The sequence below is a fragment of the Shinella sedimenti genome, from assembly GCF_022601905.1.
GTDB lineage: Bacteria > Pseudomonadota > Alphaproteobacteria > Rhizobiales > Rhizobiaceae > Shinella > Shinella sedimenti.
The window spans coordinates 337,419-392,137 of record NZ_JAKVIN010000003.1 but is presented as its reverse complement, the minus strand read 5'-3'; the positions used below and the strand labels follow the sequence as shown (position 1 = coordinate 392,137).

Here is a 54,719-nt window from a genome sequence, read left to right as displayed (position 1 = left end):
CCGACATAGTAGTCGCCGCTGGCGAAGGCAGCGGAGGCGCCGCCGAAGACGGAAGCTGCGATGAGGGCAGCGGCGAAAGTGGTGTTCAGGGTCTTGGTCATGGTCTTTGTCCTATTCAAATCTTGGGAGGTTTCGTCTGCGGTCGGATTAGTTGCCGTTAACCGGGGCTACCGAGCGGTAGTCGCCGCGGTCATAAGGCTGCTCGACAGAGGCCGACTGGCCGGAGACGACGTGCTTGTTGCCGATGCTGTTGGTGCGGAACGCGTCTACGTTCTGGCTCTGAACGGCATCCGGCGAACCGCCGACATAGTAGTCGCCGCTGGCGAAGGCAGCGGAGGCGCCGCCGAAGACGGAAGCTGCGATGAGGGCAGCGGCGAAGGTGGTGTTAAGGGTCTTGGTCATTGTGGTCGTCCTTTCCTATATGTGGTGTGGGAAGCGGCGGTGCGGTCTTGCTCGATTGCAGGGGCGGGCCAATTCTGGGGCGCTCACAGCTCTCTTTGCTTCAACGGTTCCGGCATCGTCTTTCCCTTGTGTTGACTTTCGGAAGCGGGGTGTGCCGCTTTCGTGATTTAAAGATGGTCCCTCATTTTGTGGGCCGCAAGGGTCTGCTTCTGGAAACAACTGTCAACGTTTGTTGAACAATGAAAACGGCGTCTAACGAGCACAACCCAAAACGATAAAATGCACCAGAACCGTCCGGCCGGACTGTTTATCTGCACAAACAATCATCAACATAAACATCTGATTTAAAAGAATATTATTTGAATGCCTTCATCATGAGGCAATGAATGCACGTAAAGTGTGCATCACGGAACTGTCACATTAACAAATGTGGCGGTTTACACGCTGCGCGAAATTTCAAGAGTTTCACGAAGGTGTGAGAAAGAAAATTAGTGCCGGAAAACACCGTATCGGCCCGGCTAAATTGTGACGGAATTGTGTCACAGAGGTCCGCGGGGCGGACCGGTTGTCCCAAATGCCTATCAGAATCCCTACGTGATTCCCTGTTCAGGCCGGGCGAAGATAATGCTCCGTAAGTTCGGTCCAGAAGGCGGCGCCGACGGGGAGAAGGTCGTCGTTGAAATTATAGGCGGGGTGGTGCAGCGAGTGGTCGTTTTCGCCGCTTTTGCCGCCGAGGAAGAAATACGTGCCGGGACGTTCCTTCAGCATATAGGCGAAATCCTCGCTGCCCATGAAAGGACGCTCGAGATCGACGACCTTGTCGGCGCCGGCAAAGCGGATGGCAAGGTCCCGCACCAGATCCGTCTCCGCCTTATGGTTGACGGTGGCGTCGTAGAAGCGCTGATAATCCACCGTCGCCGTCATGCCGTAGCTTTCCGCCTGTCCCACGGCGACCAGGCGGATGCGGCGCTCCAACTCATCGCGCACATTTGCATCGAAGGAGCGGATGCCCACCACGATCTCGGCGCGGCTGGGAATGATGTTGCTTGCCGAACCCGAATGGAACGAGCCGACCGTGACCACCGTCGGATCGATCGGGTGAATGTTGCGCGATACGATGGTCTGAAGCGCCATGACGATGGAGGCGCCGCAGACGATGGGGTCGAGCGTCTCCTGCGGTTCTGCGCCATGGCCGCCGCGCCCGTTGACGGTAATGCGCGCCTCGTCGACCGCCGCCATGATCGGGCCTTCGCGCAGCGCGAACTGGCCGAAGGGAAGGCCGGGCTCGTTGTGAAGCGCAAAGACCGCGTCGCAGGGAAAGCGGTCGAACAGCCCCTCTTCTACCATGATCTTCGCGCCGCCGAAATTTTCCTCCGCCGGCTGGAAGATGAGATGCACGGTGCCGTCGAAATTGCGCCGCTCGGCAATGGCCTTCGCCGCACCGAGCAACATGGCCGTGTGGCCGTCGTGCCCGCAGGCATGCATGCGGCCCGGCGTCTTGCTGGCATAGGGAAGGCCGGTTTCCTCCAGGATCGGCAGGGCATCGATATCGGCGCGAATGCCGATCGACTTGTGGCTCGTGCCGTTGGTGAGCGTCGCCACGAGGCCCGTCCTGGCGAGGCCGCGCGACACCGTGTAACCGTAGCCTTCGAGATGGCGCGCGATCACATCGGAGGTCCGCACCTCCTCCAGGCCGAGTTCGGGATGCTCGTGCAGGTCACGGCGAATGGCCACCATTTCGGGCATGTTGTTGAGCAAGGTCGTGTGGATCGTCATGTCGTCACCGGTATCAGGCGCCCCGCGTCGGGATCCTGCTTTCGAAATAGCGGAAGCCCACCACGAGAAGTGCGGTCAGGCAGAGATAGATGAGCGCCAGGAGAAGCAGCGGCTCGTAGGTGATGTAGGTCTCTTGCCGTACCTTGGAGACGACGGCATAGACATCGATCACGGTGATCGTCGCGACGAGCGGCGTCGCCTTCAGTTGCAGCACCGTCTCACCGTTCAGGGTCGGCAGGGCGCGATGGATGGCGCGCGGCAGCCAGATGCGGCGGAAGACGGTGAAGGGGCTCATGCCATAGGCGCGCGCGGCTTCCAGCTCGCCGGGCGGTACGCCGGCAAAGGCACCGCGCATCACCTCACCCTCATAGGCAGCAAAGGAGATGGTAAGTGCCGCCACCCCATAAGGCCATGCCTCGCGCAGATAGGGCCAGAGGAACGAATTGCGGATTTCCGGAAACTGCGGAAAGAGCGAGCCGAGGCCGTAATAGAGCAGCCACAGTTGCAACAGCAGCGGCGTGCCGCGGACGATGGTGCAGAACCCCTTTGCGAGCATCTTCAGCGGCCACGGCCCGGTGACCTGCACGAGGCCGATCGGCAGCGCCAGCAGGAACCCGAGGATCGACGTCACGAACAGCAGCATGAGCGTGACGCCGACGCCATAAACGAGGCGGCCGGAATATTTCGGCACCCAGTCCCAGCGCATGAACCAGACGATACAGAAGACGAGCACGGCGGCGATCGCCATCAGCACGATGCGATGCGGCTTGAAGAAGCTCTGCTTCGTCGGCAGTTCGGTCAGCGCCATAGCGGCGACGGTCGGATCGCTCATCGCACGGCCTCCGGCATGCCGCGCCGGTAATGGCGCTCGATGAAGCCGATCAGCACGTTCGAAACCAGCGTGATCATCAGATAGAGTGCCCCTGCCGCGCAGAAGAAGAGCAGGTACGCTTTGGTGCTGCCCGCGGCCTGGCGCGTCACCAGCGTCAGTTCGCTGAAGCCGACGACAGCCAGCAGCGCCGTATCCTTGGTGGCGATCAGCCAAAGATTGGACAGGCCGGGAATGGCGTGCGGCAGCATGGCCGGCAGGGTGATGCGCCGCATGATCTGCACGGGCGACATGCCATAAGCGCGCGCCGCTTCGATCTGCCCCGCCGGCACCGCCTTGATCGCGCCGCGCAGCACCTCGGTCGAATAGGCGCCCTGCACGACGCCGATGACGAAGATCCCCGCGGCCAGGCCGCTGATATCGACCGGCCCCCAGCCAGCGGCGTTCGACAGCCTGTTGAGCACATCCGTGCCCGCATAATAGAGAATGAGGATCAACACGAGTTCCGGCACCGCGCGCACCAGCGTGGTATAGACCTCCAGCAGATCCTTGGTCACGGGCCCGCCATAGAGCTTGCCCATCGCGCCGCCCGTGCCAAGCACCAGGCCGAGCGCATAGCCCCCGATCGCAATCTGCACGGACTGCCACAGACCTCCCAGAAGCACGCCGCCCCAGCCGGGCGGGTTGAGCGCGAGCAGGCTCCAGTTGATCAGCGATCCGGCATCGGCCATGGGGTCTCGTATCCGTTCGGGAAGGAAGCGCGGCGGTGCCCGGCACCGCCGCGGTGGTCATCGGAACCCATCAGCCCCCGTAAACGTCGAAATCGAAATACTTCTTGGTGATCTCGTCATAGGTGCCGTTGGCACGGATGGCCTTGATCGCGGCGTTGATCTTTTCCTTCAGCTCCGCCTCGCCCTTGCGCAGGCCGACACCGACGCCAAGACCGAGAATATCCGGGTCGTCCTTGACGTTGCCCTTCAGGTCGCAGCAGGCAGCGCCCTGTTCGGATTTCAGGAACGCGGACAGCGCGATGGAATCCGCCTGCACCGCATCGATGCGGCCGGCGGCGAGGTCGTTGTTGGCCTCGTCCTGCGTCTGGTATTCCTTCACCGTCGCGCCGTTCTCGCCGAAATACTTGTTGGCATAGACCTGGTGGATGGTCGCGACCTGCACGCCGACAGTCTTGCCCTTCAGCCCTTCCGGCGTGGCTTCGAAGCTTTCGCCCTTCGGGCCGATGACCGCCGTCGGGGTGTTGTAATACTTATCGGAGAAATCGATCGTCTGGAGGCGCTCAGCGGTGATCGACATCGAGCCGATGATCATGTCGATCTTGTTGGAGGTGAGCGCCGGGATGATGCCGTCCCAGGCAACGGGCGTGATTACGCAATCAAGCTTGGCTTCGGTGCAGATCGCCTTCATGAAGTCGACTTCCCAGCCTTCCCAGTTGCCGGAAGCATCCGGCGAGGTGAAGGGCGGATAGGGCTCAGCGGCAAAGCCGACGCGGACCTGCTGGGCCGCAGCGCCCGAAACGGCGGCAATGCCGATGGCGGCGGCAAGGGCGATTGTCTTCAAGGCATTCTTCATGATCTTCCCTCTGTTGGTCTTATGGTTTTCAGTGGATGGAACTGATGAACTTCTTCAGGCGCTCCGACTTCGGCGATCCGAACAGTTCGTCCGGCGGACCCTGTTCCTCGATGACGCCATTGGCCAGGAAAACGACGTGGCTCGCGACATTGCGGGCGAACTTCATTTCGTGCGTAACGAGGATCATCGTGCGCTTTTCCTTGGCGAGATCGCCGATGACGGAAAGCACTTCGCCCACCAGTTCCGGGTCGAGCGCCGAGGTGGGCTCGTCGAACAGCATGACATGGGGCTGGATGGCGAGCGCGCGGGCAATCGCCGCGCGCTGCTGCTGGCCGCCGGAGAGAAAGGCGGGATAGGCATCGCGCTTCTCATGAAGGCCGACGCGCCGCAGCAGCGTTTCGGCGCGGTCGACCGCCTCGTCCTTGCGGATGCCGAGCACATGCACCGGCGCCTCGATGACGTTTTCGAGGATCGTCATATGCTGCCACAGATTGAAGCTCTGGAAGACCATGCCGAGACGGGAGCGGATGCGCTGCACCTGCTTTCGGTCGGACGGCAGCTGTCCACCGTGACCGTCCTTCTTCATGGAGATGGTCTCGCCGTGAATGGTGACCGAGCCGGCGCTCGGCAGTTCCAGCATGTTGATGCAGCGCAGCAGGGTCGACTTGCCCGAGCCCGAGCCGCCGATGATGGCGATGACGTCGCCCTCATGCGCCGTGAGCGATACGCCCTTGAGAACCTCGAGCGGTCCGAAGCGTTTGTGCAGGTCCCTGACTGCGATTGCCTCGGCACGCTCCATCATCGCGCGCTTGCCTCGCGCGCACGGAAAGTCGATGCATGACTCATGCCAAATTCCCCTGTTTTTCAACGTTCCCGCGGGCATCTTCGGCCCGTCGTTCTCTTTGTTTAAGTCATCGTGGCACTTGTTAAGAAATTGTTCAAGCGTATAATAATCGTCACGCCGACTTTTATTCCGGCGCCCGTCCATCGATCCCGTTTCTGCCAGGAGTATTGAATGACCGCCTTCGGTTCGCAGGAAATGTCTGCCCCTCTCAAGCGCGTTCTCATGCGCCGTCCCGGCGCAAGCCTGCGCGCCGCCGATCCTGCCAAATGGCATTACGGGCCGACATTCGATGGCGAGCGCGCAGTTGCACAATATTCCGCCTTCGCGGAGATGGTGGAAAAATCCGGCGCCGAAATCATCTGGCTGGAAGACGATGGCGATGGCCTCGCCGACGCGATGTTCACGCATGATCCGTCGCTTATGTCGGATCACGGGGCCATTCTGCTGCGCATGGGCAAGCCGCTGCGTGTTGCCGAAACCGCGCTGCACGAAAAGGCCTATGCCGAGCGGCAGATTCCCATTCTCGGTCGAATCACGGGTGAAGGCACCGTCGAAGGCGGCGACTGCATTTGGCTCGATGCGAAGACGCTCGTCATCGGCCGCGGCGTGCGGACAAACCAGGAAGGCATCGATCAGATCACGCGCATTCTCGCACCGCATGGCGTGAGCGTGCTCGCCTACGATCTCCCGCTCTGGCAAGGCGAAGAAGCATGCCTCCACCTGATGAGTGTGATGAGCCCGCTTGCCGACAATCTCGCGCTGGTCTTCGCGCCGCTGCTTCCCGCTGCCTTCTACCAGCTCTTGAAGAAGCGCGGCATACAGCTCATCGAGGCCCCGGCCGACGAGTTCCATGCCAGCAACGGCCTATCGCTCAACGTCTTGCCGACGAAGCCCTACGACGTCATCATGGTGGAAGGCTTCCCGGCCACCAGGGCGGCAATGGAGGCGGCCGGCTGCACCGTCCAGACATTCGAGGCCGACGCGCTCTGCATCGCCTGCGAAGGCGGGCCGACCTGCCTCACGCGGCCGGTGCTGCGCCAGGCCGCATGAGGCAATTCCAGCCAGCACATACGGGCGGATTTGCCGTCGAAACCGCCCAGAACGAGAGGATGACATGGCCCGCCGGACCTTTCATCGCGCCCCCGAGGCCGAGCGCCGCCACGACCTGATCGAGGCGACGCTCGACTGCATCGCCGAATACGGGCTGCAGGGGGCGACGGTCCGGCAGATCGCCATTAAAGCGGGCGTCACGGCCGGCCTGATTCGCCACTATTTCCAGTCGAAGGAGCACATCCTTCAGGAAGCCTATCGCGTGGTCATCGCCCGGCTGACCGAAAAGGCCGAGCGCGTGACCGGTGATGCGGAAACGCGGCTGCGCGACTTCATCGTCATCAACCTGACGGAGCCGGTCGCCAACAGCCGCAGCCTCTCCTTGTGGGCCTCGTTCATCAGCCGGGTCAGCGTGGACCCGGAACTGGCGGCGATCCATCGCGAAGGCTATCTCGGGTTTCGCAACGCGCTCGAAACACTGCTGGGCGACTTTCTGGCAGAGCGCGGTGCGGATGCCTCGCCGGAGCGCTGCCGCCGGCTTGCCATCGCCGTCAACGGTCTTCTCGACGGCCTGTGGCTGGAAGGTTGTCTTGCCGGTGAACTCTTCGGTGAAAGCGAACTCGTCGAGATTGCGCTGACATCCATCGAAACGCTGCTCGGACTGCCGCTGAGACCGGCCGATGCCGGGCCGCGACCCTAGACCGATCATTCCCATGCGGAGGACAGCCATGCGCTACGCATCCATCACAGACCGGCTCGCAAATCTCGGCTCCGAGAAATGGGCGATCCATGCGGAGGCGCGGCGCATGAAGGCCGAGGGTCAGCCGATCATCGAGCTGACCATCGGCGAGCCTGACGTGCCCCCGGATGCGACCCTTCTGGCAGAGGCGGTGCGTGCCATGCATGCCGGCCGCTACCGCTACTCCAACGGGCGCGGCGAGCCGTCCGTCGTCAGCGCGCTGGTGCGCAAGTACGCCAAGCGCCGGGCCGGCGTGACGGAGGAGAACGTGCTCTGCTTTCCCGGCACGCAGACCGCACTTTTCGCCGTCATGCTGGGCCTTGTCGAAGCCGGCGACGCCGTGCTCGTCGGCGATCCGCTCTATGCGACCTATGAAGGCGTCATCCGCGCGACCGGCGCCGCACAGATCACCGTGCCGCTGCGCCCGGAAAACGGCTTCCACATGAAGGCCGCCGATCTCGAGGCCGCCATCACGCCGCAATGCCGCGCGGTGCTACTCAACACGCCGCACAATCCGACCGGCGCGGTGCTGACGGCGGGTGAGATTGCCGAGATCGGCGAGGTTTGCCGCAAGTACGACCTGTGGATCGTCTGCGACGAGGTTTACGAACAGCTGATCTTCGGCGCCGCCTTCGCCTCGCCCTTCGACAATCCGGATCTAGCGGAGCGCACCATCGTCGTCTCTTCCATCTCGAAATCCCATGCGGCGCCCGGTTTTCGCAGCGGCTGGGCCGTTGGCCCGGCGGAATTCTGCACGCGCCTGCTGTCGGTGTCGGAGACCATGCTGTTCGGCGGCCAGCCCTTCATCGCCGATATGACCGCCCATGCGCTGGACAACCCCATTGGCACCGCCGCCACGATGCGCGCCACCTACAAGGCCCGCGCGGCGCGCTTCGCCGAGGCGCTGTCGCGCGCCCCGGGCCTCGTGCCGTTGCCGCCGGAAGCCGGGATGTTCATCGTCGTCGATGTCTCAGGTACCGGCCTGAGCGGCGAGGAATTCGCCTGGGCGCTGCTGCGCGAGGAAAGCGTCGCCGTCATGCCTGGCTCTTCGTTCGGCGAAGAGGCGAAGGGTATCATCCGCCTCAGCCTCACCGTGCCCGATACCCATATAGACGAGGCCTGCAAGCGCATCGCAGCCCTTGCTACCCGTGCCACAAGCCCGAAGGAGCGCTACGCATGACCACCAAAACCGTCGGCGAAGTTCTGGTCGATCTGCTCGAAGCCAATGGTGTGGAGGTCGTGTTCGGCATTCCCGGCGTTCATACGGTGGAGCTCTATCGCGGCCTCGCCGCCTCGAAGATCCGCCACATCACGCCGCGCCACGAACAGGGCGCGGGCTTCATGGCGGACGGCTATGCGCGCGTCTCCGGCAAGCCGGGCGTCGCCCTCGTCATTACCGGCCCGGGCCTCACCAACACCATCACCGCGATGGCGCAGGCGCGGCAGGATTCCGTGCCCATGCTGGTCATCTCGGGCGTCAACAAGCGGGATTCGCTTGGCCATGGCCGCGGGCTGCTGCACGAACTGCCGGACCAGCAGGGCATGATGAAGACGCTTGCCCTCTATTCCCACACCCTGCTCAATCCTGCCGACCTGCCGCTCGTCGTCGAGCGTGCCTTCGCCGTTCTCCTGTCCGGCCGTCCCGGCCCGGTGCATATCGAGATCCCCACGGACGTGATGGCAAAGCCGATCGAGACCGGGAGCTTCAAGCCGGCCGTCGCGACACGCCCGCGTGCCGATGCCGAAACGCTGCAGCGCGCGGCGATCCTCTGCACCAATGCCTCGCGCCCGGTCATCCTGGCCGGCGGCGGCGCGGTGACCGCGGAAGACGAGATCCGCGACCTTGCAGAGCGCATCGGCGCGCCGGTCGTGACCACCGTCAATGCGCGCGGCATGCTCGCCGGCCATCCGTTGCGCGTGCCCGCCAGCCCCAGCCTCAAGGCCGTGCGCCGCCTGCTTGCGGACGCCGACCTCGTCATCGCCTTCGGCACCGAGTTCGGCCCAACCGATTACGACATTAACGTCGATGGCGGGTTCCCCCGGCTCAAGTCGCTGATCCGCGTGGACATCGATGCCGCCCAGCTTGCCCGCACGCCGCAGATGGGCCTGTCGGTCTTCTCCAGCGCCAAGACGGCCGCCGCCGGCATGCTCGGCTTCCTTGAGGGCCACAAGCCGATCGGCAACGGTTCCCAGCGCGCGGAGGCCGCACGCAAGGGCGCGTGGGGTGAGCTGACGGCGAAGATGCAGGCCGAAGTCGGCGTCATCGACGCCATCTGGCGCACGCTGCCCAAGGCGATCATCGTCGGTGACTCCACCCAGGCCGTCTATGCCGGCAACTACTATTGCGATGCGCCGCGCGCCCGCAGCTGGTTCAACGCCGCGACGGGCTACGGCGCCCTCGGCTTTGCGCCACCGGCGGCGGTGGGCGCGGCCCTTGCCGAGCCGGGCGCGCCGATCATCTGCCTTGTCGGGGATGGCGGCCTGCAATTCTCGCTTTCGGAAATCGGCTCGGCGGTCGATGCGGATGCCCGCGTCATCTTCCTCGTCTGGAACAATGACGGCTATCAGGAAATCGAAAACTACATGATCGACGCCGGCATCACACCTGAGGGCGTCAAGCCCTCGGCACCCGACTTCATCGCCATCGGCACGGCCTATGGCGTGCCCTCGGAACGGCTTGCAGATGTGCGAGACCTGCCTGAAGCGCTTGCGCGCGCCGCCGGCCGCAAGGGCCCGAGCCTTGTGGAAATCCACCAGACCAAGACGGCCGGCGCAACGGCCTGACAGACAAAAAAAGGCCCGGCAGACCGGGCCTTCTCTTCATGCTCAGGGCAGGTCGCCTCAGACGGCCGGGCGGCTCTGGCTCTTCAGGAGATCGCGGATCTCGGTGAGCAGCTGGACATCTTCCGGCGGCGTAGCAGCCTCGGGCGCACCGGCGGCCTTTTCCTTTTCCAGCGATGCGCGCATGCGGTTCACGCCCTTGATCATCAGGAAGATGATCCAGGCGAGGATAAGGAAGTTGATGAGCACGGTGATGAAGTTGCCGTAGGCGAAGACCGCGCCCTGCTCGCGGGCGGCGGCCAGCGATGTCGCCGTGACATTGCCCGACAGCGCAATGAAATAGTTGGAGAAATCGAAACCGCCCCCAGTCAGCGCACCGACGACCGGCATGACAAGGTCGTTGACCACGGATTCGACGATCTTGTTGAAGGCTGCGCCGATGATGACACCGACGGCAAGGTCCATGACATTGCCGCGGGCGATAAACTCCTTGAACTCATTGAGCATGAGGGCCTCCTTTTGCTGCGAGTGACAAGGAAACTAATTTAGTTTTACTTCCGATGGAACTGTGAACTGTCAATCTCCCGATGGTTACACACCGCCATTTCGCAGCCGGCCGTCGCAGCCTGCCCTCACGCGTTTTGCGTCTACACCCAAGGCATAATTTGCTTCCGCGCCGCTTTCGCCTATTCTCGCGCAAAAGGCCGAAGGACTGCGGGAGGAAGCATGCCGGGATCGCTGATCATCGCGCTCGCGCTCGCCTATCTGCTGCTGCTCTTCGCGGTCGCAAGTTATGGCGACAGCAAGGCCCGGCGCTCCGAACGCGCGTCGAAGGGCCGGCCGCTCGTCTATGCGCTCAGCCTTGCGATCTACTGCACCTCCTGGACCTATTTCGGCGGCGTCGGCCTCGCCACCACGCACGGTCTCGAATTCCTCGGCATCTATATCGGGCCGATCCTGATGTTCACGCTCGGCATGCCGCTGCTGCGCCGCATCGTGACACTCGCCAAGTCCGAGCGCCTCACCTCGATCGCCGATTTCGTGGCCGCCCGCTACGGCAAGAACCCGGGCGTGGCCGCCGTCGTCGCGCTCATCTCGCTGATCGGCTACATTCCCTATATCGCGCTGCAATTGAAGGCCGTGTCGAGTTCGGTCGCGGCGATGGTGGACACGACCGGCTTCGGCATCGCGGCCTCCGGCGGCCTTATCGACCTGCCGCTGGTCGTTTCGCTGTTCCTTGCCTGCTTTGCCATCGTGTTCGGCACGCGCCACACGGATGCGACCGAACATCAGGACGGCCTCATCCTCGCCATCTCGATGGAATCGGTGGTCAAGCTCATCGCCATGGCCTCAGTCGGCTTCTACGTCATCTTCTTCATGTTCGACGGTCCCGGCGATCTCTGGCAGCGGGCGTCCGAAAGCGTGCCCGTGATGCAGGCGCTGACTTACGAAACGCCCGTCGCGCGCTGGATCCTGCTGATCGTGCTGTCGGCCTTCGCCATCGTCATGCTGCCGCGCCAGTTCCACGTCACCGTGGTCGAGAACCGCACGATGGGCGAGCTGCGGACAGCGGGCATTCTTTTCCCGCTCTACCTCATCGCCATCAACCTCTTCGTCCTGCCCGTCGCGATCGGCGGCGTGCTGACCTTCAACGGCCAGGGCGATGCCGATCTCTACGTTCTCACGCTGCCCTTCGCGCTCGACCAGCCTCTCCTGACCCTGATCGCCTTCATCGGCGGCTTTTCAGCCGCCACCGCCATGGTCATCGTCGCCTCGGTGGCGCTGTCCATCATGGTATCGAACGATATCGTCATCCCGGTCGTGCTGCGGCGTAACCTCATCGGCGGCGTCGAGCAGCAGGACGACATCTCGCGCATGCTGCTGCGCATCCGCCGCCTCGCCATCTTCTTCGTGATCCTGCTCGGTTACGCCTATTATCGCGCAACGACCGCCAATGCCGGCCTTGCCTCGATGGGCCTGCTGGCCTTTGCCGCGGTGGCGCAGGTGGCGCCCGCGCTGCTCGGCGGCCTGTTCTGGCGCAATGCCAATGCACGCGGCGCGATGGCGGGCATGATCTGCGGGCTGGTGGTCTGGGCCTACCTGCTGTTCCTGCCCAGCATCGGGGTTGCCGACAACGCCTATGTCGCCGAGACCATTCTGGGTTTCCTCTTCCCCGGCACCACCCTATTCACCGGCGAAGCCGCCGATCCGCTGGTCAACGCGACGCTTATCGCCATGATGGTCAATGTCGGCGCCTATGTCATCGGTTCGCTCACGCGCAATCCGACATCGCTGGAGCGTCTTCAGGCCGGCACCTTCATCCGCTCCAAACCCCGGCTCGAGCGTGCCTTCCGCGGCCGCCGCACCAAGGTGACGGTCAAGGACCTCAAGACCACGATCGCCAAATATCTCGGCGAGGAGCGCATGCAGCGCTCCTTCCACACCTATGAGCGACAGGTCGGCCGCTGGCTGGAGGACAACGCCCCGGCGGATGCGGCCATCGTGCATTTTTCCGAACAGCTCCTGGGCAGCGCCATCGGTTCGTCCTCGGCGCGCCTCGTGCTTTCGCTCGTGCTCCAGCGTATCGACGATACGCCGACGGACACGGACTGGCTGCTCGATCAGGCCAGCGAGGCGCTGCAATACAATCAGGACATGCTGCAGACCGCGCTCGGCCAGATGGACCAGGGCATCGCCGTCTTCGACAGCGACGGCAATCTCACGGTCTGGAACCGGCGCTTCCGCCAGTTGCTGGACCTGCCGGAATATGTCGGCCAGGTCGGCTTCCCGCTCGCCGATATCGTTGAGATCCTCGTCGAGCGCGGCGATATCGCGGAAGAAGACAGGCAGAGCGCGATTTCCCGCATCATGACCTTCGATGAGGCCTTCCCGCTGGTGCTGGCCGGCGGTGAGCGAATCATCGAGGTGCGCACCAATGCCATGCCGGAAAAGGGCTTCGTTTCCACCTATACCGACATTACCGACCGGGTCGCGGCCGACCGCGCCCTCAAGCAGGTCAACGAGACGCTGGAGCATCGCGTTGCCGAGCGCACGGCTGAACTCACCCGAGTCAACACCGCGCTGGCAGAGGCCCGCGCCGCCGCCGAGGAAGCCAATATCGGAAAGACGCGCTTCTTCGCCGCCGCCGGCCACGATATCCTCCAGCCGCTGAATGCCGCCCGGCTCTACTCCTCCTCGCTGGTCGAGCGGCTGGGCGATACGGAAAACCGGGAGATGATCCACAACATCGATTCCTCTCTGGAATCGGTGGAGGCGATCCTCGGCGCCGTGCTCGACATTTCGCGCCTCGATACGGGAGCGATGAAGCCGCGGGTGCAAACCGTCCTGCTCAAGGATCTGCTGAAGCGCATAGAAACCGACTTCGCCCCCATCGCGCGGGCCAAGGATCTCAGCTTCAAGGTGCTGCCGAGCTCGCTTGCCATCCGCACGGACCCCAACCTGCTGCGCCGCGTGGTGCAGAACCTCGTGTCCAATGCCATCAAGTACACCCATTCCGGCAAGGTTCTCGTTGGCGTGCGGCGCAAGGGCGACCGCGCCTATATCCAGGTCCTCGATTCCGGCATCGGCATTCCCGCCTCCAAATTCCGCACCGTCTTCAAGGAATTCGCCCGCCTCGACGAGGGTGCCCGCACCGCCCCGGGGCTCGGCCTCGGGCTCTCGATCGTGGATCGCATCTCGCGTGTGCTTTCGCATCCGGTCGAGTTGCAGTCGGCGCCCGGGCGCGGCACCAGTTTCAAGGTCCGTGTGCCCATCGATGCCGCGGCAAGCCGGCCGGTGGCCGAAACGTCCGCACGCGCGCAGACGAGCGAGGAGCCCCTGAAGGGGCTGCGGGTGCTGTGCATCGACAACGAGCCCAGGATCCTCGACGGCATGCGTCTGCTGCTGTCCGGCTGGGGTTGCACCGTGACGCTGGCGGATTCCGTTGCGGCGGTCGAAGCAATGGTGGCGGACGGGGCACCCGATTTCGGCGCCGTCATCGCCGACTACCACCTCGACGACGGCACGGGGATCGCCGCGATCGCTACGCTGCGCAAGGCGCTTGGCCGCGAGGTGCCGGCCCTGCTCGTCACTGCCGACCGCACGCCGGATGTGCGCGCCGAGGCGGAACGCGACAATATCCTCGTGCAGAACAAGCCCGTCCGCCCGGCCTCGATGCGGGCCTGGCTCACGCAGCTTTCAACGGTGGAACGCGCGGCCGCGGAGTAACGTCAGGCTGCCGCCTGCGCAGCGCCGATCTTGCCGAGCTGGATGACCGCCTGGGTGCGGCTGTCGACGTTGAGCTTCAGGAGAATGGCCGAGACATGGGCCTTGATCGTCGCCTCGGACACGCCGAGTTCATAGGCAATCTGCTTGTTGAGCAGGCCCTCGGCCAGCATGGCGAGCACGCGCGATTGCTGCGGTGTCAGGGTGCGCAGGCGCGCGATGAGGTCGGCGACTTCGCCGTCCTGTTCGGGCGCGCGCACATAGCCGCCCGGCGTATAGACATTGCCCTCCAGCACCGAACCGATGCCTTCGCGGATATCGTCGATGGAGGCGGATTTGGAAATGAAGCCGGATGCGCCGAGATCGAGCGCCCTGCGGATGGTCGCGGGATCATCACTGGCGGAAACAATGACGACTGGCAGGCTCTGGAACTCCGCCCGAAGCGCGATCAGGCCCGACAGGCCGCTGACGCCGGGCATGGCGAGATCGAGAAGCAGCAGGTCCGCGTCCGGATGGGCCTCGGCCGCCTTGCGCGCGGCCTCGAAATCGCCCGCCTCGACGATATCAGGATTACCCGCCATTCCGGTCAGTGCCTGTTTCAGCGCGCCGCGGAACAGCGGATGGTCATCCGCGATGATGATCGTGAGTGCCGATGCCATGCGCTCCCTCCCAAGAGTTGATGGACCCCGCGACGGAACAGGCACGGCGCTGGCCGGCAAAGCGTTCCGTCAGGTCTTCTGCGGGACCGCGTCCTTCCCGGGGGCCGGCTCCTCCTTGCCATCCTCCAGGTTTTTCACGATGCCCATGAACCTTTGCATCATCTTTTCCATGATGCTCATGGTCCGGTCAATCTCTTCATCCGATGGTAGAGCAGGTTTTGCGGTTGACTGACCGGTTGCAACAGCTTTTTCCAGCGCTTCGACGCGCTTGGTCAGGAGGTCGAGCTCCTTTTCGAAGGCCGCGCGCTCGTCGGCTGCCATGCGGCAGACGATCTGGCCGTCCTTTTCTTGGCAGAGCGAGAGGTCGCCGGAGGCGGTGTCGAGCCGCACGAAGCCCGCATCCGTTTTTTCCATGCGGTAGCGGCCTTCGCCTTCGGCATGGGCGGCGCCCGCCGCAAGCGCGGCAACAAGGGTCAGGGGAAGAGCGGAAATTCGCATGCAAAATCCTCCAAGAGCCGGTTTGCCGGGCTGTGGCCGGTGGACATTCGTCGTTCTTTGCGGCAAGCGCTAGCGTGAAACGCGCCAGCCAGAGGAGAAACGGACGAGATGACCAAGACAATCTACAAGATCGTTCCGTCAAGTCTGTGGCAAAAAGCGAAGGCGGCCGGAATATTCGAAGGCGCGGCCATCGATCTTGCCGATGGCTACATCCATTTCTCCACCGCAGCGCAGGCCAGGGAGACCGCCGCACGCCACTTCGCCGGCCAGAGCGACCTTCTGCTCGTTGCGGTCGATGGCGATGTACTCGGCGACACGCTCGTCTACGAACCCTCGCGTGGCGGCGATCTCTTTCCGCACCTTTACGCCGCGCTTCCCCTGTCTGCCGTCCTTTGGGAAAAGCCCCTGCCGCTCGGACCCGACGGCGCCCACCAGTTTCCGGAGATGCCGCTCTGATGTCGTTGCTTTCCTCGCTCGGCCGCAAGGGCCTCTTCCTGTTCGACCCGGAAACCGCGCACGGCCTGTCCATATCAGCGCTGAAGACCGGCATCGTGCCCGCCTGCCCCGCCAAGGCCGATCCGCGCCTGGCGCAGACCGTCGCCGGGCTTCACTTTCCCAATCCGCTCGGCATGGCCGCCGGCTACGACAAGAATGCGGAGGTGCCCGAAGCGCTCATCCGCCTGGGCTTCGGCTTTGCGGAGGTGGGCACGCTGACGCCGCGCGCGCAGGAGGGCAATCCCAAGCCGCGCATCTTCCGCCTCGTCGCCGACAATGCCGTGATCAACCGGCTCGGCTTCAACAATGCGGGCCATGCCGCTGCCCTCGAACGCCTGAAGCGCTGCCGGCGCGATGCGCTGATCGGTGTCAATATCGGCGCAAACAAGGACAGCGTCGACCGCATCGCGGACTATGTGGCCGGCATCCGCACCTTCTACGACGTCGCCCGCTACTTCACCGCCAACATTTCCTCGCCCAACACGCCGGGCCTGCGCGACCTGCAGGCGAAGGAAAGCCTGCACGCGCTGCTGTCTTCCGTGCTGACGGCACGGGCCGAGGAAGCGACGCGCAGCGGCCGGCAGGTTCCGGTCTTCCTCAAGATCGCGCCCGATCTTTCCGAAGAAGGCCTCGACGATATCGCCGAGGTGGCGCTGGCCCATCCGCTCGACGGGCTGATCGTTTCCAACACGACCCTCGCGCGCGAAGGATTGCGCGATACCCGCCAGGCCGGCGAAGCCGGCGGGCTTTCCGGCAAGCCGCTCTTCGAGAAATCGACCATCGTGCTCGCCAAGATGCGGCGGCGCGTCGGCGACGACATGCCGATCATCGGCGTGGGCGGCGTTTCGGATGCTGAGACCGCAGCGGAAAAGATCCGCGCGGGTGGGAACCTCGTGCAGCTCTATTCCTGCATGGTCTATGCCGGCCCTACCCTGCCGGGTGCGATCGTCAGCGGCCTCTCGCGCCTTTGCGATCGCGAGCAGGTATCGACGATCTCCGCCCTTCGCGGCATCCGCACGGCGCACTGGGCCGATCGTCCTATCTGACGGCCCTTACGGAACCAAACCAGCCCAGCGGGATTCCTATAGGGCGGGTGGAGTGTCCGGCAAAAGCGGTTCACATCGACGGTAGCCTGCACCGACCCCGCCTTTATGGCCGAATGGCCAAGGAGGGACGCACCATGGAAGACCAGGACGACAGGATTCGCAGAAGGGCCCATCAGATCTGGAAAGAGGAAGGCAGCCCTGAGGGTCGGGAATATTCCCATTGGCTGCGCGCCCGAGCGGAGATCCGCGAAGAGGATGCCAACACCATCACTCAGGATATACGCAAGGCCGCGCAGCTCGACAGGCCGCATTAAGCGGCAGGCTATGGGTGGTGTTCAGCGTTGGTTCGAACGGATTTCATCCAGCTTCCCGATAACCACCGCAAGTGCGAAACAAACCGACCCCAGGCCGAAGGATATGGTTCCAAGAGTCAATCTTGGAACCGATTCAGCCTCGACAATGAACATCAAGCCGATTGCCATCTGTATCAGCGCAAGAGCAAAGACGGCTATCTTCATTTGATCGCCGCGCAATCGAACTTGATCGCGTCGACCTCACCGGAGGCGACGTTGTATTCGCTCATCTGCAGAAAAGAGCAGACATAAATCTTCTCCTCGTTCTGCAGGAAGACATAGTTTCCGGATGTCGATTTGATCTCATATCCCTGCGCGGCCAGATCCAGGATCGTCGGCCGTCTTTCGGCATGGGCGGCGGAATTCATCGCAAGAAAAACGAGGGTAGCGGTAAAAAGGCTTTTCATTTTCATCATGTACTCTGTTTTCGTTTCATCTGATCCATGGAGCAAACGAAACGCAGAGTAATCGGGGTGAGGCAGCGTTCAACCCTAAAAAAGAACGATCTAGATGCGGCTTTGCCCGGCAAATTGCCGCCCCGCCAGCGCCGGCATACGCAGCGCCAGGAACAGTCCCCGGAATGCGAGGAACAGGTTGAGCGCCAGCCAGAGGCCGTGATTGCCCAGAAGCGGAACGAACAGCGCCAGTGCCAGGAGATAGCCGACGAATGCCGCCAGCATCATGTTACGCATCGCGCCGGACCATGTCGCGCCGATGAACACCCCGTCCATCTGGAAAGCGAGCGCGCCGGTGACGGCGGTCAGCGCGGCCCAGGGCAGGTATTTGGCTGCTTCCGCGCGCACGCTTTCCGTCGTCGTCAAGAGACCGATGATATCGGTACCGAAGACGAGGAACAGCAGCGTCGTCACGATGCCGAGGCCGAAGGACCAGACGAGCGTGAGCTTGACGGCACGGTCGAAGGCCGGCCGGAAATTGGCGCCGAAGGCGCGGCCCACGAGCTGTTCGGCGGCATTGGCAAGGCCATCGAGATAATAGCCGGCGACGAGGAAGATGTTCATCAGCACCGCATTGGCGGCCAACACCAGCGGGCCCATGGAGGAGCCGATGCGCGTCATGATAGCGAAGGCGCCGATCAGCACGAAGGTGCGGATCATGATGTCGCGATTGAGCGAAAACAGCGCCTTCAACCGTTCGCGCTCAAAGATTTCCGTGCGGGCAGGCCGCTGCCTTCTGTCGAAGCGCGACACGACCAGCGCTAGGCCCGCCAGCATCCCGGTCGTCTCGCCGATTACGGCGCCCCAGGCTATGCCCGCAATGCCCCAGCCCCACCACAGGCCGAGAACGATCGACAACACGATATTCACGCCGTTGATGATGGCCTGCAACATCAGCCCGGTCATGCCCTGCCCGCGACCCAGCACGAAACCGAGCAGCGCGTAATTGCCGAGCGCCATCGGGGCGGCGAGCGCGCGAATGAGGAAATAGGTCGAGGTCACGGCTGCGACATCCGGCGACGGCGCCATCAGGAACAGGCCGGCCGAGAGCAGGAAAGGCGAGAGCAGCGCAATCGCCAGCCCGCAACAGAGCGCGATGATGAGCGAGCGCCAGTACACCGCCTGCTCCTCGCGCCGGTCACCTCGGCCGAACGCCTGGGCGACGAGGCCGGTGGTGGAGGCGCGCAGGAAATTGAAGCTGCCAAGCAGCAGGTCGAACAGCACGGCGCCCACGGCCATGCCCGCCAGCGCATTAGCCGAGCCGAGCCGCCCGGCCACGGCCGTATCGGTCAGTCCGATCAGCGGCGTCGTGAGGAAGCCGAGCGTCATGGGTATGGCGATGGACAGCACCAGCCGGTGCGTCACCTCGAAGGGGCCGGCATTTTCGTTTTCGCTTACCGCCGATGCATTCATCGCCCTACCCCCGGTGGCTTGTTGCGTTCAGCTCGACAGGACCATTGCCCAGTACGGCCTGTTGCCCGAGGCGGGGTTGGAGACGACCGCCACGCCGAGGCCGCGATAGCCGGCACCCAGCATGTTCGTCAGGTGCCGGGGCGAGCGATACCAGGCATCGAAGGCCGCTGCCGCCGTGCTTTGCCCGACCGCGATATTCTCGGCAGCCGGAAGCGGCACCTCCATGCCCTTCATGCGCTTGAGGAAGTTCGCGCCGAGGCCAATATTGTGCTCCATCTTGCCGGCAGACGCCATGCGGCTCGCCTGATCCATCGCCGCACGCTGCGCCTGTCTGTCGATGGCAAGCGGCGGCAGGCCGCGCTCGGCCCTGAGCTTGTTGACGAGGCCGAGCGAGGCAGCCGTCTGGTCACTACCCGTCCCGGCCGAGGGGGCGAGAACGCTGGTGGTGGAACAGCCGGCGGCGAGAGCTGCGATGGCAGCCGCGGAGGCGGCGAGGAAAGTGCGGCGCGTCAGCATGGTCAGCGCTTATAGCTGAACAGGCGGATGAGGATGAAGATCGGCACGACGATGACTGCGCCGAGCAGGAGATAGTCGCCAAGCCGGCCGAGCGTCTTGAAGCCGGTATTCCAGATATCGAGCACGAAATCGCGTGCAGCAAAGAGGATATCGTCGGGATAGAGCCCGAAGATCGACATCAGAAAGCCCACGGCCACCGACAGGATCAGGAGCTTGATGATCACGCGCAGCGGCGAGTCGCCGAGGAACCCGTTCACGCCATTGGACATCCGCTGATTCTCCATAAATTCGTCTGCACTCCAGATAAGCCCTCACCGGTCAGCCGGCAAGCGAGGCATCCGTGTGAGAATTCACTTGCCTTTTGTTACGGCCCTGCCATGTAGCGGCGTCAGCTTCCCGTTTCCGAGCCCCCATGACGAGCCCGCACTTCTCCTCCGGCGATCTCATTGCCGACCGCCGCGCCGATTACGCCCGCATGTTTGCGGAATCGGGGGAGTACGCGGAGGCTGCGGAGCTGATGGAACAGGCGCTCGAGCAGGTGCCCGGCTGGGCGGCCGGCTGGTTCCGGCTGGCCGAATATGCCGAGAAATCGGGCCAGAAGGAGGCGGCCGCCACGGCGTTGCGCAAGGTCATCGCGCTCGATCCCGCCGATATCTTCGGTGCCGGCCTCAAGCTTGCCGTGCTCGGCGTCACCGAGGCGCCCGCCACCCCGCCGACACCCTATGTCGAACGGCTCTTCGACGACTATGCGGACCGTTTCGACACCGCCCTTGTCGAGCGGCTGGAATACACAGTTCCGCAGACGCTCGCGGCCGTCGTGCGCAAGTATGCGGGTGACGATGCCCGGTTCGGCCTCGTATCGGATATCGGTTGCGGCACGGGCCTGTTCGGCGTGGAAATCCGCAGCAATGCCGTGCGCCTCGAAGGCTTCGACCTGTCTGCCGGCATGCTGACCAAGGCCGGCGAAAAGGCGGTCTACGATCACCTCGCCCAGGCCGACCTGTCGCTGCCGGCCCCCGCAAGCGGCCTCTTTGCCGATGGACCGGAGGGGCGCGCCGATCTCGTCAGCGCCGCCGACGTGCTGATGTATCTCGGCGATCTCGCGGAAGTCTTTCCAAGCGTTGCCCGCCTTGCGCGACCGGGCGGGCTCTTTGCCTTTTCCGTGGAGGATAGCGGACCGGGCGAAACGCCGCGGCTGCGGCCTTCGTTGCGCTATGCCCATCCGGAAGGCTTCATCCGCCGCAGGCTTGGCGAGGACGGCTTCGATCTGCTGACGGTGGAACGAAGCGTGATTCGGCGTGACGCGGGCGAGCCCGTGCATGGTCTTCTCTTCCTGGCGAGACGCCGGGCATAGGCTTGCGTCCGACACGCGGCGCGATACAACAATAAAACACGAGCGGAGATCGGCCATGGACGGCGACAAGCGGCGTTTCGGCTTCTGGAATCCCACACCCACGCGCCACACGCCGCTGGAAGATGCGCAGGGCGTGTTTGCCAGCAGCATGATCGCCGCACTGGGCCTTGCCCTCATGAGCAGTGCCGGGCTGGTTGCGAGCGGCACAGCCGGCGTCGCCTTCATCCTGCATTACCTGACCGGATACAGCTTCGGCCTGTTCTATACGGTCGTGAACATTCCCTTCTATCTGCTCGGCCTCAAGCGCCTTGGCCGCGCCTTTACCGTTAAGACGATCATCGCGGTGTCGCTGACCTCTGTCATTACCGAGTTGCAGCCGCATTTCGTGCGCATCGAGAGCATCGATCCGATGTGGACGGCGGTGCTGGCCGGCATCCTGCTGGGTTTCGGCCTGCTCGGCCTCTACCGCCACCGCGCCAGCCTGGGCGGCGTGGGCATTCTCGCCGTCTATCTTCAGGATCGCTTCGGGGTGCGCGCCGGCCTCGTACAGCTTGCCTTCGACGTGGTCGTGCTCGCAGCGGCTTTTGCGGTCGCCGCCCCTTTCATCGTGCTGTGCTCGGTCGTCGGCGCGGTGGTGCTCAATCTCTTCCTGACCATCAACCACCGCGCAGACCGCTATATCGCGATGTGACGCCTCATGCCGCCTTTGTCGCCGCGTCCAGCGGATGCTGGCTGCGGAAGCTGACGGCGACACGGTTCCAGATGTTGATCGTGCCGATCGCAATCGTCAGCTTGGCGATTTCGGCGTCGGTGAAAAAGGCCTTCAGCGGTTCGTAAGCCGAATCCGGCGCTCCGGTGTCGGCCAGTCGCGTCACCGCCTCGGTCCATTCCAGAACGGCGCGTTCGACCGGGGTGTAGACAGGCGATTCCCGCCACACCGACAGGAGATTGATCCACTGTTCGGAAAGGCCGTGCTGACGCGCTTCCTTCACATGCATGTCGACGCAATAGGCACAGCCGTTGATCTGCGATGCACGCAGCTTGATCAGATGGATCAAGGCCGGATCGAGGCCTGATTCTTTCTTGATATAGGTCTCCAGTCCCATGATCGCCTTGTAGGCATCGGGCGCCGCCTTGTAGCCGTTCAGTCGTTCCTGCATGGTCGTTCTCCTGTTGTGGGCGTCATGCGCCCTGCTTGCGTTCATGAATGGCAAGAAAGGCGCAGCCGCGCGCCGCAATCGATCCGTCATCACCGGCCGCTACATCGGCGAGGATATCGGCCACCGTCACACGCCGCAGTTCGGCGCGGTAGGCCTTTTCCGCGCGCAGCATGGCGGCATTGATCTCGCAGGGGCGCGTGGGCTTGCCCGGCAGCGGGTTGGGGCCGCGCTGGCGGATTTCCAGACAGCGGAAGGCCGGCTCCGGCCCCTCCACGGCCAGCACGATATCCAGAAGCGTGATCTGCTCGGCGTTGCGTGCCAATCGGTAGCCGCCTCTGGGGCCGGGCAACGTGGAAAGCAGGCCGGCACCTGATAAGGCCTGGAGATGCTTCAACAGATAGCTCGTCTTCACGCCGTGATACGCCGCGAGCGAGGCGGCCGACAGCACGCCGTCGGCGGAGAGCTGCGCCAGCATCGCCACACTGTGGATCGCCTGTTCGACACCTTCACTGAGCTTCACCAGCACCTCCAAAAATCATGGACAATAATTATCCATGATTATTTACGAGTCAATCCTTTCCGTGCGGTTCTTTTCTTTCGGACGGGATCGACTAGCTTGTCTTCGACATGACCGATTCCGCCGAAGCCGCCCGTGCCCTGCTGCCCGCGACCTTTTCTGCATGGTTCGCAGGCAAGGGATGGCAGCCGCGCGCGCATCAGATGGAGCTTTTGTCGCGCGCGACCGCGGGAGAAAGTCTGCTGCTGATCGCGCCCACCGGCGCGGGCAAGACGCTGGCCGGCTTCCTGCCGGCGCTGACCGACCTGACGCGCCGCGGCAAGATCCCGCCGGGCTCGGCCTTCACCGGCATCCACACGCTGTACATCTCGCCCCTGAAGGCGCTTGCCGTCGACATCGAGCGCAACCTGATGAAGCCCGTCTCGGAAATGGGCCTGCCCATCACCATCGAGACGCGCACCGGCGACACCCCGCAGGCCAAGCGTCAGCGCCAGCGGCTGAACCCGCCCGACATCCTTTTGACCACGCCCGAACAGGTGGCGCTGCTCATTGCCAACGGCGAGGCGCCTCGCTTCTTCAAGGACCTGAAATACGTCATCTTCGACGAGCTTCATTCGCTCGTCACGTCCAAGCGCGGCCACCTGCTGTCGCTCGGCCTTGCGCGCCTGCGCCGCCTCGCACCTAGTCTCAGGACCATCGGTCTTTCCGCGACGGTGGCCGAGCCGATGGACCTGCGCCGCTGGCTGGTCGCGCAATCGGCCGGTGAGGAGAACCATGCCGGCCTCGTCACCGCGCCGGGCGGGGCTCGACCCATCATCACCATCCTCAAGAGCGAGGAGCGCGTGCCCTGGTCCGGCCATCAGGCGAAGTATGCCATGCCGGAGGTCTATGAGGCGATCAAGCAGCACAAGACGGCGCTGCTCTTCGTCAACACGCGCAGCCAGGCGGAAATCCTCTTCCAGGAACTCTGGAACATCAACGAGGATACGCTGCCGATTGCCCTGCACCACGGCTCGCTCGATGTCGGCCAGCGCCGCAAGGTCGAGCAGGCCATGGCGGAAAACCGCCTGCGTGCCGTCGTCGCCACCTCGACGCTCGACCTCGGCATCGACTGGGGCGATGTCGATCTCGTCATTCATGTCGGCGCGCCGAAAGGCGCCTCGCGGCTCGCCCAGCGCATCGGCCGCGCCAACCACCGCATGGACGAGCCGAGCCGCGCCATCCTGGTGCCTGCAAACCGCTTCGAGGTCATGGAGTGCCAGGCGGCGCTCGATGCCAACTATATCGGCGCGCAGGATACGCCGCCCGTCGGCGATGGCGCGCTCGATGTGCTCGCCCAGCATGTGCTCGGAATGGCCTGTGCCGCCCCTTTCGACGAGGACGACCTCTTTGCCGAAGTCACTTCCGCCTCGCCCTATACCGGCCTGCCGTGTGAAAAATTCGGTCGCATCGTGCAGTTCGTGGCGACCGGCGGCTATGCGCTGAAGACCTATGAGCGCTATGCCCGTATCCGCAAGACCGCGGACGGTCTCTGGCGCGTCTCCAACCCCGGGGTCGCGCAGCAATACCGTCTCAATCTCGGCACCATCGTCGAGATGCCGATGCTCAATGTGCGCATGGTCAAGCGCGGCGCGAAGGGTGCTGTCGGGCGCGGCGGGGCATCGCTCGGCAAGGTGGAGGAATATTTCCTCGAAATGCTCGCGCCCGGCGATACCTTCCTGTTCTCGGGCAAGGTGCTGCGTTTCGAGGGCATCCGTGAGAACGAATGCCTCGTCAGCCAGGCCTTCTCGCTCGACCCGAAAGTGCCGGCCTATGCCGGCGGCAAGTTCCCGCTCTCCACCTATCTCGCCGATCAGGTCCGCGGCATGCTGGACGATCCCGCGCGCTGGGGTGCCCTGCCCGATCAGGTGCGCGACTGGCTTTCCCTGCAGCGCGACGTCTCATCCCTGCCCAGGCGCGACGAGCTTCTGATCGAGACGTTCCCGCGCGGCAGCCGCCATTACATGGTGGCCTATCCTTTCGAAGGGCGGCTCGCCCACCAGACGCTCGGAATGCTGCTCACTCGCCGGCTGGAGCGCGCCGGCCGCCGGCCGCTCGGTTTCGTCGCCACCGACTATTCTCTTGCCATCTGGGCGCTGGACGATCTCGGCCACGCCTTTGCCGTCGAGCGTCCGTCGCTGTCCTCGCTCTTCGACGAGGACATGCTGGGCGACGACCTGGAAGCCTGGCTCGACGAAAGCTACATGCTCAAGCGCACCTTCCGCAATTGTGCCGTGATTGCTGGCTTGATCGAGCAGCGTCATCCCGGCAAGGAAAAGACCGGACGACAGGTCACCGTTTCCGCCGACCTGATCTATGACGTGCTGCGCAGCCACGAGCCGGATCACATCCTGCTTGAGGCGACGCGCAACGATGCGGCGGCGGGGCTTTTGGATATTCAGCGATTGGGCGATATGCTGGCTCGAATCAAAGGGCATATCACCAACCGGCAACTGACCCGCATCTCGCCGCTTGCCGTGCCGATCATGCTGGAAATCGGCAGGGAAACGGTGGCGGGAGAGGCACAGGATTCGCTGCTGGCGGAAGCTGCGGACGACCTGATCGCCGAAGCCATGGGCGGGCCGGATATTTAGGGAAGACGAAGCGTGCAGCGACTGGCATTGGCATCGACGGAGATACAGGATTTCGGCGCGGTTTCCGCGCGCACCGTCATTGCCGGGGTCGAGGCGGTCTGCGATCCGCTCGGCGCGCTCTACCTGCCCGAAACCCGTCTGCTCGTCGTTTCCGACCTGCATCTGGAAAAAGGTGCGGCCTTTGCCCGTCGCGGCATGATGCTGCCGCCCTATGACACGCTCGCCACGCTGAAGGTGCTGGAAGCCGTCATCAGACGGCACGACCCGGCCATCGTCGTCAGCCTCGGCGACAATTTCCATGACCGCGTCGGCTCCGCCCATCTGCCGGAAATCTTCCGCGGGAAGATCGTGGAACTGGCGCGTGGCCGCGAATGGATCTGGATCAACGGGAACCACGACCCCGACGGCACCGTGGGACTGCCGGGCCAGTCGGCAGACGAGCTGCATTATGCCGGGCTCACCTTCCGGCACGAGCCGTCGCTCATCGCGCCCGAAGGCGAGATCGCCGGTCACCTTCATCCTGCCGCCACCGTCATCCGTCGCGAAAAAGCGGTACGCCGCCCCTGCTTCGCAGCTGATGGCCGGCGCCTCCTGATGCCGGCCTTCGGGATCATGACGGGCGGGCTCGACCTGCGCCACCGGGCAATGACCGGTCTTTTCGACCGGGCAAGCCTGGTTGCGCACATGCTCGGCCGTGACCGCATCTATTCCGTGCGGTTTGCCAATCTGCGCGGATGAGGGCGTGGCGCCTTAGCTCTTCACCAGGCGCAGGATCGTCGATTCGCCGCTGCCGCGCGGCTCCGTCACGGCGAAGACCGAACCGTCGGGCGCGACCTTCACATCGCGGATGCGGGCATCGAGCGGAACGCGCTCTTCATGTGCCACCTTGTCGCCGTCCATGTGCAGCACCACGAGGCCCTGGCTGACGAGGCCGCCGATGAGGAAGGCGCCCTTCCATTCCGGGATCGCGTCGCCATCGTAATAGGCCATGCCGGAAGGGCCGATCACTGGATCCCAGTAATAGACCGGCTGCTCGGTGCCTTCGAGCGCGGTGATGCCCTCGCCCACCTTGCCGCCGCTGTATTCGATGCCGTAGGTCACCTTCGGCCAGCCGTAGTTCTTGCCGGCCTCCGGGCGGTTCAGCTCGTCGCCGCCCTTCGGCCCGTGCTCGACCGTCCAGAGACGGCCTTGCCCGTCGAGTGTCGCCGATTGCAGGTTGCGGTGACCGTAGCTCCAGATTTCCGGTAACGCGCCGTCCTGCGTGGCGAAGGGATTATCGGCATGCGCCTTGCCCTCCGCATCGAGGCGGAAGACCTTGCCGAAGCCGCTGCCGAGATCCTGCGCACCAACGCGTGTCTCTGCGTCGGATCGTTCGCCGACAGTGACATAGAGCTCTCCCTGCGACCCGAAGACCAGCCGCGAGCCGAAGTGCTTGTCGCCGTCATAGGTCGGCATCTGTTGGAAGATGACCTTCACGTCCTGCAGCGAAAACTTTCCATCCTGCTCGGCCAGGGTCGCCGACGCCACCGACGTGCCGTTACCGCCCTCGCGCGGCTCCGAGAAGGAGAAGTATATACGGTTGGAGCTTTCGAAATCCGGGGCCAGCGCCACATCGAGCAGGCCGCCCTGTCCCTCGGACATCACATCAGGCACGCCTTCGATGGCCGGGCTCGCCTCACCGTTCTCTTGCGAGACGATGTGCATGGTGCCCTCCTTGGCCGTCACCAGCATGCGTCCATCCGGCAGGAATTCCATGGCCCAGAGGTGCGGCAGGCCCTTGGCCACCACATCGACGGCGATCTGGGGGACGCTGTCGGGCAGCGTGGCGCGCGTCTGGCCCTCGAAGGCCGGCTTCTGGTCGGGCGCATTCGCCTGGCCGGTTTCGGCGGTGCGTGCGGTCTGGGCGAAGGCCGGCGCCGCAAAAAGCGTGGCGGCGAGCATGGTTCCGGCGAGGAAGAAGCTGGTCTTGCGCATGGTGGTTCCCTTGTTGATCGTACGGTGATGGTCGCATGGACGCGCGCCATCCTGACGTCGCAAGGGTGCAACAGCGTGATTTGTTTCAACACATCGCTTCAAGAAATGTTTATCGCGCATCCTGTCCGGTGAATTGCTCCTAGTCACGGCCCGACCACACGCCCGGTTGATTTCCATCAAGGCTTGGCCGACCATCGGCTCTAATCTGGGCCATAAAGGGAGATTCAGGATGTACAGGCATATTCTCGTTCCCACCGACGGGTCGGACCTGTCGCTCGCCGCCGTCGACCAGGCGCTGGCGCTCGCCAAGGTGCTGGGGTCGCAGGTCACGGCGCTAACCGTTGCCGAGCCGTTGCATTTCCTGCCGGTGACACCAGCCGCGACGGCGACGCTGCGGGTGGACTACGAAGTTCATGTGAAGGAGGACGGCGCGCGCATCCTCGGCGCCGTCACGGAAAAGGCGAATGCCGCCGGCGTCGCGATCGAAACGCTGCAGATAACGGCGGGCGATGCCTGGCGCGGGATCATCGACACGGCCGAGCAGAAGGGGTGCGACCTTATCGTTATGGCCTCGCATGGGCGGCGTGGCGTCAGCGCCTTCCTGATGGGCAGCGTCACCACCAAGGTGCTCAGCCATTCGAAGGTGCCGGTGCTCGTCTACCGCGCCTGAGCAATCAGTCCTTGCGGAAGACGACGCTCGCCAGCCAGCCTGTCAGCGCGGCGAGGAACACCGAGAACGCACCATAGGCCAGCGAATGGTCGTAAGCCGCCGTCGAGATCATCTGCTCGATACCGGTTTTCATGACGCGCAGCGGCAGCGCCTTTTCGGAGATGAAGACGCCGTCGCGGAAAAGATGCGCGCGCACGATATGGGTGCCGTTGGGCACGTTTGCCGGCAGCTTTACCGTGGCCTTGAACAGGCTGGCGCTGATGAACTGCACGCCGCCCGGATCGCGCTGGTAGAAGCCGCCGCTCTCTTTCAGGCGGCGGAACGCGTCCCGGAACTCCGTGAGGTTGCTGCCGTCGCCGACGAAGCCGACCGGCGTAAGACGAATGTGCTGGATACCGACGCCCACGCCGTTCAGCACCGCCGGATCGGCGATCGTCTCGACATCGCGCGTGCTCGACAGCGAATAGGATTCCGGCACCAGTTCGAAGGTCATCGAGCGGCGGTTGACCCAGATGCCGAAGACGCGCTCCTTGATGCGAACCGTGTTGTTGTCCTTCGGCCCCTCCAGCGCCACGACGATGTCGTATTTGCGCTGGGCGAGCAAAGCGGGATCGTATCCTTCGATCGCGCCGAAGATCGTCAGGTCCGCGCCGCGGAAATCCGAGGAAATGGCGATCTCGTCGGTGGAGATGCCGATTTCCAGCTTTTCAGGCGCTTCGGCCGGCCCATCCTCCTGCGCGGTGGCAGGAGACACGAGGCTGAACACCAGCAGGAGGAGCGAAGCAAGGGCTCTCATCGGTAGACCCCCTCGCTGATGACCGAATAGACATCGTCTGGCGTGACCACCAGGTCGACGGCCAGGCGGGCGCCGACGGCCAGAACCAGCAGGGCGAGCAGCGCGCGCAGCTGTTCGCCGCGCAGCTTCTGGCCGACCCGCACGCCATATTGCGCACCGATCACGCCTGCCACCATCAGGATGAAGGCGAGCACGATATCGACGGAATAGTTCGTCGTGGCCTGCACCACCGTCGTGTAGGCGGTCACGAAGATGATCTGGAACAGCGACGTCCCGACGACGACATTGGTGGGGATGCGCAGCAGATAGATCATCGCCGGCACCATGATGAAGCCGCCGCCGACACCCATGACAGACGTGAGGATGCCGATGCAGAAGCCCAGTCCGATGACGGGGATGACGCTGAGATAGATCTTGGACTTCTTGAAGCGCATCTTCAGCGGCAGACGATGCACCCAGTTGTGCTGGCCGGGCCGGCGCAGCGAAACAGGCTGGTTCGTGGCAGAGCGGCGCATGGCGCGGATGCTTTCGAGCAGCATCAGCGTGCCGACCGTTCCGAGCAGCACGACATAGAGCAGCGAGATGACGAGATCGAGCTGACCAACTCTGCGCAGGAGCGCGAATATCCATATGCCGACGGTGGCTCCGGCCAGACCGCCGAAAAGCAGCACCGTGCCGAGCTTCACATCCAGCGTGCCGCGCCGGAAATGCGAGAGCGCGCCCGACATGGAGGAGGCGACGACCTGGTTTGCGCCTGTAGCGACCGCCACGATCGGGGGGATGTTGTAAAAGATCAGCAGTGGCGTGATGAGGAAGCCGCCGCCGACGCCGAACATGCCGGACAGGAAACCGACGGCCGCACCCATGCCCAAAATGATGAAGATGTTCACCGAGAGCTCTGCAATGGGCAGGTAGACAGTCACAACGTAACCCCGATCGGCAGTTTTGCCCTTGCGGGCTTACCTTGGCAGTCGCTTTCACCCAATGCCTGCCGCCGCAGCGCCTCTTCGGCAGGCTGCGAATGCAGGAAGGCGCCCCGCCGCTGGAGGGGATGCCCCGTCACGGCTGGTCACGCCTTGCATCACGCAAGAATTCGTCACACGGCGGCTGCCTTCCGGCCCACCATGGCCGCCGTCACGATGATAACGTTTGAGGAACGGATATCATCCTGAAGCGGCTTTAGATTTGCACCGCATAATTCCGTAAATCAGGGCCGATTTATGGATGGAATCATGCCGTGCATTCAAAATGCCACAGCCTTCTTTACACGGCGTGAACGACGCGCTGCTTTGGCTTTGTAATGCCTGCGGGTTGGGAGGGTGTCAATCGAATAGGGCCCCTGTTGGGGGCCCCCGGGAAGAAAGCCGGTCAGCCCGGCTGCTTGTTGCGCTTCAGAAGCTCGGTCACGAGCGCATCGTCGATCTCGCCCGTCTGCTTCTGGCCGACGGATTTCTGGAACGCCTTGATGGCTGCCACCGTCTTGTTGCCCATCTCTCCGTCCGGCGTGCCGGCATTGAAGCCGTTGTTGTTGAGAATGGCCTGGATGTTTCGGATGGCCTTCTTCATGTCGACGCTGGCGGTCTTGACCGCCGCACCGGCCCATTCGTCGGGCAGTTCGGCGGAGTTGGCCTTTTCATCGAGCGGCTGCGGCTTCCACAGCTCGACCTTCGCCTTCGCGCTGGTCAGCTGTTCGGGGCGCATGGCGTTGGCCACTTCGTCGCGCTTGCCGGCCGCGTCGCGGTCGCCGTCGCGAGCGGCGATGGCAAACCACTTGTAGGATTCTTCCAGATCCTGCTTCACGCCGTTGCCGCGCGCATAGAGGATGGCGAGGTTGAACTGGCTGTCGCGCACGCCGAGTTCGGAGGCCTTCTGGAACCACTTCGCCGCGCCGTCGAAATCCGGTGCCGCGTTGCCGATGCCGGTGGCGAGCAGGACGGCGAGATTATGCATGGCGCTCGCATTGCCCTTGTTGGCCGCGACCTCGTAGAGTTTGCGGGCATGCTCCAGGTCGCGCTCGACGCCCTGGCCCTTTTCGTAGAGATTGGCGAGGCGATATTCTGCCGGTGCGAAGCCGCGGGCGGCGGCAAGCTCGTACCAGCGGGCGGCTTCCTTGAGATCGACCGCAACGCCGCGCCCATCCGTGTAGCGCGCGCCGATTTCGAACAGGGCAAGCGGATCGCCGTCCTTGGCCGCATTGGCAAGCGATGCCGGCGTGATCGCCTCGGGAACGACGATCGCCGCCGTCTGTGTCTGATCGACCGGCGCAGCCTCTTGCGTCGTGTCCTGGCCGACAAGCGGGGCGGCCTCCGGCGTCGTCACCGGCTCGAAGCCGGCGGTGTCGGCATCTTCGGTGACCGCCGGCGTGGTCAGCATGTCCGCACCCCGCGTGGAGGCCGACGTCGGCGTCGTACCATCAGCAGTGTTCATGCCGGCAATGTCGCGCTCGGCTGGTGCCGGATCGGTCACGGCCTTCTCACCGGCAACCGGCGCAACGCCGGCATTCGCCGTTGCCGCTTCGCCCGTCTGCGTGGCGGTCTCACCGGTCATCGCCGTCTGCTCGACGACGACGGGCGCGCTGTCGCCACGCACCAGCGTGTTGACCAGCGGATAGGACATGATGGCAAGCAGCGCTGCGCCGACGGCCAGCAGGATCGGCCGGCGGTGACGGCCAAAAGCAGATCCCGATGCGGGCTTCGCGTCCTTGGCAGGCTTTTCGCCCTTCTTCGCGGGGGCGACGCGCGACATCGCATCGCTTTCCTCGGCGGCAAGACGCGCAGCGCGACGGGCGGCGGCGATGTAATCGGCCTTGTCCGTCTCGTTTGCGGCGCTCGTGCGGCCGCCGGAAGCCTGGCCTGCGCGCACGCGCTCGAGAATGCGGCGCACGTCGGGCGTGCCCGAGCCGGGCTCGAGAAGTTCGTTGGCCACTTCCGGCGCCAGTTCATCGGTGGGATCGAGAGAAGGCGTCGGCTCGATATGCTGGCGCTCGACCGGCCGTGCGGCAGGCTCCTTGCGGCCGGGCGACAGGCGGCGCTTCAGGCCGGCCAGCAGGCCCTTCGGCTGCTCGTCCTTGACGAGGTCTTCCGAGAGATCGGCGGCGGCGGCAGAAGCCAGTGCGTCGTCCTGCTCTTCCCGCTGCGGTGCAGGGATGTGCTCGACCGCGATGTCCGGGAAGCGGCTTTCCTCATGGTCGTCGACAGTGGCGTTGCGGTGCTGCTGCGTGCCGAAACCGTCGTCGTCGAACGGATAGTCGTGAGCGCCGACGCTTTCGGCGTAGGCGGTCTCCATCGCCGGCATTTCGGCGCGCGGCATGACGGCGGCTTCGCGACGGCCGAAGCTTTCGCGCGGGGCGTCGAAATCCTCGAGGCGGCCGGCAATCTGCACCAGCGTCTCATGAAGCGCGTCGAAGGTGCGGGCCGTGCGGTCCTCGCTGGAGCGCGTCAGCTCCTCGAGCGCGCGCAGGTCCGAGGCGAGGCCGGCGATCGCATCCATGTCGGTGTTTCCGGCAACGGCGGGGCCGGCGTGGCGATAGGCTTCCATCACCGCTTCAGCGGCCTGGCGGGCGGCCTCGACGATGTATTCGTCGTTGGTCGCCATATAGTCTTCGATGGTGGCGAGACGGTTTTCGACATCCGACGAGGTGCCGCCGAAGGCTTCCGGAGCGGAGGGCGTACCGATCAGCGTGGAAAGGTGGGCGATCTGGGCTTCCAGGCCGCGCAGTGCCTCCTGGTCACCCGCCGGTGCCGTGCGGGTCGCGTCCAGCCGGTCGGCGATCGCGGTGAGGCGGCCCTCGATCTCGGAGAAACGATCCTCCTGGAACGGGCTGCCGACAGGCGTATCGAGCCGGTCGATGCGGCGGGCAAGCGTGTCGAGACGCTCGGCGAGCTCGCCATTGACGCTGCCCTGGTCGAGCGCGTCGATCTTGCGGGAAATGTCGGAGAGGTAATAGGCAAGCTCGTCGCCGCCGACGAGCGGCGCAACCTGCTGGCTCTGCTCCATCATGCGCGACAGTTCTTCGATGCGCTCTTCGAGACGCAGCGCCGTGCGTTCGTTCGACATTTCCTCGATGCGGCTGGCGAGCGCCTCGAGGCGCAGGCCCAGACCCTGTTCCTGCGCGGGCGCCGGGCGCCGGGCGATCATATCGAGCTGCCCGGCGAGGTCGGCGATCCGGCCTTCTAGGCGTTGCATCATGCCGGTATCGGCGGACGGCCCTTGCTGCATGCGGCCGGCGGCGGCAATGGCGCGAGTGATCTCGTCGAGGCGTGCGTCCAGTCCTTCGAACTGCGAGGAGACGGCTGTCACGAAGCGGCCGCCATCGGGCTCCACACGCCGGCCGAGGCCGTCGATGGCGTCGGCGATCATCTCGATCTTGTCTTCCAGCGCGCGGATGGCGGGCGTGGCGCTCATCGCGCCGATCTGGTTCTTCAACTCGTCGAGACGGTAGGCCAGCGCAACGAGTTCGTCGTCACGTGCCTGGTCGAAGACCGATAGCTTCTGCTCGACGCCGTTCCAGCGGTCTTCCATGCGCCGCACGGAATCCTCGCGCGCCAGCCCGTCTAAAACAGAGCGTAGCTCGTCGAATTCGACGCGCAGCCCGTCCGTGTGGCCGGACTGGCGGCCGAGCTGGTTGATGCCGGTGGAAAGGCGCTGCAGTTCGGTTCGCAGGTCGTCGGTGTTGCCGCGTCCCTCAGCCAGCTGGCGGATGCCGCGGATTTCGGAGCGCAGCGTGTGCATCTCCCGCTCGAGGCCGTCAGCGATATCCTTCTTGAGGTCCTGGCGCAGCGAAACGAGCGCCTTGGCGATATCCTCCACGGAATTGTCTGCGCGCGCCGGGGCTGCGGCGGGATGGCTTCCATAAGCCGCCTGCGCCTGCTGGGCGGCGGCGTAGTGGTCGTTCGAGAGCGGGCGGCGCTCGATACGCTGGGCGGCGCGCTCGCGCGTGCCTTCGATGGCGCGCTGCCGCTGCATGATCTCGGAAACCGGATCGTCGCGTAGCGGCAGGTTGCGCTGCGGCTCGTAACGGGGCTGCTCGGCACGCGGCGCATAGCGCTCTTCGGCACGCCCGCGCGTATCGCGGCCGCCCATCAGCCCCTCGATGCGGGCTTCCAGCCCCTCGATGGTGCGATTGAGCGCGTCGAGCGAAGACCGTTCGCCATGACGTTGCGGGTTTCGCGATCCGTTCATCTTTCGCCTCGCTTTGGCGGCCAATGGCCTGCCGGGAGATACCCTTGACGGCGCGGCCCGCCCGGCTGCGCCCTTCCTGCGTTGTGCGGGAAACCGTATCGTCCCTGCTTCACCCGGATCCCCGATCCAGGCACCGCAGAGGAAAGCCGAATTGATTCCCGATCCCACGCCCTCAGACGCCACAATTCATGAAACGTGGTAAACAAGGGGTTAACCCACGCGGAATTTTTTTAACGATTTGCTCATAGACTCTCGTTCGGGAGGCCTGGCGACCTGTTGTGGCACCGCAACGCCCATCGTGAAGCCGACGCTGCCGGACACAACATCAGCCGCTCCCCTGCCCTCCGCTCCCAGCCGCGATGAGAATTTCGTCGCACCTTGCGTTTTGACGTTTACGCAAACGTCAAAATTTCATACTATCCTTCCCAAGGAGCGGACCGAGGTCCGCGGGATAGGTGAGGAACGCAAACGATGCCGATCTACAAGGCCCCCGTGAATGACACGCTTTTCATCCTGAACGACGTCCTGTCGCTGGAGCGCTACAACAACCTGCCCGGCTTTGCCGATGCGACGGGGGACATGGTGGAGGCGATTGCCGGCGAGGCCGCCAAGCTCGCCGAGGAAGTGTTGTTTCCGGTCAATCTTTCCGGTGATCAGGAAGGCTGCAAGCGCGCCGACGACGCCACGGTGACGACGCCAAAGGGCTTCAGGGAAGCCTACGATCTCTATCGTCAGGGCGGCTGGATCGGTCTTGCCGTGCCGGAAGAATTCGGCGGCCAGGGGCTTCCTTACGTGCTGCACACCGCCGTCGGCGAATATATGTCGTCCGCCAACATGGCGCTCACCATGTATCCGGGCCTCACACAGGGCGCGATCGCCGCGATCCTCGTGCACGGCTCCGACGAACAGAAGGCCGCCTACCTGCCTAAAATGGTCGAGGGCACCTGGACCGGCACCATGAACCTGACGGAGCCCCATTGCGGCACCGATCTCGGTCTGTTGCGCACCAAGGCCGTGCCGCAGGCCGACGGCTCCTACAAGATTTCCGGCCAGAAGATCTTCATCTCCGCCGGCGAGCACGACATGTCGGAGAATATCGTGCATCTCGTTCTCGCGCGCATCGAAGGCGCGCCCGAGGGTACCAAGGGCATTTCGCTGTTCATTGTGCCGAAGTTCATTCTCAAGGACGACGGCACGCCCGGTGACCGCAACGGCGTCACCTGCGGCGCGATCGAACACAAGATGGGCATCCACGGTAACGCCACCTGCGTCATGAACTACGACGAGGCGACCGGCTTCCTCATCGGTGCGGAGAACAAGGGCCTCAACGCCATGTTCGTCATGATGAACGAGGCCCGTCTCGGCGTCGGCCTCCAGGGCCTGTCGATTGCCGAAATCGCCTACCAGAATGCCGCCCAGTACGCCCGTGAACGTCTCCAGGGGCGCTCGCTCTCCGGCGCCAAGAACCCGGACGGCAAGGCCGATCCGCTGATCGTTCATCCCGACATCCGCCGCACCCTGATGACCATCAAGGCCTGGACGGAGGGCGGCCGCGCCTTCACGCTGTGGACCGCACTGAAATCCGACATCGCCCACCGTTCCGCCGATGAGGCCGAGCGCCAGGCCGCCGATGACATCCTTGGCCTGATGACGCCCATCCTCAAGGGCGTGCTTACCGACAAGGGTTTCGACCACGCCGTCATGGCTCAGCAGGTGTTCGGCGGTCACGGCTATATCGAAGAGCACGGCATGAGCCAGTATGTGCGCGATGCGCGCATCGCCATGATCTACGAGGGCGCCAACGGCATCCAGGCGCTCGACCTCGTCGGCCGCAAGCTCGGCATGAACGGCGGCCGCGCCGTCATGGCGCTGTTCAAGGAAATCGGCGATTTCTGCGAGGAAAACCGCAACGACGAGAAGCTTGCGCCGTTCACGAAGGGTCTCAAGAAGGGCTTGAACGACCTTCAGGCCTCCACCATGTGGTTCATGCAGAACGCCATGGCCAAGCCCGACAATGCCGGCGCCGGCTCGACCGATTACATGCACCTCTTCGGCCTCGTCGTCATCGGCTACATGTGGGCGAAGATCGCCAAGGCTGCGGAAGCGGGCCTGGCCGGCGGTGCCGGCGAGCGGGAGGACTTCCTCAAGAACAAGCTCGTCACGGCGACGTTCTTCATGGAGCGCCTGATGCCGGAGACCGCCCTGCGCAAGAACCGCATCGAGGCCGGCGCGGACACGGTGATGGAACTGGCTGCCGAGGCATTCTGATACTTATGTCCGCCCCTCTCCCCGCAAGCCGGACGAGGGGGTACAGTCGCAAGCCAAGCAGTCCCTTCGCCCCGCTTGCGGGGAGAAGGTGCCGGCAGGCGGATGAGGGGCATTCGCCACGGCTGGGCAAGGAATTCTAGGGCGCCCTTGCGCCATCAGGGAGAAGAGAATGACCGACGTCTTCATCTATGATCATGTGCGCACCCCGCGCGGGCGCGGCAAGAAGGACGGATCGCTGCACGAGGTGCCGTCCGTGCGCCTTGCCGCGAAGGTTCTGGAAGCGGTGCGCGACCGCAACGGGCTCGACACCGAAAAGGTCGACGACATCATCATGGGCTGCGTCGATCCTGTCATGGATGCCGGCGCCGTCATCCCGAAGGCCGCAGCCTTCGAGGCCGGCTACTCCACGAAGGCGCCGGGCATGCAGATCTCGCGCTTCTGCGCCTCGGGCCTCGATGCCGTGAATTTCGGCGCGGCGAAAATCGCGCAGGGTGCCGACGACCTCGTCGTCGCCGGCGGCGTGGAATCCATGTCGCGCGTCGGGCTCGGCATGTCGGGCGGCGCCTGGTTCATGGACCCCTCGGTCAATTTCCCGGCCTATTTCATGCCGCAGGGTGTGTCGGCCGACCTGATCGCCACCAAATACGGCTTCTCCCGCGACGATGTGGATGCCTATGCCGTCGAAAGCCAGAAGCGTGCCGCGCAGGCTTGGGAAAAGGGCTACTTCAACAATTCCGTCGTGCCGGTGAAGGACATCAACGGCCTCGTCATCCTCGACCGTGACGAGCACATGCGCCCGGGCACGGACATGCAGGCGCTCGCCTCGCTCAACCCCTCCTTCCAGATGCCCGGCGAGATGGGCGGCTTCGAAGCCGTCGCCATCCAGGCGCATCCGGAAATCGAGGGCATAAATTACGTGCACCATGCCGGCAATTCCTCCGGCATCGTCGACGGCGCCGCCGCGGTGCTGCTTGGCTCCAAGGAAGGCGGCGCGATCCTCGGCAAGAAGGCTCGCGGCCGCATCAAGGCCTTCGCCAATATCGGTTCCGATCCGGCGCTGATGCTGACGGGTCCGGTCGATGTCACGGAAAAGCTCCTCGCCCGCTCCGGCATGCAGCTTTCCGACATCGACCTTTTCGAACTCAACGAAGCCTTCGCCGCCGTCGTCCTGCGCTACATGCAGGCCTTCGACATCCCGCACGACAAAATCAACGTCAACGGCGGCGCCATCGCCTTGGGCCACCCGCTCGGCGCGACCGGCGCGATGATCCTCGGCACGGTGCTCGACGAACTGGAACGCCGCGACCTCAACACCGCCCTCGTGACACTGTGCATCGGCGCCGGCATGGGCACGGCGACGATCATCGAACGGGTCTGAGGACATGCGGACGACAGCCCCTCACCCCGCCTTCGCGACGCGCGGCGCACCCTCTCCCGCAAGCGGAGTGAGGGTGCCGGCAGGCGGATAAGGGGCAGCGTCCCGCCAGATAGATTTCAAGGGAGAGGAATCCCATCATGAGCGCATACAATAACTTCACCATCGAGACCGACGCCGACGGCATTGCGCTGGTCACCTGGGACATGCCCGACAAGTCGATGAATGTCTTCACCGTCGAGGTGATGGACGAGCTGGACAAGATCATCGATCAGGTCGTGGCAGACGCCGCCGTCAAAGGCGTGGTCATCACCTCCGGCAAATCCTCCTTCTCCGGCGGCGCGGATCTCTCCATGATCAAGGCGAGCTTCGACCTCCTGAAGGACGCGCAGGCCGCCGATCCCGCGACGGCCGTGAAGAAACTGTTCGACACAACGGGCCGCATGACCTGGCTCTTCCGCAAGCTGGAGACATCGGGCAAGCCCTGGGTCTCCGCCATCAACGGCACCTGCATGGGCGGCGCCTTCGAAATGTCGCTCGCCTGCCACGGCCGGGTCGCCTCCAATGCCAAGTCCGTCAAGATCGCCCTGCCCGAGGTGAAGGTCGGCATCTTCCCCGGCGCCGGCGGCACCCAGCGCGTGCCGCGGCTTGCCAATGCGCAGGACGCCCTTCAGATGATGACGACCGGCTCGTCGCTGACGGGCGCGCGCGCCAAGGCGATGAACCTCGTGCATCAAGTGGTCGAGCCCGACCAGCTCATCCCCGCCGCAAAGCAGATGATCAAGGATGGCCTCAAGCCCGTCCAGCCCTGGGACGAGAAAGGCTTCAAGGCGCCGGGCGGCGGCATCTGGACACCCGCTTCCGCCCAGCTCTGGCCGGCCGCGCCCGCTATTCTGCGCCGCGAGACCGCGGGCAATTATCCCGGCGCACTCGCCATTCTCAAATGCGTCTATGAAGGCCTTCAGGTGCCGTTCGAAACGGGTCTGAGGATCGAGCAGCGCTACTTCACGCATATCCTGCAGACGACCGAAGCCTTCTCGATGATCCGGTCGCTGTTCATCTCCATGCAGGAGCTCGGCAAGGGCGCGCGCCGGCCGGCCGGCATTCCCAAGGCGGAGTTCAAGAAAGTCGCCGTCGTCGGCGCCGGCTTCATGGGCGCCTCCATCGCCTATGTCACCGCCGCCGCCGGCATCCCGGTGGTCCTCATCGACCGCGATCAGGAGGCCGCCGACAAGGGCAAGACCCATTCCGAAGGCCTCGTCACCGGCGCCATCGGCAAGGGCCGCATGTCCAAGGAGGATGGCGAAAAGCTGCTGTCCCTCATCACGCCGACGCCGGACTACGCGGCGCTCGCCGATGCCGACCTCGTCATCGAGGCCGTCTTCGAAGACCGCACCGTCAAGAAGGAAGTGACCGAGAAGATCGAGGCCGTGCTGAAGGAGGACGCGATCTTCGCCTCCAACACCTCGACCCTGCCGATTACCGGCCTTGCCAAGAACTCCAGGCGCCCGAACCAGTTCATCGGCATCCACTTCTTCTCGCCGGTCGAGAACATGATGCTGGTGGAAGTCATCCTGGGCAAGGAAACGGGCGACAAGGCGCTCGCCACCGCACTCGATTACGTCGCCGCCATCAGGAAGACGCCGATCGTCGTCAATGATACGCGCGGCTTCTACGTCAACCGCTGCGTTTTCCGATACATGGCCGAGGCCTATGACATGCTGATCGAAGGCGTGCCGGCGGCGATGATCGAGAATGCCGCCAAGATGGCCGGCATGCCGGTTGGCCCGCTGTCGCTCAACGACGAGGTGGCCGTGGACCTCTCCTACAAGATCTTCAAGGCCTCCATCGCCGATCTCGGTGCGGAGTCCGTCGATCTGCGCCACATGGAACTGGTGACGACGCTGGTGGAAGGCGAAGGCCGCCTTGGCCGCAAGGCCGGCAAGGGCTTCTACGACTACCCGCCGAAGCCCGCGAAGAAGAAGCTCTGGCCGGGCCTGAAGGACCTCTATCCGCAGCAGAAGCCCGAGGATGTCGATATCCAGGTGCTCAAGCAGCGCCTGCTCGTCACCATCGCGCTGGAGGCCGCCCGCACCATGGAAGAGGGCATCGTCACCGATCCGCGCGAGGCCGATGTCGGCTCCATTCTCGGTTTCGGCTTCGCGCCCTATACCGGCGGCACGCTGTCCTACATAGACGGCATGGGCGTAAAGGCCTTCGTGGCGCTCTGCGAGAAGCTGGCCGCGACATATGGCTCTCATTTCCAGCCGACACCGCTGCTGAAGGACATGGCTGCCAAGGACGAGACCTTCTATGGCCGCTTCGCCCCGCAGGCGAAGAAGGCCGCCTGAGCGCGCCGCACGGACACGACCAAGAAGGGCGGCCCCTCGGCCGCCCTTTTTCTTTTGCGCGCCCTGTTTTCAGGCAAAAATAAAACTGCGATTGCAGCAAATTGAATTTTGAAAAACGGCGACAGATCACCGTATTTTCCGGCGTCTCGTCCGAATCTGTCGAGAAAAATTTTGCAAAACGATTGCATTATCGGGAATAAACTTTATATAGAACTCATCGATAACTGCTTGCGACCTTTGCCACCGAGCCCTGCTCTTCGTCAGATTTCCTTTCAAGATCGATCAATAACGGGAAAAACATCTCCCGGCTACACTAGCGATGAAAAGGATATCGTTATGAATTCAGGTACCGTAAAGTGGTTCAACAGCACCAAGGGCTTCGGCTTCATTCAGCCTGACGATGGCTCGACCGACGTGTTCGTGCATATCTCGGCTGTCGAACGTGCGGGCATGGGCTCGCTCAACGAAGGCCAGAAGATCACGTACGACATCGTCCGTGACCGCAAGTCCGGCAAGAACTCTGCCGACGGCCTCCGCGCCGCATAAGAATTGTCGTTCCTCCTCGCTGACCACGGATGTACTGGCAGTGAAGAGTTCGAATGACGGGAAGAGGTCGGGGTAACGCCCGGCCTTTTTGTTTCGACAACCTTGCGGGCACCCGCAAAGGAGATTTTCATGAGCCGTAAAACCTACGCCATCGGAGACCATGTCCTGCTCAGGGCCGGCCTCTCCCGCGCGACCACGGGTGAACGGGCCTGCCGCATCGTCGGCGTCCTGCCGGCAGACCACGGCGAAGTTCAGTATCGCGTGCGTCTGGAAGGCGAGAATTTCGAACGCCGCATCGTGCAGAGCGATATCGAGACCGACGACAAGGCCGCCGGTGCGCCGCGCGCCACGGGCAAGCGCGAAGCGCCCCGTGCGGGCAGCCCGTGGCTGAAACCGCTGACCATCCGCCCCGCGCGGTAATCTGAACCGGATCGCCCGCGCGAATCCCACCAAAATGCGGCTGTCGCCGCGAGAAAGGACATAACTTGCAGGTTCTCGTCAGAGACAACAATGTCGACCAGGCACTACGTGTGCTGAAGAAGAAGATGCAGCGCGAAGGCCTTTTCCGTGAGATGAAGGCACGCAGCGCTTATGAAAAGCCTTCGGAAAAGCGCGTCCGCGAGAAAGCCGAGGCGGTCCGCCGCCAGCGCAAGCTTGCTCGCAAGAAGATGCAGCGCGAAGGCCTGCTGCCGGCTCCCAAGAAGGCCGTACGCCCGGGACGCTGACACACGTAAACCGGGTGACGACCGCGTCACCCGGCACACACCTCCAGAACGGTTCAGAAAGGTGATATCATGGACATGACCAAGGATATGCTTTCCACCCCGGTCAAACCTTCCTCGCAGGCCAAGGCGGCCGCGACGGACAGCGCCGCGCGCACCATCATCGCCAGCGAAGTGACCGCGCGCGAAAAGAAGACCGCACGCCTGCGCGCCCTGCGTCTCGAGCAGGAGGCCGTCCAGGAAAAAGCCGAGCCGGCAGCCAAGAAAAAGAAATCCCCGGCCGCCAAGAAGCGCTAAGCAGCGCCTATTTCGTCACGACGAGCTTGGCATGCATGCCGGCCTCGTAGTGGCCCTTGATATTGCAGAGCAGAAGATAAGTGCCGGGTTGCAGCTTTGCTTTCAGCATCCCATCGGCACCCGGCTTGAGGTCGGCGACCTCGCCCAGGCTCTTCAGCTTCTTTTCGTCCACGCGATGCTTTGCCGCGACGACAGGGATTTGCTGATCCGGCGACTTCAACTTCACCAGTACCATTTCATGCTCCTCGCTCACCGCGTCGTTGTGAACCTGAAACACGACGTCGCCGGCCTTGACCGTCGGCTGGTCGACCGACAACGTCATCGGTCCGCCGCCTTCCCCGCCTTCGACGACCTTGACGGTCGTTGCAGCAAAAGCGGGTGCTGCGAGGCACAGTGTGGCGAGAACGGCAAGCGTGGGGATGCGATACGTCATGGCGTCAACCTTTCTTGAAAGCCTGAGGCCCTGCTATGCAGGCTTGCTGACAGACAGCTGAACGGCCGTCGTCAGAACGTGATCATGACGGAAGGCGCACTGCGCGTGTGCGGGCCGTGGAAGACCGCCTCGATATTGTTGCCGTCGGGGTCGAGCAGGAAGGCCGCGAAATAGCCGGGATGGTAGGGACGCTTTCCCGGCGCGCCGTTGTCGGTGCCGCCAGCGGCCAGCCCCGCATGATGGAAAGCCGTCACCATCGCCTCGTCCGCCGCCTGAAACGCCAGATGATGCCGTCCGGTCAGGGCACCAGCGGCGGCCACGCTGTCGCTGCTCGAAACGAACAGTTCGTCGAACCAGAAATACGTATCCTCGGCACCGCCGAGCGGAATGTTCAGCGCACCAATCACCGCCTCGTAGAACCTCCGGCTGGCCGCGAGATCGCGCACGACGAGCTGGATATGATCGATCAGCCGGCCGCGATGCAGTTCATTCGTTTCCATCTGCTGTCCTCCGTTTCTTGGGCGCCATACTAGGCGGGCCGGCCGCATCGGCAACCTTCATTTCGCAGGTCCTCAGTCCTGCACTGTCGCCGCGCGCCGGAAAGCGGGGACGTTCCAGCCCTTCCGTTTTCACCAGAACATTGATTTTACGCGTTTCTCGGGGAATGGATGGCAATGTTTTTCCCCGCCCGATCAAGCAGTGCCTACAATCTGCCATCCCGCCCTCGGATACACCGCAAGGCGTTGCGGCGAGGCGGGGTCGGCGCTTGTGGTGCGGGAAGGACGTGAGCCTTCGCCATGAGGGCCTGCGGAAATTGGTCTCCCTCCGGCGACACGGGGGAAGCGACAGGATTTCGGGCCGGTCCTGTCGTTTCATGCCCCGAACGGCGCGTCGGGCGTGCCTGTGCGGCACACAAGGGGATCGGGACTGGTGGATGCGTCGGCATCGTCCGCCGGCATGGAGAAGGCCGGAAGCTTTCCTTCCGCCCGTGTCGTCAAGGCGTATGACGCGGGTGATAAAACGGCACTGCCCATGCCGGAAACCGGCGAAAGACATCGCCTTTCCGATCCTTGCAGAGAGACCGGAGTCGCGGGCAAAAACCGCCGAACGGGGCGCCGGAAGGTGTCACCTAAAATTCATTCAGTCGAGGCAGCTTCCGGCACCCCGTCCGAATGTTCTTTGAACCCACGGGTGCACCGCGCCGCGTGGCGCTTGACGCAGTTCGCAAGGAACCTGCCTTCTTGTCAGCGCGAGGGCTCGACGATACGCACCAGCAGTTCGGCGCGTGTCCCGATCTCCCGCGCCGCATAGTCGAGCCGGGCTCCGAGGCTGGTGGCCATGGCGCCGATGATCTTGGAGCCGAGGCCGGTGCCGCGCACAGGGCCATCGCCACGCCAGCCGATGCCGTCGTCTTCCACGAACAGCAGCGCGTTTTCGCCGTCGAGCTTGGTGAAGCCGACGCGCACTTCCCCGCCGATCTCGCCATAGGCATATTTGAAGGCATTGGTGACGAGTTCCGTCACGATTACACCGAGGGACACCGCACGATCGGTCGGCACATGCAGCGGCTCCAGCGTGCGGCTCAGCCGCACATCGCGTTCCTGGCCCTGCATGGAGGCTCCAAGCTCGGTCAGAAGGGTCGAGAGATAGGCGCCCATATCGACATTGCGCACGTCGTCGGACGTGTAGAGACGTCGGTGGATGCCGGCAATCGCGGTAATGCGCGCCTGCGTTTCGGAAAGCGCCTCCTTGACCGCGTCGTCCACGGCGCTCGACATCTGCAGGCGGATGAGCGCGGCCGCCAGCGCGAGCGAATTGCCGACGCGGTGGTTGACCTCCGCCAGCAGCACCTCTGCGCGCTCCTTGGCCGCACGGATCTCCCGCTCGGCTTCCAGCTTCAGGCGCTTGAGCTGGGCATTTTCGAGCGCCTGGCCGAGCGCGTTGGCAAGCAGCGGCATGAAATCATCGCCGACAGACTTGATGACATAGTCCGCAGCGCCGGCTTTCAGCGCCTCGACAGCCACCTGCGCGTCGTTGGATCCCGTCACATAGACGACCGGCACCGCAGTCGGGGCGCTGGCGAGTTCCTTGAGAAAGGAAAGTCCCGTGCCCGACGCCAGGAAATGATCGAGCACGACGGCATCGAAACCGCCCTCTGCGAACAGTTCGCGGCCCTGCTCCACATCCTCCGCGTGCACCACGATATAGCCGACACGACCAAGCGCGCGCTCGGCGAGGCGCGCCAGGATCGGATCATCGTCGATGTAGAGGAGGCGGACCGGACCTTCTCTCATTCACTGCGACTCGGGTATCTGGATCACGGAGAAGAACAGGCCGAGCTGACGGATCGCGTGTGCGAAGCTTTCATATTCGACCGGCTTGGTGATGTAGACGTTCGCGCCCAGATCATAGCAGCGCTGGATTTCCCGCTCATCGTCCGTCGTGGTGAGAATGACGACCGGCAGGCGCTTGGTGTGGGTGTTCGTCTTGATCTTCTGAAGGATATCGATGCCGGACATGTCGGGCAGGTTGAGATCGAGCAGGATGAGAAGGAACCGTCCCGCGCTGGCCATGCCCGAGCGATCCTTGCCGAGAATGAAATCGAGCGCGTCGGTGCCGCTGGTAAAGGGCACAACCTCGTTGTGCACGCCCGCACGGCGGATGTTCTTCTCGATGAGGCGCGCGTGGCCCTCATCGTCCTCGATCATCACGATGGTGACTTCCTTGCCCAATCCGTTCATGCCTGCATACTCCTGACAACTTTGCTGAGGTCGGGCGGCAGACGCAGAACGAACGTCGTCCCCTGCCCGATTTCGGATTTCACGACGATATCACCACCAAGATTTCGCATCAGTGAACGAACATGGGCCAGCCCGATGCCTTCGCCCGGCTTGTCCTGTGTGCCGGAGCGCCGGAAAAGCTCGAAGACCCGCTCATGATCCTCGGGCGCGATACCCCTGCCGTTATCCGCGAATTCGATGACGAATCCCGCCCTCCCAGCATTGCGCGCTGTGATTGAAATACGCAACGGCTTCTCGGTCAAGCGGTACTTGATGGCATTATCGAACAGGTTGCCAAATACCTGCTCCAGCGAAAGCCGGTCGGAGACCACCGTCGGCAGGTTGTCGGCAATGGTGATGACGCCATCGGCTTCGCTCACCTGATGATTGACCGCCGACGCGCCCGCCTCGACAAGATCCCTGAGATTGACGCGCTCGATCTTGAGCTCGCGGCGGCCATCGCGCGAAATCTTCAGAATGGCATTGATCAGCCCGTCCATTTTCTTGGTGGAGGAACGGATGAAGCCGATCGCCTCCGGCAGGTCTTCGCCCGCCGCACGGCGCGCCTCGAGAATATCGGCCTCGCTGGGCGTCTTGCCGTCGGCCAGCACGTAGCTCTGGATGGAGGCGAGCGACGCCTGCAACTCGCTGGTGAAGCCCATGATATTGACGAGCGGCGCACGCAGGTCGTGCGTGACGATATAGGCGAAGCGCTGGACCTCCTGGTTGGCGCGGATCAGCTCTTCGGTCCGCTCGTCCACGCGCTTTTCCAGCGTGGCGTTCAGCTGCTCCACCTCACGCCGCGCCGCGAGGTTGTCGCGGGTATATTGCACGATGATGATGATGGCGCCGCCCAGAACGGTGATGATGGCGATCGCGCCGATCACCGTCGTCCATTTCAGGGCACCCGCCGACCACAGCGTATCCACCACGCCCTTGCGCAGTTGCTCGTCCGCGTCGTCCATGATCGACCCGAGGCGATCACGGATTTCGTCCATCAGCACGCGGCCGCGGTCGGTCTTGACCTGTGCAATCGCCTCAGCCTGGCGCCCCTGCAGCATCAGTTCGACGGTGCCGGCCAGTTCGTCGAGCTTTTCGACCACGAGCTGCTCGACGCGCTGCGCATCGTCAGCATATTCGGGCAGACCGGCCAATTTGTCGGCAAAGGCCTGCTTCTGCTCCGCGACCCCGCGCAGCGCCTCGTCATAGGGTGCACGGAATGCCGCGTCGCCCGTGATGATGAACCCGCGCTGTCCGGTTTCCGCATCCTTGAGGATCGAAAGAAGATCGGCCGACGCACGGCGCGCCTCGCGCTGTTCGACGAAGCCCGTGAAGTAGGACTGCACCTTGCTGACAAGCCACAAGGATGTACCGACAATGCCAAGCAGCGCGAAAACGCCGGCGATGAACAGGATTATGGTCGAGCGCACGAATGCGGCGTTCGATATCGGCATTCCACCCCCCGGTTTCGCCGCTTCATTTGCGGTGGACATTATCGCTCTGCCGCCGGATTGAAAACAGCGGATCAGCGTAACGCGCGGATTCTTTTGAAAGACTGCGACAGCGTGTGTGACGCAGGAATATAGTGCTGACAGGGCAGACCACCATAGGCTCAGGAAAAATTTCCTGCCGGCCATACCGGGCATGAAATATCCGCTTCGCGCAGTTTCGGCGTGCAAGGGCCGCGCTGCGGGTATAAGCGCAATTACATGGACTCCAAACGACTCGGCTATGTTTTCACCCTGCTCGCAATCCTGATCTTCAGCCTTCAGGATGCCATTTCAAAACATCTCGGCGGCCTCTATTCGCCCATCTTCATCGCCATGCTGCGCTTCTGGGCGTTCGCGGGCTTCGCCTTGATCATGGCCGCGCGCAGCGCGGGCGGGGTGGGGGTCGCCATCCGGTCCAAACGTCCATTCCTCCAGATTCTGCGCGGCACGCTGCTCGCCCTCCAGATCGTCGTCGTCATCACGGCCTTCAACGTCGTCGGCCTTGCGCACACGCAGGCAATCCTGGCGTCCGGACCGATCTTCGTCGCGCTCCTGTCCATGCCGCTGCTTGGTGAGCGCGTGGGCTGGCGGCGCTGGACGTCGATCTCGGTGGGCCTCGTGGGCGTGCTGATCATCGTGAACCCCACGGACAGCGCGTTCAACTCCAGCGTCCTCATGCCGCTGGCGGCCGCGCTGATGTTTGCGCTCTATGCGATCACGACACGCCTTGCCAGCCGAGACGATTCCTCTCTGACGAGCTTTCTCTATACCGGCCTTGCCGGCGCCGCGGCGCTTTCGCTGATCGGCCCCTTCTTCTGGGTCGATCTTGCACCCGTCGACTGGCTCTGGATGGGGCTCTTGTGTGTGACCGGCATTTCCAGCCATTACTTCCTCATCCGCGCCTACGACCTGCTCAATGCTGCCGCCGTGCAGCCCCTCACCTATCTCCAGGTGGTCATGGCGGCGATCATCGGCGTCTCCGTCTTCGGCGAAACCTTGAATGTGAACATGGTCCTGGGCTCCGCCATCGTGGTGAGCGCCGGCATTTTCACCGTCTGGCGCGAGAGCGTCGTAGCCAGGCGCACCGCAGCGGAAAATCGCGCCAGACACGAAAAAGGAATATAATCCTTTTTTCTTTACTCGAAAAACGTCCTTCGCTATAGTCCGCCTCATCGGACAGGCTTTGGCTGGTCCAACGCCTTGGCAGGGTTTTCGCAGTATGTTTTCCCATGACCGGATATGGGCGGCGATCGACGCCCTCGCCGAGCGCAACCGTCTTTCCCCGTCCGGGCTTGCCCGCCGCGCCGGGCTCGATCCGACGTCCTTCAACAAGTCGAAGCGGCAGGGGACCGACGGTCGCCAGCGCTGGCCCTCGACGGAATCCATCGCCAAGGTGCTGGACGCGACATCCGCGACCATCGATGAGTTCTTCGCGCTGGGCGATACGGGCCGCGACAGCGGCCTGCCGCAGGGCGCCTTTCCGCCGCAAACCGGCACGATACCGCTGCTCGGCTTCGCACAGGCCGGCGCCGGCGGCTTTTTCGACGATGGCGGCTTTCCCGCCGGCCAGGGCTGGGATGTGGTGGAATTCCCTGCCTCTCCAGACCGAAAGCCCGGCGTCTATGCGCTCGAGGTACAGGGCGACAGCATGCTGCCCCTCTACCGCGACGGCGATATCCTGATCGTCGAGCCGGGTGCGCAGGTGCGCCGGGGCGACCGGGTGGTCGTCAAGACACGGGAGGGCGAGGTCATGGCCAAGATGCTCCACCGCCAGAGCCCGCGCGCCATCGAACTCCTGTCGCTCAACCCCGAACATCCGAACCGCAGTTTCGACATGGAAGAGGTCGACTGGATCGCCCGCATCATCTGGGCGAGCCAGTAGCCGCCGCCTCACCCTCCGTAGAGGTTGATGGGAAAATAGCGCAGGTAGATTTCCTGCAGGCGGCCGCTGCGCGACAGAGCCAGCAGAGCGTGATCCATGGCCCCGGCCAAGGCTTCGTCCTCCTTGCGGACCATGATCGTCAGTCCCTCGCCAAGGAACGTCTCGGAAAGATAGGGGCCATCGAACAGCCGGCAGCAACCGGCCGATTCCGAACCGCTCGTCCAGAACGCGAGCTGCATGCCGTCACCAAAGACCGCATCGACCTTACCGTCCTTCAATGCCGCAAGCAGGGCCGCGCGATCGGGGAAGGCCTGCGCCGTCACGCGGGGAAAGAAGGCCTTCAGCATGGCCTCATGGGTGCTTGCCGCAACGACCCCCACGGCCTTGCCGTCGAGCGCCGCCGCCGTTTCCCCTGATGGCAACCGCGCCTTTGCGACAGCAAAACGGGCTGGAAGGCGCATGAACGGACGCGAGAAGGCAAAGCGCTTGCGCAGGTCCGCCGTCACCGCGACGCCAGCCACGATTGCCTCGCCGTTGCCGTCGCGCAGCGCCGTTTCAAGTTCCGGGAAAGTCACAGCCTGGATCTGGCATTTATCGGTAAGCTGCAATTCGCGGCAGATCTCGCGCACGAGATCGACATGAAAGCCGGCGAGCTTGCCCGTCTGGTCGATGAAGTTGAACGGCGGAAAATCCACCGTCGTCAGGAACCGCAACCGCATGATACCCGAGAGATCCGGACGGGCGATGCGCTCGCGCGTGTCGAACAGGATCGGCAGATCGACCGCGCTGCGTTCCTGCGCAATGGCTGGCAACGGCACAGCTGCCATCATCGACAGGCAAAGCGCCAAAAGCCCTTGAATTTTAGGGGATGAAATTTTGCGCGACGACATTACAATCAACTTGGGGTTACAAAAGGGGGCAGCCGTGAAAGCGGCTGCAGGGCTGCATGCGACTGGCAGAATATCCCGACGACATCGCTTTCGCCACCGCAATCGGCATCCTGCCGGCACGTCACGCAGCACGGCCGCCAAACCCATCCGTTCCATCGAAGTTCCTGACGGAAGCGCGTCTCTTCCGCAGGCTCGGGATTTCCAAGGTGCTCATATCGAACATGCTGGTGCGGGCAAACCGCAACGGCACGACCCTGGAGGCCGAACTTCTGGCCAGCGGTGCGATCGTCGAAAGCACCTATTACGAAGCGCTCGCCGAAATCCTGGATCTTCCCTTTCTGCCTGAGCTCGATCCCGCACAGGTGGAGGATATCGCGGGCGCCGACAGCCAGCTTGTCGATCCCACCGTCGTTCGCCTTCGCCATCCCGTCCGCCCGCCGATCACCGCGATCGTACCGAGCGCGGCGCGGCTTACCTATCTCGCGGAGCGGCTGGCGCAGTCGCCGGGACTGCGCATGACGCTTGCGGCAACGACGCCATCGGCCGTGCGGTCCGCCCTGTGGCAAGCCGGCCAAAAGCGGCGGCTGCGCGAAAGCATAGACCAGCTCTTCGGCAGCGCGCCTGAAGCGAGCGCGCGCATCACGCTGTGGGGGCGGCAGGGCTTTTATACCGGCGCAGCGCTCACGCTGGCGCTTGTTCTCGCCGTCGCAGAGCCGACAGCGGCCCTTCTTGTCCTGCATATCGTCCTCAGCTTCTTCTTCTTCGCCACGTTCTTCATCCGCCTCGTGGCGCTGGTCGCCACGAAACGGCAACAGAAACGTTTGCGCCCGGCACCGCCCGCCGGCCGTCGTCCCGTCTATTCGATCTTCGTCGCCCTCTACCGGGAAGCGGCGGTCGTTCCGCAACTCATCGATACGCTGAACAGGCTTGAATGGCCGGCGAGCCGTCTCGACATCAAGCTGATCTGCGAGGCGGACGACCAGGAGACGCTCGATGCGATGGCTGCCATGCGCCTCGGGCCGCAATACGAGGTGGTGGCGGTGCCGGCGGGCCGGCCGCGCACCAAGCCCAAGGCGCTGACCTATGCGCTGGGCGCTGCGCGCGGCGAGTATCTCGTGATCTACGATGCGGAGGACCGCATCGACCCGATGCAGCTGGAGGAAGCCTGGCGCACGTTCGAGGCCAGCCCGCCGGAGACCGTCTGCCTCCAGGCGCCCCTCGTCATCACCAATGCCCGGGAAAGCTGGGTAAGCGCGCTCTTCGCGCTGGAATATGCCGGCCTTTTTCGTGTGCTGTTGCCACGCCTTGCCGCCGCGCGCATGCCGATGCCACTCGGCGGAACGTCGAACCATTTTCGCACGCGCGTCCTGCAGGCCGTCGGCGGCTGGGATCCGTTCAACGTCACGGAGGATGCCGATCTCGGCCTGCGTCTCTATCGGAAAGGCTATCGCTGCGGCACGCTCACCCGCCCGACCTACGAGGAGGCGCCGACAGAGGTCCATGCATGGCTCGGCCAGCGCAGCCGGTGGTTCAAGGGCTGGCTGCAAACCTGGCTGGTGGTGATGCGGCGCCCGTCCATGCTGATCCGGGAAATGGGGCTCGGCGCCAGCATCGTCTTCCAGGTGCTGATCGGCGGGCTCATCCTGTCCTCGCTCGCCCACCCGCTGATCGTCGCCTATATCGCACTGATCACCGGGCAGCTTCTATCGGGGCAGGCGTACAATGTGGGCGCGCTGCAACTGACACTGTTCGTCATGGATATGGCCAATATCTTTGGCAGCTACGCCATCTTCGTCGCACTGGGACGGGCGGGCATGACGCCGCCCGAGCGGGCGGCTGTCGGCCGAAAATGGATGCTGACGCCCGTCTACTGGCTGCTCGCGTCCCGCGCCGCCTGGCGCGCCGTTCGCGAACTGCGCAGCAATCCCTTCTTCTGGAACAAGACCGCGCATCGCCCGGCGTCCGTCAAAACCGAAGCCGCGGTCGGCACAAGCTCCTGAAGCAACGACAAAGAATGCAGGAAAATCCGGGCTGGAGCGGGTAGCGGGAATCGAACCCGCGCGTTCAGCTTGGGAAGCTGACAGGCTACCATTACATCATACCCGCAGGGCAGCGCCGAGGCCGCATCCATTCAACAGTTCGCGGATTGTGTCAAGCGAGCCGCGCCAAACGGTCGGCCATATGAACGGATGTCCGAAGAGCAAGACGAGCGGCGCCTGATTACGACAACCCTAGGTGATTGATAAACAACAAAAATCGTCCGCGGCACGCCTTGTTATAAAAAGTGGTAATTTCGAGTCATATTTACGGCATTAAATCTTGACTCCAAATTACAAGTTTTATTATGGAAGTCTCCGAGGCGCCATGACGCCGAATTTTCCGGAGGCTTTTCAGACATGTATCCGATATCGAGGACGCCACGTCGCGTGGCGAACGCATCCGCTTGCCTGCTTGTCGGCACGCTGGGTAGCCTGTCGGTTTCTGCGGTCAACGCGCAGGACGGCGCGTCGCAATCGGATGCACCGACAGTGCTGGAGCAGATCGTCGTCAAGCTGCGTCCGCTCTGGCTCAGCCTTGGAGGCAAGGCGACCTCGGATACGGGAACGACGTCGCTCGAGAGCGTCGTCATCCAGAACAAGTCCAACGGGTTTGGCGACGCCAACTCGATCCTGCGCAATCTTCCCAATGTTCAGTACCAGAACGATTCCGACAACGACGCCGGCGTCGATGGACAGGACATGATCAACCTGCGGCCCCTCGAAGTCTCGATCTCGGGCGCCAAAGTCTACGAGAACAATTTCATCCTGAATGGCATCGGGATCAACAATGTCACCGGGTCGCAAGAGCCCTTCGGCGGCTCGCTCGGGACGTATGAGAACACGCCGAACATCAATGAAGTGTTCGGCCTGCATTCACAGACCGTGTTCGTGCCTGCGGACTTCATCGACACCGCTACCGTGATGGATAGCAACGTCTCCGCCCGCTACGGTCAGTTTCAGGGCGGGGTGATCGACTACACGCTCGCCAAACCCAAAACCGACAGGGTTACCGGCTCGCTCAGCTACGGCTTCGAGAGCGACAAGACGACCAGCTTCGTTCTGGGCACGAGGGACGGCCTCAATCCGCAGAACAACCCGCCACCGGAATTCTATCGCTACAAGTCCTCCGCCAGCGTCAACGTTCCGCTGACAGACAGCTGGGCGCTGATCGGACAATACAGCCAATCAGGTGCCGACACCAACAAGATCAAGGATTACCGCTACCACAGCGAGGAGGCGGAGGAGTTTTCCAAGAACAAGTTCTATCGCCTCGCCAGCAAGCACGACACCGATCTCGGCGTCTTCACGCTGGAAGGGTCCTACACCGACTACGAACAGGAATGGGACGGCTATTTCTATCGCGACACGCAGATCATGAGCCAGAACAGGGGCTTTACCGGACAACTGCGCTGGGAAAACGACCTGACCGCCTTTGCCTTCGATCCGCTCGGGATCGCCAACGTCAAATTTGACGCCAAAGCCTATTTCAACACATCCAAGACCGTTAACGATGGCGGGGAGAACGAGACGATCTATCGGACAGTCTGGGCCAGACCCAGCGTCAACAACAATGACCCTTCGACCTGGTTCTATTCGACCGATCCCAGCCTCCTGTCCTGGTGCCGCGTTCCGCTCTCAGCCGATCTGAAAGGCAGGGCCCAACTTTGCCGGGAAGGTGGGTACGGCAACAAGGCGCAGGGGCAGCAGGAAAACGGCTTTAAGGCGGATATCGATGGCGATTTTCTGGCCGGAACATTTGCGACCGGATTTGACTACCGGAGGATTGACGCCTATCGCCGGGCAGAACAGTACACGAGCTATTCGTCAAACAAAACGCTGCTCGACACACCTCGCGTACCCGCCTTTGTTTGCGCTCCCGGCGACATTGCTTGCTCCTACGAGCAATACGCCAATATCAAGGTCGTCACACCGGCATATCATAATAAGGCATCGATCGAAGCGCTTGATATGTATGCCGAAGTCGATCAGACATGGGACTGGCTTAACGTCAGAGCCGGCGTGCATGCCAGCTACGAAGATTTCTTCGGGAATTTTAATGTGGCGCCCCGCCTTAGTGGAACCGCGTCGCTGAACGAAGATCTCTCTGTTACCGCAGGCTTCAATCGCTACTACAATGCGAACTCACTCTATTATGCCATTCGCGACGGCCTGCCAAAATCACTGGCTTATAATCGTTCACACAACGCATCCGGCGTGGTCTCCGACTGGACGACGAAGCTTACGCAAAGCTATTACACGTTTTCAGGTCTTGATCTCGACACACCCTACAACGACGAATTTACCGCCGCAGTGAAGTGGACGGATCCATGGATTGATGGCGATCTGCGCGTTCGCTACGTGTACCGGCAAGGCAAGGATCAGTATTTGAAATCATCGGACTCCACCAGCACGGTGATGACGCTAACGAATGGCGGCGAGTCCGAATATCAGTCGGCAGCGGTGGAGTATGGCAAGACATGGGCCGTTCAATCGGGGCACATGGAGACCGTGCGTCTTTCCGGAAGCCTAGTTTGGTCGAAACAGAAAACGACATCGAATGGATATTTCGATGATCCGACAGACACGCGGATTTGGTACAATGACCAATCCTATTCTCTGGGCGAGTTTTCCATGGCAACGGGGAACATGGATATTCCCGTCAGGACATCCATGGACCTGGTGACGACCTGGTTCGACGAACGGTTGACACTGGGTGTTTCGGGTAACCTGAACCTGTCCTATGACGGCGTCCGTAACACCGACCTACGGTGCAACCCCTCAACCAGCGCCGCCGCCGCGTGCAGATTGCCGGCAGGGTCCGAAGGTCTAGGCATTATGCATGACATCTATGAAGACTTCCGCTTCAGGCCGGTTGCAACCGTCGACCTGAATGCGTCCTACAAGGCATTCGAATCCAGCTATGGTTCGCTCGAACTCGAAATGAAGGTACAAAACGCCTTCAATGAGACAGGCAATCGTATTTCGACCTCGACTCAGCCCTGGATTCCCGGGCGAAGCATCTGGCTTGGCGCGAAGGCGACGTTCTGATGGCCCGCCCTTTGCCATTGCTGATTGCCTTCTGGGCTCTTGGAACCGCGGTCGTATTTACGGCCGCCTTCCTGGAATTCGCCAAAGGACGCGAAGCGGCCCGCGAAGAGCGTTTCGCGTTGATCGAAGCACGCGCCCTGGACCAGCGCGAACGCGTGTTGCTTGAAGCCTTCCCCAGCGATCCATCCGACCGTGACCTGGTGATCCTGGCGGGACTGTATCGGCAGCCGGTCGAGGATTTTCCGCCGGTTTCGGTCTTTCCCGGAATAGAGGCCGAGCCGTTCGCGCCTCTCGCAATCCCGCCACGGCCCGAGGGCCTGGAACTTGAGAAAGCACAGCTCGGGTTTCGCCTGTTTCGCGACCCGATGCTATCGCGTTCGGGCCAGATTGCCTGTCAGAACTGTCACAACCGGGAACTCGGCTGGGGTGATGGCCTGCAGAGTTCCTTCGGCCATGATCGCGCCAAGGGAACGCGCAATGCGCCGCCCCTGTTCAATGCGGGGCTCCGGGCACCGCTGTTCTGGGACGGGCGGGCCGACACCCTGGAAGCCCAGGCTTTGATGCCTTTGACGGACCCACGCGAAATGGCCAACCACGACCTCGCGTCGGTCGTCGAGCGGATCGCGCAGCGTGCCGATTATCAGGAGGC

51 protein-coding genes and 1 tRNA gene (1 of these 52 only partly in view) are annotated in these 54,719 nt (G+C 63.4%); 25 read left to right on the top strand and 27 right to left on the bottom strand.

Annotated features, from left to right (window positions below):
- Positions 1-147: 147 nt before the first annotated feature.
- The 6 genes from MKI86_RS09280 to MKI86_RS09255 all read right to left on the bottom strand — a co-directional run bounded on the left by MKI86_RS09280 (position 148) and on the right by MKI86_RS09255 (position 5,393).
- Positions 148-402 carry a hypothetical protein gene (locus MKI86_RS09280; protein ID WP_241600205.1) on the bottom strand — a complete coding sequence of 85 codons (255 nt, stop codon included), beginning with the start codon at positions 400-402 and terminating at the stop codon, positions 148-150.
- A gap of 606 nt (positions 403-1,008) precedes the next feature.
- On the bottom strand, positions 1,009-2,178 hold the full coding sequence (locus tag MKI86_RS09275) for a M20 aminoacylase family protein (RefSeq protein ID WP_241600203.1): 1,170 nt from the start codon (positions 2,176-2,178) through the stop codon (positions 1,009-1,011).
- Positions 2,179-2,191: 13 nt separating this feature from the next.
- The gene (locus MKI86_RS09270; RefSeq protein ID WP_241600201.1) at positions 2,192-3,010 is read right to left on the bottom strand and encodes an ABC transporter permease; all 819 of its coding nucleotides are present in this window, start codon (positions 3,008-3,010) and stop codon (positions 2,192-2,194) included.
- Positions 3,007-3,738: an ABC transporter permease gene (locus tag MKI86_RS09265; protein ID WP_241600199.1), complete on the bottom strand. Its 732-nt coding sequence runs from the start codon at positions 3,736-3,738 to the stop codon at positions 3,007-3,009. The genes MKI86_RS09270 and MKI86_RS09265 overlap by 4 nt, the downstream gene beginning before the upstream one ends.
- A gap of 70 nt (positions 3,739-3,808) precedes the next feature.
- Complete coding sequence (locus MKI86_RS09260; RefSeq protein WP_241600197.1) at positions 3,809-4,591, bottom strand: transporter substrate-binding domain-containing protein; 783 nt, start codon at positions 4,589-4,591, stop codon at positions 3,809-3,811.
- A 28-nt stretch (positions 4,592-4,619) separates the two neighbouring features.
- A complete protein-coding gene (locus MKI86_RS09255; protein ID WP_241600195.1) occupies positions 4,620-5,393 on the bottom strand; it encodes an ABC transporter ATP-binding protein in 774 nt (257 codons plus the stop codon).
- A gap of 213 nt (positions 5,394-5,606) precedes the next feature.
- On the opposite strand from MKI86_RS09255, the gene MKI86_RS09250 reads away from it, so the two are divergent.
- From MKI86_RS09250 to MKI86_RS09235, 4 genes are all read left to right on the top strand, one after another.
- Positions 5,607-6,485: a dimethylarginine dimethylaminohydrolase family protein gene (locus MKI86_RS09250; protein WP_241600193.1), complete on the top strand. Its 879-nt coding sequence runs from the start codon at positions 5,607-5,609 to the stop codon at positions 6,483-6,485.
- A 64-nt stretch (positions 6,486-6,549) separates the two neighbouring features.
- On the top strand, positions 6,550-7,185 hold the full coding sequence (locus tag MKI86_RS09245) for a TetR family transcriptional regulator C-terminal domain-containing protein (protein ID WP_241600191.1): 636 nt from the start codon (positions 6,550-6,552) through the stop codon (positions 7,183-7,185).
- A 28-nt stretch (positions 7,186-7,213) separates the two neighbouring features.
- Entirely contained in the window at positions 7,214-8,404 is a 1,191-nt protein-coding gene (locus MKI86_RS09240) for a pyridoxal phosphate-dependent aminotransferase (protein ID WP_241600190.1), read from the top strand.
- The gene (locus MKI86_RS09235) at positions 8,401-10,008 is read left to right on the top strand and encodes a 5-guanidino-2-oxopentanoate decarboxylase (RefSeq protein WP_241600189.1); all 1,608 of its coding nucleotides are present in this window, start codon (positions 8,401-8,403) and stop codon (positions 10,006-10,008) included. The genes MKI86_RS09240 and MKI86_RS09235 overlap by 4 nt, the downstream gene beginning before the upstream one ends.
- 57 nt (positions 10,009-10,065) lie before the next feature.
- Here MKI86_RS09235 and mscL read toward each other — a convergent pair whose 3' ends face one another.
- Positions 10,066-10,512, bottom strand: a complete 447-nt coding sequence (gene mscL / locus MKI86_RS09230; protein WP_241600188.1) for a large conductance mechanosensitive channel protein MscL — start codon at positions 10,510-10,512, stop codon at positions 10,066-10,068.
- 219 nt (positions 10,513-10,731) lie between these two features.
- On the opposite strand from mscL, the gene MKI86_RS09225 reads away from it, so the two are divergent.
- The gene (locus tag MKI86_RS09225) at positions 10,732-14,232 is read left to right on the top strand and encodes a hybrid sensor histidine kinase/response regulator (protein WP_241600187.1); all 3,501 of its coding nucleotides are present in this window, start codon (positions 10,732-10,734) and stop codon (positions 14,230-14,232) included.
- Between the two features lie 2 nt (positions 14,233-14,234).
- Here MKI86_RS09225 and MKI86_RS09220 read toward each other — a convergent pair whose 3' ends face one another.
- Both MKI86_RS09220 and MKI86_RS09215 read right to left on the bottom strand, forming a co-directional pair.
- Positions 14,235-14,888 carry a response regulator transcription factor gene (locus MKI86_RS09220; RefSeq protein ID WP_241600186.1) on the bottom strand — a complete coding sequence of 218 codons (654 nt, stop codon included), beginning with the start codon at positions 14,886-14,888 and terminating at the stop codon, positions 14,235-14,237.
- A gap of 69 nt (positions 14,889-14,957) precedes the next feature.
- Positions 14,958-15,386: a hypothetical protein gene (locus MKI86_RS09215; protein WP_241600716.1), complete on the bottom strand. Its 429-nt coding sequence runs from the start codon at positions 15,384-15,386 to the stop codon at positions 14,958-14,960.
- A gap of 108 nt (positions 15,387-15,494) precedes the next feature.
- On the opposite strand from MKI86_RS09215, the gene MKI86_RS09210 reads away from it, so the two are divergent.
- From MKI86_RS09210 to MKI86_RS09200, 3 genes are all read left to right on the top strand, one after another.
- A complete protein-coding gene (locus MKI86_RS09210; protein ID WP_241600185.1) occupies positions 15,495-15,842 on the top strand; it encodes a DUF952 domain-containing protein in 348 nt (115 codons plus the stop codon).
- Positions 15,842-16,927 (top strand): quinone-dependent dihydroorotate dehydrogenase, encoded by a 1,086-nt coding sequence (locus MKI86_RS09205; protein WP_241600183.1) that lies wholly within the window; start codon positions 15,842-15,844, stop codon positions 16,925-16,927. Before MKI86_RS09210 ends, MKI86_RS09205 begins: the two co-directional genes overlap by 1 nt.
- A 134-nt stretch (positions 16,928-17,061) precedes the next feature.
- Positions 17,062-17,241: a DUF2934 domain-containing protein gene (locus MKI86_RS09200; RefSeq protein WP_241600181.1), complete on the top strand. Its 180-nt coding sequence runs from the start codon at positions 17,062-17,064 to the stop codon at positions 17,239-17,241.
- A gap of 21 nt (positions 17,242-17,262) precedes the next feature.
- Here the strand turns inward: MKI86_RS09200 and MKI86_RS09195 are convergent, their stop codons facing one another.
- From MKI86_RS09195 to MKI86_RS09175, 5 genes are all read right to left on the bottom strand, one after another.
- On the bottom strand, positions 17,263-17,445 hold the full coding sequence (locus MKI86_RS09195; RefSeq protein ID WP_241600179.1) for a hypothetical protein: 183 nt from the start codon (positions 17,443-17,445) through the stop codon (positions 17,263-17,265).
- Positions 17,442-17,693 (bottom strand): hypothetical protein, encoded by a 252-nt coding sequence (locus MKI86_RS09190; protein ID WP_241600177.1) that lies wholly within the window; start codon positions 17,691-17,693, stop codon positions 17,442-17,444. The genes MKI86_RS09195 and MKI86_RS09190 overlap by 4 nt, the downstream gene beginning before the upstream one ends.
- Positions 17,694-17,786: 93 nt before the next feature.
- The gene (locus MKI86_RS09185; protein ID WP_241600175.1) at positions 17,787-19,148 is read right to left on the bottom strand and encodes an MATE family efflux transporter; all 1,362 of its coding nucleotides are present in this window, start codon (positions 19,146-19,148) and stop codon (positions 17,787-17,789) included.
- A 27-nt stretch (positions 19,149-19,175) separates the two neighbouring features.
- Positions 19,176-19,664 (bottom strand): CAP domain-containing protein, encoded by a 489-nt coding sequence (locus MKI86_RS09180; RefSeq protein ID WP_241600173.1) that lies wholly within the window; start codon positions 19,662-19,664, stop codon positions 19,176-19,178.
- A 2-nt stretch (positions 19,665-19,666) separates the two neighbouring features.
- Positions 19,667-19,933, bottom strand: a complete 267-nt coding sequence (locus MKI86_RS09175; protein ID WP_241600172.1) for a DUF6460 domain-containing protein — start codon at positions 19,931-19,933, stop codon at positions 19,667-19,669.
- A gap of 143 nt (positions 19,934-20,076) precedes the next feature.
- Here MKI86_RS09175 and MKI86_RS09170 point away from each other — a divergent pair, with 143 nt between their 5' ends.
- Positions 20,077-21,018 carry a class I SAM-dependent methyltransferase gene (locus MKI86_RS09170; protein WP_241600170.1) on the top strand — a complete coding sequence of 314 codons (942 nt, stop codon included), beginning with the start codon at positions 20,077-20,079 and terminating at the stop codon, positions 21,016-21,018.
- Positions 21,019-21,073: 55 nt separating this feature from the next.
- Complete coding sequence (locus tag MKI86_RS09165; RefSeq protein ID WP_241600168.1) at positions 21,074-21,709, top strand: DUF6198 family protein; 636 nt, start codon at positions 21,074-21,076, stop codon at positions 21,707-21,709.
- 4 nt (positions 21,710-21,713) lie between these two features.
- On the opposite strand, the gene MKI86_RS09160 is transcribed toward MKI86_RS09165, so the two are convergent.
- A complete protein-coding gene (locus tag MKI86_RS09160; RefSeq protein WP_241600166.1) occupies positions 21,714-22,178 on the bottom strand; it encodes a carboxymuconolactone decarboxylase family protein in 465 nt (154 codons plus the stop codon).
- Between the two features lie 22 nt (positions 22,179-22,200).
- Complete coding sequence (locus MKI86_RS09155) at positions 22,201-22,698, bottom strand: RrF2 family transcriptional regulator (RefSeq protein WP_241600164.1); 498 nt, start codon at positions 22,696-22,698, stop codon at positions 22,201-22,203.
- A 107-nt stretch (positions 22,699-22,805) separates the two neighbouring features.
- Between MKI86_RS09155 and MKI86_RS09150 the strand changes: the two genes are divergently transcribed.
- Together MKI86_RS09150 and pdeM are read left to right on the top strand one after the other, a co-directional pair.
- Positions 22,806-25,328: a ligase-associated DNA damage response DEXH box helicase gene (locus tag MKI86_RS09150; protein WP_241600162.1), complete on the top strand. Its 2,523-nt coding sequence runs from the start codon at positions 22,806-22,808 to the stop codon at positions 25,326-25,328.
- A 12-nt stretch (positions 25,329-25,340) separates the two neighbouring features.
- Complete coding sequence (pdeM, locus tag MKI86_RS09145) at positions 25,341-26,066, top strand: ligase-associated DNA damage response endonuclease PdeM (protein WP_370879928.1); 726 nt, start codon at positions 25,341-25,343, stop codon at positions 26,064-26,066.
- A gap of 12 nt (positions 26,067-26,078) precedes the next feature.
- Here pdeM and MKI86_RS09140 read toward each other — a convergent pair whose 3' ends face one another.
- A complete protein-coding gene (locus MKI86_RS09140) occupies positions 26,079-27,302 on the bottom strand; it encodes a PQQ-dependent sugar dehydrogenase (protein ID WP_241600160.1) in 1,224 nt (407 codons plus the stop codon).
- A gap of 229 nt (positions 27,303-27,531) precedes the next feature.
- Here MKI86_RS09140 and MKI86_RS09135 point away from each other — a divergent pair, with 229 nt between their 5' ends.
- Entirely contained in the window at positions 27,532-27,972 is a 441-nt protein-coding gene (locus MKI86_RS09135; RefSeq protein WP_241600158.1) for a universal stress protein, read from the top strand.
- Between the two features lie 4 nt (positions 27,973-27,976).
- Here the strand turns inward: MKI86_RS09135 and MKI86_RS09130 are convergent, their stop codons facing one another.
- The 3 genes from MKI86_RS09130 to MKI86_RS09120 form a co-directional block, all read right to left on the bottom strand.
- Entirely contained in the window at positions 27,977-28,768 is a 792-nt protein-coding gene (locus MKI86_RS09130; protein WP_241600157.1) for a TIGR02186 family protein, read from the bottom strand.
- Positions 28,765-29,691, bottom strand: a complete 927-nt coding sequence (locus MKI86_RS09125; RefSeq protein WP_241600154.1) for a sulfite exporter TauE/SafE family protein — start codon at positions 29,689-29,691, stop codon at positions 28,765-28,767. The genes MKI86_RS09130 and MKI86_RS09125 overlap by 4 nt, the downstream gene beginning before the upstream one ends.
- 445 nt (positions 29,692-30,136) lie before the next feature.
- Positions 30,137-33,949 (bottom strand): peptidoglycan-binding protein, encoded by a 3,813-nt coding sequence (locus MKI86_RS09120; protein ID WP_241600151.1) that lies wholly within the window; start codon positions 33,947-33,949, stop codon positions 30,137-30,139.
- A gap of 471 nt (positions 33,950-34,420) precedes the next feature.
- Between MKI86_RS09120 and MKI86_RS09115 the strand changes: the two genes are divergently transcribed.
- From MKI86_RS09115 to MKI86_RS09085, 7 genes are all read left to right on the top strand, one after another.
- Positions 34,421-36,217, top strand: a complete 1,797-nt coding sequence (locus MKI86_RS09115; RefSeq protein ID WP_241600149.1) for an acyl-CoA dehydrogenase C-terminal domain-containing protein — start codon at positions 34,421-34,423, stop codon at positions 36,215-36,217.
- A 169-nt stretch (positions 36,218-36,386) separates the two neighbouring features.
- Positions 36,387-37,595 (top strand): acetyl-CoA C-acetyltransferase, encoded by a 1,209-nt coding sequence (locus MKI86_RS09110; RefSeq protein WP_241600147.1) that lies wholly within the window; start codon positions 36,387-36,389, stop codon positions 37,593-37,595.
- Between the two features lie 137 nt (positions 37,596-37,732).
- On the top strand, positions 37,733-39,943 hold the full coding sequence (locus MKI86_RS09105; RefSeq protein WP_241600145.1) for an FAD-dependent oxidoreductase: 2,211 nt from the start codon (positions 37,733-37,735) through the stop codon (positions 39,941-39,943).
- A 336-nt stretch (positions 39,944-40,279) separates the two neighbouring features.
- A complete protein-coding gene (locus MKI86_RS09100; RefSeq protein ID WP_134650825.1) occupies positions 40,280-40,489 on the top strand; it encodes a cold-shock protein in 210 nt (69 codons plus the stop codon).
- Positions 40,490-40,618: 129 nt separating this feature from the next.
- Complete coding sequence (locus MKI86_RS09095; RefSeq protein WP_241600143.1) at positions 40,619-40,909, top strand: cold-shock protein; 291 nt, start codon at positions 40,619-40,621, stop codon at positions 40,907-40,909.
- A gap of 65 nt (positions 40,910-40,974) precedes the next feature.
- Positions 40,975-41,214 (top strand): 30S ribosomal protein S21, encoded by a 240-nt coding sequence (gene rpsU / locus MKI86_RS09090; protein ID WP_241600141.1) that lies wholly within the window; start codon positions 40,975-40,977, stop codon positions 41,212-41,214.
- A 69-nt stretch (positions 41,215-41,283) separates the two neighbouring features.
- Positions 41,284-41,508: a hypothetical protein gene (locus tag MKI86_RS09085; protein ID WP_241600139.1), complete on the top strand. Its 225-nt coding sequence runs from the start codon at positions 41,284-41,286 to the stop codon at positions 41,506-41,508.
- Positions 41,509-41,515: 7 nt separating this feature from the next.
- Here the strand turns inward: MKI86_RS09085 and MKI86_RS09080 are convergent, their stop codons facing one another.
- From MKI86_RS09080 to MKI86_RS09060, 5 genes are all read right to left on the bottom strand, one after another.
- A complete protein-coding gene (locus MKI86_RS09080; RefSeq protein ID WP_241600137.1) occupies positions 41,516-41,941 on the bottom strand; it encodes a sulfocyanin-like copper-binding protein in 426 nt (141 codons plus the stop codon).
- Between the two features lie 71 nt (positions 41,942-42,012).
- A complete protein-coding gene (locus MKI86_RS09075) occupies positions 42,013-42,441 on the bottom strand; it encodes a VOC family protein (protein ID WP_241600135.1) in 429 nt (142 codons plus the stop codon).
- Between the two features lie 744 nt (positions 42,442-43,185).
- Complete coding sequence (locus tag MKI86_RS09070) at positions 43,186-44,235, bottom strand: sensor histidine kinase (protein WP_241600133.1); 1,050 nt, start codon at positions 44,233-44,235, stop codon at positions 43,186-43,188.
- A complete protein-coding gene (locus tag MKI86_RS09065; protein WP_269470863.1) occupies positions 44,236-44,682 on the bottom strand; it encodes a response regulator in 447 nt (148 codons plus the stop codon).
- Positions 44,679-46,175 carry a sensor histidine kinase gene (locus MKI86_RS09060; RefSeq protein ID WP_241600132.1) on the bottom strand — a complete coding sequence of 499 codons (1,497 nt, stop codon included), beginning with the start codon at positions 46,173-46,175 and terminating at the stop codon, positions 44,679-44,681. Before MKI86_RS09060 ends, MKI86_RS09065 begins: the two co-directional genes overlap by 4 nt.
- A gap of 255 nt (positions 46,176-46,430) precedes the next feature.
- On the opposite strand from MKI86_RS09060, the gene MKI86_RS09055 reads away from it, so the two are divergent.
- Both MKI86_RS09055 and MKI86_RS09050 read left to right on the top strand, forming a co-directional pair.
- The gene (locus MKI86_RS09055) at positions 46,431-47,336 is read left to right on the top strand and encodes a DMT family transporter (RefSeq protein ID WP_241600130.1); all 906 of its coding nucleotides are present in this window, start codon (positions 46,431-46,433) and stop codon (positions 47,334-47,336) included.
- Positions 47,337-47,430: 94 nt separating this feature from the next.
- A complete protein-coding gene (locus MKI86_RS09050) occupies positions 47,431-48,093 on the top strand; it encodes a S24 family peptidase (RefSeq protein ID WP_241600129.1) in 663 nt (220 codons plus the stop codon).
- A gap of 8 nt (positions 48,094-48,101) precedes the next feature.
- Here MKI86_RS09050 and MKI86_RS09045 read toward each other — a convergent pair whose 3' ends face one another.
- Positions 48,102-48,923: a transporter substrate-binding domain-containing protein gene (locus MKI86_RS09045; protein ID WP_241600127.1), complete on the bottom strand. Its 822-nt coding sequence runs from the start codon at positions 48,921-48,923 to the stop codon at positions 48,102-48,104.
- A gap of 116 nt (positions 48,924-49,039) precedes the next feature.
- Between MKI86_RS09045 and MKI86_RS09040 the strand changes: the two genes are divergently transcribed.
- Positions 49,040-50,983, top strand: coding sequence for a glycosyltransferase family 2 protein (locus tag MKI86_RS09040; RefSeq protein ID WP_241600125.1), 1,944 nt, complete (start codon positions 49,040-49,042; stop codon positions 50,981-50,983).
- A gap of 32 nt (positions 50,984-51,015) precedes the next feature.
- Here the strand turns inward: MKI86_RS09040 and MKI86_RS09035 are convergent.
- A tRNA-Gly gene (locus MKI86_RS09035) sits at positions 51,016-51,089 on the bottom strand.
- Between the two features lie 320 nt (positions 51,090-51,409).
- Between MKI86_RS09035 and MKI86_RS09030 the strand changes: the two genes are divergently transcribed.
- Both MKI86_RS09030 and MKI86_RS09025 read left to right on the top strand, forming a co-directional pair.
- Positions 51,410-54,070 carry a TonB-dependent receptor gene (locus MKI86_RS09030; RefSeq protein ID WP_241600123.1) on the top strand — a complete coding sequence of 887 codons (2,661 nt, stop codon included), beginning with the start codon at positions 51,410-51,412 and terminating at the stop codon, positions 54,068-54,070.
- A protein-coding gene (locus tag MKI86_RS09025) for a cytochrome-c peroxidase (RefSeq protein ID WP_241600121.1) crosses the window boundary here: on the top strand, positions 54,070-54,719 show its 5' portion. Its footprint extends 553 nt past the window's final position; only the first 650 of its 1,203 coding nucleotides appear in the window; its start codon is at positions 54,070-54,072; its stop codon lies beyond the right edge, outside the window. Before MKI86_RS09030 ends, MKI86_RS09025 begins: the two co-directional genes overlap by 1 nt.

Excerpts from the sequence above, each read along its gene's own strand:
- MKI86_RS09280 (WP_241600205.1), bottom strand. The coding sequence starts at position 402 with ATGACCAAGACCCTTAACACCACCTTCGCCGCTGCCCTCATCGCAGCT.
- MKI86_RS09275 (WP_241600203.1), bottom strand. The coding sequence starts at position 2,178 with ATGACGATCCACACGACCTTGCTCAACAACATGCCCGAAATGGTGGCC.
- MKI86_RS09270 (WP_241600201.1), bottom strand. The coding sequence starts at position 3,010 with ATGAGCGATCCGACCGTCGCCGCTATGGCGCTGACCGAACTGCCGACG.
- MKI86_RS09265 (WP_241600199.1), bottom strand. The coding sequence starts at position 3,738 with ATGGCCGATGCCGGATCGCTGATCAACTGGAGCCTGCTCGCGCTCAAC.
- MKI86_RS09260 (WP_241600197.1), bottom strand. The coding sequence starts at position 4,591 with ATGAAGAATGCCTTGAAGACAATCGCCCTTGCCGCCGCCATCGGCATT.
- MKI86_RS09255 (WP_241600195.1), bottom strand. The coding sequence starts at position 5,393 with ATGATGGAGCGTGCCGAGGCAATCGCAGTCAGGGACCTGCACAAACGC.
- MKI86_RS09250 (WP_241600193.1), top strand. The coding sequence starts at position 5,607 with ATGACCGCCTTCGGTTCGCAGGAAATGTCTGCCCCTCTCAAGCGCGTT.
- MKI86_RS09245 (WP_241600191.1), top strand. The coding sequence starts at position 6,550 with ATGGCCCGCCGGACCTTTCATCGCGCCCCCGAGGCCGAGCGCCGCCAC.
- MKI86_RS09240 (WP_241600190.1), top strand. The coding sequence starts at position 7,214 with ATGCGCTACGCATCCATCACAGACCGGCTCGCAAATCTCGGCTCCGAG.
- MKI86_RS09235 (WP_241600189.1), top strand. The coding sequence starts at position 8,401 with ATGACCACCAAAACCGTCGGCGAAGTTCTGGTCGATCTGCTCGAAGCC.
- mscL (WP_241600188.1), bottom strand. The coding sequence starts at position 10,512 with ATGCTCAATGAGTTCAAGGAGTTTATCGCCCGCGGCAATGTCATGGAC.
- MKI86_RS09225 (WP_241600187.1), top strand. The coding sequence starts at position 10,732 with ATGCCGGGATCGCTGATCATCGCGCTCGCGCTCGCCTATCTGCTGCTG.
- MKI86_RS09220 (WP_241600186.1), bottom strand. The coding sequence starts at position 14,888 with ATGGCATCGGCACTCACGATCATCATCGCGGATGACCATCCGCTGTTC.
- MKI86_RS09215 (WP_241600716.1), bottom strand. The coding sequence starts at position 15,386 with ATGCGAATTTCCGCTCTTCCCCTGACCCTTGTTGCCGCGCTTGCGGCG.
- MKI86_RS09210 (WP_241600185.1), top strand. The coding sequence starts at position 15,495 with ATGACCAAGACAATCTACAAGATCGTTCCGTCAAGTCTGTGGCAAAAA.
- MKI86_RS09205 (WP_241600183.1), top strand. The coding sequence starts at position 15,842 with ATGTCGTTGCTTTCCTCGCTCGGCCGCAAGGGCCTCTTCCTGTTCGAC.
- MKI86_RS09200 (WP_241600181.1), top strand. The coding sequence starts at position 17,062 with ATGGAAGACCAGGACGACAGGATTCGCAGAAGGGCCCATCAGATCTGG.
- MKI86_RS09195 (WP_241600179.1), bottom strand. The coding sequence starts at position 17,445 with ATGAAGATAGCCGTCTTTGCTCTTGCGCTGATACAGATGGCAATCGGC.
- MKI86_RS09190 (WP_241600177.1), bottom strand. The coding sequence starts at position 17,693 with ATGAAAATGAAAAGCCTTTTTACCGCTACCCTCGTTTTTCTTGCGATG.
- MKI86_RS09185 (WP_241600175.1), bottom strand. The coding sequence starts at position 19,148 with ATGAATGCATCGGCGGTAAGCGAAAACGAAAATGCCGGCCCCTTCGAG.
- MKI86_RS09180 (WP_241600173.1), bottom strand. The coding sequence starts at position 19,664 with ATGCTGACGCGCCGCACTTTCCTCGCCGCCTCCGCGGCTGCCATCGCA.
- MKI86_RS09175 (WP_241600172.1), bottom strand. The coding sequence starts at position 19,933 with ATGTCCAATGGCGTGAACGGGTTCCTCGGCGACTCGCCGCTGCGCGTG.
- MKI86_RS09170 (WP_241600170.1), top strand. The coding sequence starts at position 20,077 with ATGACGAGCCCGCACTTCTCCTCCGGCGATCTCATTGCCGACCGCCGC.
- MKI86_RS09165 (WP_241600168.1), top strand. The coding sequence starts at position 21,074 with ATGGACGGCGACAAGCGGCGTTTCGGCTTCTGGAATCCCACACCCACG.
- MKI86_RS09160 (WP_241600166.1), bottom strand. The coding sequence starts at position 22,178 with ATGCAGGAACGACTGAACGGCTACAAGGCGGCGCCCGATGCCTACAAG.
- MKI86_RS09150 (WP_241600162.1), top strand. The coding sequence starts at position 22,806 with ATGACCGATTCCGCCGAAGCCGCCCGTGCCCTGCTGCCCGCGACCTTT.
- MKI86_RS09140 (WP_241600160.1), bottom strand. The coding sequence starts at position 27,302 with ATGCGCAAGACCAGCTTCTTCCTCGCCGGAACCATGCTCGCCGCCACG.
- MKI86_RS09135 (WP_241600158.1), top strand. The coding sequence starts at position 27,532 with ATGTACAGGCATATTCTCGTTCCCACCGACGGGTCGGACCTGTCGCTC.
- MKI86_RS09130 (WP_241600157.1), bottom strand. The coding sequence starts at position 28,768 with ATGAGAGCCCTTGCTTCGCTCCTCCTGCTGGTGTTCAGCCTCGTGTCT.
- MKI86_RS09120 (WP_241600151.1), bottom strand. The coding sequence starts at position 33,949 with ATGAACGGATCGCGAAACCCGCAACGTCATGGCGAACGGTCTTCGCTC.
- MKI86_RS09115 (WP_241600149.1), top strand. The coding sequence starts at position 34,421 with ATGCCGATCTACAAGGCCCCCGTGAATGACACGCTTTTCATCCTGAAC.
- MKI86_RS09110 (WP_241600147.1), top strand. The coding sequence starts at position 36,387 with ATGACCGACGTCTTCATCTATGATCATGTGCGCACCCCGCGCGGGCGC.
- MKI86_RS09105 (WP_241600145.1), top strand. The coding sequence starts at position 37,733 with ATGAGCGCATACAATAACTTCACCATCGAGACCGACGCCGACGGCATT.
- MKI86_RS09100 (WP_134650825.1), top strand. The coding sequence starts at position 40,280 with ATGAATTCAGGTACCGTAAAGTGGTTCAACAGCACCAAGGGCTTCGGC.
- MKI86_RS09095 (WP_241600143.1), top strand. The coding sequence starts at position 40,619 with ATGAGCCGTAAAACCTACGCCATCGGAGACCATGTCCTGCTCAGGGCC.
- MKI86_RS09085 (WP_241600139.1), top strand. The coding sequence starts at position 41,284 with ATGGACATGACCAAGGATATGCTTTCCACCCCGGTCAAACCTTCCTCG.
- MKI86_RS09080 (WP_241600137.1), bottom strand. The coding sequence starts at position 41,941 with ATGACGTATCGCATCCCCACGCTTGCCGTTCTCGCCACACTGTGCCTC.
- MKI86_RS09075 (WP_241600135.1), bottom strand. The coding sequence starts at position 42,441 with ATGGAAACGAATGAACTGCATCGCGGCCGGCTGATCGATCATATCCAG.
- MKI86_RS09070 (WP_241600133.1), bottom strand. The coding sequence starts at position 44,235 with ATGAGAGAAGGTCCGGTCCGCCTCCTCTACATCGACGATGATCCGATC.
- MKI86_RS09065 (WP_269470863.1), bottom strand. The coding sequence starts at position 44,682 with ATGAACGGATTGGGCAAGGAAGTCACCATCGTGATGATCGAGGACGAT.
- MKI86_RS09060 (WP_241600132.1), bottom strand. The coding sequence starts at position 46,175 with ATGCCGATATCGAACGCCGCATTCGTGCGCTCGACCATAATCCTGTTC.
- MKI86_RS09055 (WP_241600130.1), top strand. The coding sequence starts at position 46,431 with ATGGACTCCAAACGACTCGGCTATGTTTTCACCCTGCTCGCAATCCTG.
- MKI86_RS09050 (WP_241600129.1), top strand. The coding sequence starts at position 47,431 with ATGTTTTCCCATGACCGGATATGGGCGGCGATCGACGCCCTCGCCGAG.
- MKI86_RS09045 (WP_241600127.1), bottom strand. The coding sequence starts at position 48,923 with ATGATGGCAGCTGTGCCGTTGCCAGCCATTGCGCAGGAACGCAGCGCG.
- MKI86_RS09040 (WP_241600125.1), top strand. The coding sequence starts at position 49,040 with ATGCGACTGGCAGAATATCCCGACGACATCGCTTTCGCCACCGCAATC.